The sequence below is a fragment of the Streptomyces sp. NPDC006602 genome (assembly GCF_042870385.1).
Taxonomy (GTDB): Bacteria; Actinomycetota; Actinomycetes; order Streptomycetales; family Streptomycetaceae; genus Streptomyces.
The window spans coordinates 683,671-741,341 of the sequence record NZ_JBIAHG010000003.1 but is presented as its reverse complement, the minus strand read 5'-3'; the positions used below and the strand labels follow the sequence as shown (position 1 = coordinate 741,341).

The window sequence follows — 57,671 nt, the reverse complement described above, 5'->3', positions numbered from 1 at the left end:
CGTCCAGGGGCCGGTCTTCTCACTTGGGTGAGGTGACCGGCCCCTTTCGCATGCCGGGGGCCTGCGGGGCGCGTGACGCGGGGTGGGGGCGCACGGTTGCCTTCGGGGCGGATTCGGGCTGGTCAGGGGGTCGTAGGCGGTAGCGTCCGGTTCGGCGCCCCAGATTTCTGGAGCGCCCCCTTCCAAGGACATGGTTCCGGACCCCGGCCCTCGGGGCCCGGCCCGAGTTCCAACGGACCGCCTACCGGGTCAATGGGCGGCGTCGTGGAAGGGGGTGCCCATGGGACACCACCGCAAGCCCACTCGCTGGGATCGGATCCGTCTTCGGATGGTGAAGTGCCGGAGGAGGTGGATCTTGCGGCTTTTCGGATGGTGAGCGGCCACCCCTAAAGAAACTAGGGGTGGACACTCCGTTCACCGTTCAGGAGCCTGCCGCAGTGACCGCTGCGGTCGGCTCCACCTGCTTCGTACGTTACCGGCGGGCCCTGCCGCTCGCCACCAGCCCCGGTGGCCCGGCCGCCCCGCGCGCCCCGTTTCACAACCGATGCGCCGCCCCCGTAGGCGTGGCCCCCCGCGTGTCCAGCAGCAGCTGGGCCTTCACGGACAGGCCCTGGAGGTCGTACGTGCGGTGCTGCTGGAGGAGGATCGTCAGGTCGGCGTCGGCGGCGGCCTCGTAGAGGGAGTCCGCGCGGGGGACGGGGCGGTCCAGGACGTTCCAGGACGGGATGTGCGGGTCGTGGTAGCTGACGGAGGCGCCGAGCTCCATCAGGCGGGTCGCGATCTCCTGGGCTGGGGTGGCCTGCTGGTCGGCGAGGTCGGCCTTGTAGGTGACGCCGAGGAGGAGGACGCGGGCACCGCGCGCCGACTTGCCGTGCTCGTTGAGGAGGGCGGCGGCGCGCTGGATGACGTAACGCGGCATCTGGTGGTTGACCTGCTGGGCGAGTTCCACCATGCGCAGGGTGCGGCCGGCGTGGCCGGTCAGGTCCTGGGGGACGGCGTGGCCGCCGACGCCGGGGCCGGGGCGGAAGGCCTGGAAGCCGAACGGCTTGGTCTCCGCGCAGCGGATGACGTCCCAGAGGTCGACGCCCAAGTCGTGGCACAGGACGGCCATTTCGTTGACGAGGGCGATGTTGACGTGCCGGTAGTTGGTCTCCAGGAGCTGCACGGTCTCCGCTTCGCGTGGTCCACGCGCGCGTACCACCTTGTCGGTGAGACGGCCGTAGAAGGCGGCGGCGGACTCGGTGCAGGCGGGCGTGAGGCCGCCCATCACCTTGGGGGTGTTGGCGGGGGTGAAGTCGCGGTTGCCGGGGTCGACGCGGCTGGGGGAGTAGGCGAGGTGGAAGTCGCGGCCCGCGCGCAGTCCGGAGGCCTCCTCGAGGATCGGGCGCAGGAAGTCCTCCGTGGTGCCCGGCTGGACGGGCGACTCCAGGATGACCGTGGTGTGCGGGCGCAGGTGTGCGGCCAGGGTGCGGGCGGCCGCCTCCACCTGGCTGAGGTCGAGTCCGCCGTCCGCTCCCCGTGGGGTGGGGGAGCAGATGACGGCGGTGCGTACCCGGCCGAGTTCGGCCGGGGACGTGGTCGGCCGGAAGCCCCCCGAGAGCATCCGGCGCAGTTCTGCGGGGCTGAGGGAGCCGGCCTCGGGGCCGGTGCGGTAGCCGAGCGTGGAGATGCCGGCGGCGACGGCGGCCTGGGCCAGGGGCAGTCCGTAGGGGCCGAGTCCGATGACGGCGAGATCTGCGGGCATGGCGTGGGCCGTCCTTCCCAATAACCGAAGCGGGACAGGTGCGCAAGCCCTGTGGACAGGACGGGCGAGCGCAATGTCAGACTAGGAGTAAATATGATCGATATGCGGGATTGATTACGTGTGTCTTTGCGTGGGTCCGTGAGCGTTGTTCCGCGCGTCCGTGAAAGTTGTCCACAGGCTGGGGGCCACTGGTGGCTGAACTCGGGCAAGCCGGTCAGAATTTGGGCATGGGGGATACGAACCGGGCCACTCCTCAGGGGTGATACCGGCACGCGACCGACAGCGGGAGGCAGCGGTGAGGACAGCGACACTGGGCCCGGCGCAACGCGCCGAGTCACTCGCATCAATGGCCGAGCGCGAGTTGGACGTGCTGGTGGTGGGCGCGGGAGTGGTCGGCGCGGGCACCGCGCTCGACGCCGTGACCCGGGGCCTGTCCGTCGGCCTGGTCGAGGCGCGTGACTGGGCGTCGGGCACGTCGAGCAGGTCCAGCAAGCTGATCCACGGCGGCCTGCGCTATCTGGAGATGCTCGACTTCGCCCTCGTACGGGAGGCGCTGAAGGAGCGCGGCCTGCTGCTGGAGCGGCTGGCGCCGCATCTGGTGAAGCCGGTGGCCTTCCTGTACCCGCTTCAGCACAGGGGCTGGGAGCGGCTGTACGCCGGGTCGGGCGTCGCTCTCTACGACGGCATGTCGATGGCCCGCGGACACGGCCGTGGCCTGCCCGTGCACCGGCATCTGAGCCGCCGCCAAGCCCTGCGGGTCGCGCCCGCCCTGAAGAAGGACGCGCTGGTCGGAGCGCTGCAGTACTACGACGCCCAGATGGACGACGCCCGCTTCGTGGCGACCCTGGTGCGTACGGCGGCGGCGTACGGCGCCAAAGTCGCCAACCGCGCGCGCGTGACCGGATTCCTGCGCGAGGGCGAGCGCGTGGTCGGCGCCCGCGTGCAGGACGTCGAGGCGGGCGGGGAGTACGAGGTCCGCGCCAAGCAGGTCGTGAACGCGACCGGTGTGTGGACCGACGACACCCAGGCCATGGTGGGAGAGCGCGGGCAGTTCCACGTCCGGGCGTCCAAGGGCATCCACCTGGTCGTGCCCAAGGACCGGATCACCTCCTCGAGCGGCCTGATCCTGCGCACCGAGAAGTCCGTCCTGTTCGTCATCCCGTGGGGCCGCCACTGGATCATCGGCACGACGGACACCGGCTGGGACCTCGACAAGGCACACCCGGCCGCGTCCAGCGCCGACATCGACTACCTCCTCGAGCACGTGAACTCAGTGCTTTCTGTGCCGCTGACCAGGGATGACGTCCAAGGCGTGTATGCGGGCCTCAGGCCCCTGCTGGCCGGCGAGTCGGACGCCACCAGCAAGCTGTCGCGCGAGCACACCGTGGCGCATCCGGCGCCCGGGCTCGTCGTGGTGGCCGGCGGCAAGTACACGACATACCGGGTGATGGCCAAGGACGCGGTGGACGAGGCGGTGCACGGGCTTGACTTGCGGGTCGCCGAGTGTGTGACGGAGGACGTCCCGCTCCTCGGCGCCGAGGGATACCGGGCGCTGTGGAACGCGCGAGCGCGGATCGCCGCGCGGACGGGTCTTCATGTGGTACGCGTGGAACACCTGCTGAATCGGTACGGGACGATGGCGGAAGAGGTGCTCGACCTCATCGCCTCCGACAGCTCGCTCGGCGAGCCCCTGCACGCGGCCGACGACTATCTGCGCGCCGAGATCGTGTACGCCGCCTCGCACGAGGGTGCGCGGCACCTGGACGACGTGCTGACCCGGCGCACCCGCATCTCCATCGAGACCTTCGACCGCGGCACCCGCAGCTCCCGCGAGACCGCCGAGCTGATGGCGCCGGTGCTCGGCTGGGACCAGGACCACATCGAGCGCGAGGTCGAGCACTACGAGAAGCGGGTGGAGGCGGAGCGGGAGTCGCAGCGGCAGCCGGACGACCTGACGGCGGATGCGGCGCGCTTGGGTGCGCCGGACATCGTGCCGCTGTAGGGCTTCCCGGATCGGTGACTGAACGTCACCCGAACGAGTGTCGCGAAGAGGGATCTTCGTTCCGGAACCCGGCCGTTCTACGAGGTGCGGGGGCAGAACTCGGCGGCGAGCAACCGGGGTTCGAGATCGGGGTCTGCGATCGCCGTCGTGTTCACGCGGAAAGTGAGGACGCGAAGGCCGTCGGCAGTGGCTGCGGTGCGCACGTAGCTGCCGCTGATACGGCCGTTGTGTCCCCACACTGTGGTGCCGCACGGCAGCTTCACCGGGAACAGGGCCATGCCGTACAAGCCGTGTGCGGTCCGGGTGTCGCGCATCTCGCCCAGCTGGCGCGGGGGCAGCAGTTCCCCTCCGAGCAGGGCCGCGTAGAAGCGGTCCAGGTCGGCGAGCGTGGTCACCAGCTCGCCCGCGGCGCCGGCCACCCGCGGGTCGAGTTCGGTGACGTCGGTCCCGTCGGTGGCGTAGGCGCGCCCGTGCGGGGAGGGGAGAGTCGTGCGGGAACCGGGGAAGGAGGTGCCCGTCAGACGCAGCGGAGCGATGATGCGCCGCTCGGCCTCGGCGGCGTAGGAGCGGCCGGTGACCTGCTTGATGACCAGGCCGAGCAGCACGTAATTGGTGTTCGAGTAGGAGTAGCGGCCGGGGTCGGCCGGAGGGTGGGTGAGAGCGATGCGTATGGCCTGAAGAGGGGAGAGGGGGACCTTGCCTCTTGTGTCCACGGTGAAGTCGTTCAGGCCGCTGGTGTGGGTGAGCAGGGCGCGCAGGGTCAGCGCGCGGCCGTCGTTGCCGGCTCCCCGCACCAGGCCGGGCAGGTGCCGCTCCACGGTGTCGGACAGTTTCAGCCGGTGTTCGGCGGCCAGTTGCAGGACGACCGTGGCGATGAAGGTCTTCGTGATGCTGCCGGCGCGGAAGTGATCGGGGCGGGTGATGCCCTGACCGCTCCGGACATAACGGGTGCCGGTCTCCTCGCGGGCCAGCAGGGCCGCGGCGGGGGCGCCACCCCGTGTGACCAGCAGCGGAAGGACCCTGTCCGTGGGCGGGACGGTGGATGCCGAGGAGGCGGCGGGGGCCAGGGCGAGGACCGCCAGGTACACGGGCACGGCCGACAGCATTCGAAGCGGTGGCATCGCGCGGGTCCTCCCTTGTCGGGGCCCATCATGCAGGGTGGCGGAACGGGAGCTTCACCGGGACCCGGTGTGGAGGTCCGGCGGTGCCATCAGGGGCACCCTGGGCGCTGGGCACTTGTCGGGTGAGGGACAATGGAAGCTCTGTCAGGGCGGGTTGCATGAGGGGACGCATGTCGGAGGCGGAGCGGGCGGGGACATCCCGTCAGGAGACTCGTCAGGACAACCACGAGCGTCTCCTCGCAGGGCGGTACCGGCTGGGAGGGGTGCTCGGCCGCGGCGGCATGGGCACGGTGTGGCGCGCCGAGGACGAGACCCTGGGGCGGACGGTCGCCGTCAAGGAACTGCGGTTCCCGTCCAACATCGACGAGGACGAGAAGCGACGGCTGATCACGCGCACGCTGCGCGAGGCCAAGGCGATCGCGCGGATCCGCAACAACAGCGCGGTGACGGTCTTCGACGTGGTCGACGAGGACGACCGGCCGTGGATCGTGATGGAACTCGTCGAGGGCAAGTCGCTCGCCGAGGTCATCCGGGAGGACGGCCTGCTGGAGCCCAGGCGGGCGGCGGAGGTCGGCCTGGCGATCCTCGACGTGCTGCGGTCCGCGCACCGCGAGGGCATCCTGCACCGTGACGTGAAGCCGTCGAACGTGCTGATCTCCGATGACGGCCGGGTCGTGCTCACCGACTTCGGCATCGCCCAGGTCGAGGGCGACCCGTCCATCACCTCGACCGGCATGCTCGTCGGCGCACCCTCCTACATCTCCCCGGAGCGGGCCCGCGGGCACAAGCCGGGACCGGCGGCCGACCTGTGGTCGCTGGGTGGGCTGCTGTACGCGTCGGTCGAGGGCGCGCCGCCGTACGACAAGGGGTCGGCGATCGCGACCCTGACCGCGGTGATGACCGAGCCGCTGGAGGAGCCGAAGAACGCCGGGCCGCTGAAGGACGTCATCTACGGCCTGCTCAACAAGGATCCCGTCGAGCGGCTCGACGACGAGGGCGCGCGGGTGATGCTCAACGCCGTGATCCACGCGCCCGAGCCGAAGGCGGCCGAGCCGGAGCCGGCGCCGGACGCGACGAAGGTCGTGCCGCTGCCTCCGCAGCCCGACGAGCGAGCGAACCGGGGCAAGCGGGGCGAGGAGGCGGGCGAGCGGTTCCGCGGGGCCCTGCGTTCCGTGCGGAAGGCCGCCGGGGCGGCGGGTGCCGTGGCTTCTGCCGCGGCCGCGTCCCGGACCAAGTCCGGGGAAGGTACGGCCACTTCGGGCTCGGGTGACAGCGGTGCCGCTGTCTCCGGATCGGGTGGTGGTGCGTCGGGTACGTCGGGAGCCGGGACGGGTGGCCGTACCGCCACCGGCGCCGGTGGCGGTACGGCGGGTACCGGGGCCGAGGCCGGAAATGGGACTGGTGGCGGTACGGGCGTGTCGGGTGCCGGTGCGGCCGGCTCCTCGGGGCAGGCCGCGTCGAGTGCGGTGGCGGGCTCTGGCTCGGCGTCGGGCTCGGCTTCCGGTGGGGTGCCCGGTCCTCGGGACCGGAGCGCGCAGGGGGCCGGTGCGGCTGCGGGCGGCGCGGGTGCCAACGCGTCGACGGGTGGGCGTAGTTCTGGGTGGCCCGTGATGACGCCGCCGGATCTGCCGCCGCGGCCCGTGCCGCGGGCACCGCTCACCGATGTGGTGCCGCGGCGGACGCTGGTGATCATCGCGGTGGTCGTGGCGCTCGCCGTGATCGGTACCGTGCTGGCCCTCACCTTCGGTGACGACGGGGGCTCTGACGGGGCCAAGGGCAGTGGCAGCAAGGCGTCGGCCAGTGCGAGCGCGAGTGCCGGCACAAAGGAGGACGAGAGCGGCGGTACGCGTACGGGCGGCACGGCGACCGAGTCCGCGGCGGCGGCGGGGGCCGGGAGCACGTCGAGCGGCGACGCGAGCACGTCCGGGGGCAGCGGCTCGAACGACGGCTCGTCCGGTTCCGGTGACGGCAAGGCGGCGGAGACGACGTATCAGGGGGGCCAGGGGTACTCGATCGGGCTGCCCGCGGGGTGGAAGTTCCAGACGGCGGGGTCGGCGGGTGACCGTTTCACCGGGCCCGACGGGCAGAAGCTGCTCGTGGCCTGGACGTCCACGCCGAAGGGCGACCCCGTGGCGGACTGGGAGAGCCAGGAGCGCTACATGACCCGCTCCCAGTACAAGAGGATCCGCATAGCGGAGGTGGAGTACCGCGGCTGGAACACGGCCGACTGGGAGTTCACCTACTCGGAGGGCGGCACGACGTACCGGACGATCGACCGGGGGTTCGTCGTCAACGGCCAACTCGGCTACGCGCTGATGTACACGGCGAAGGACGCCCAGTGGGACACCGGGCTGCGCAAGAGCACCTGGCAGACGCTGGCGAACACGTTCCAGCCGAAGTCGTGAGGCGGCGTGAGGGTGATCGACACCTTGTTCGGTTTCTGGTTTGAGGCGTGAGATCTCGGAATCCCCTCTTTGCGAGTTGCCTCCGGCACGTATCGTGAGTGCTTGCGGACCGTACGCATCCAGCTATGCATGCAGAACGGGCCGCTAGGCGAACGGAATTGACCAACCGGGCGGCCGGGGGAGGCAACGTGGACGACTATGCGGGACGGGTACTCGCCGACCGCTACCGCCTGCCGTTGCCGCCCGCCGACGAGTACGAACTCACCGAGTCCCGCGCCTTCGACACCTACAGCGGGCAGGAAGTCCTCGTCAGGCAGGTGCCGTTGCCCGAGGTCGTCGAGGCGGAGGTGCTCGACGCGGAGGGATTGCCGGACGGGTTCACGGCGCGGGATCCGTACGCGGCCCGGGAGCGGGGGGCGCGGCGCGCTGCGGTGGGTGCGGCGGCGCGGCGGCCGGCCGATCCGGCCGTACGGCGGGCCGTCGAGGCCGCGCAGGCGGCGGCCCGGATCCCCGACCACCCTCGGCTCGACCAGGTCTTCGACGTGTTCGCCGACGGCGGTTCCCTATGGATAGTCAGCGAGTTGGTGCCCGCGCGGCCGCTGGCGGCGCTGCTCGCGGAGAAGCCGCTCACGCCGTACCGGGCGGCCGAGGTCGCCTCCGACGTCCTCATGGCACTGCGGGTGCTGCACGCACACGGCTGGGTGCACCGGAACATCACCGCCCGTACCGTGCTCGTCTGCGACGACGGCCGCGTGATGCTGACCGGCCTCGCGGTCGGAGCGGCGGAGGAAGCGCTGTGCGGGTACGACCCGGTGCCGGCCGAGGCGGGGGAGTGGGGCGCCGGGGACGGGGACTTCGGTGACGGGGGGGTCGGCGGCGGGGCGGAGGCCGGGGGGCCTGGTGCCCGCGGCGGACGCGAGGCGGCGGGTGGGCCGGGGGGTGCGGGGGGATTTGGGCGCGCGGGGCATGCCGGGGCTGCTGGGGGAATCGGCCGTGTAGGCGGGGCTGGTGGGGGCGGTGGTGCCGATGGTGCCCGTGGAGTTGGCGGCGCAGGTGTGGCCGGCCGATCTGATCGCGGTCGGGGAATCAGCGGTGGTGGGGCCATCGGACCGGTCGGGCGCGGGGGTGTCCATGGGGCCGCCGGCACAGCTGGTGCCGCTGGTAGTGGTGGCCTTGGTGGCGTAGATCCCGAGGCTGCGCGGCGGGCCGCCATCGAGGCGCGGGAGGCCGAAGGGCTGCCGGCTCCCGGAGCGGAGTCGGGGAGCGCGAGCAGCGCGGGGGCTTCCTCCGCGGTCGCCCGCAGGGATGTCGACGGCGGTTTGGACATCAGGGCGGCGCGGGCCGGGGCGATCGCCGCGTATCGCGCCGGGGCTCGGGCCGCTGCCCGGGTGCAGGAGGCTCAGCAGAGCGGACGGACGGCCGTGCCCGGCGCCCGCCCCGCGCCCGAGGGCGACCCGGCCGCCGCACACGCCGACGGGTCGGCGGAGTGGCCGTACCCCGCGGCGGACGGTGGACAGCAAGCGCCTTACCCTGCCGCGAATGCTGGGCAGCAGGCGCCGTACCCCGCCGCCAATGGTGCAGGGCAGCTTCCGTACAGCGCCGCGAGCGGGGGGCAGCAGCAGGCGCCGTACCCGGCGGCGAACGGGGGGCAGCAGCAGCCGTACCCTTCGGCGAATGGTGCGCAGCAGCCGCCGTATCCCGCCCCGAACGGTGCGCAGCGCCCGCCCCACGCCGCCGCCAATGGGTCGGCGCAGGGGGCGTATCCCGGTGCGAGCGGCGTGCAGGAGTCGGGCGGGGGTGTGTCGCCGGGGCAGATCGCGGACCCCTATGGGGTGCGGGCCTCGTCCTGGCATGGGGCCGTGCCTCGTGGTGGGGTCGGTGGGGTCAGTGCGACGCCCGGTGGCGGTGCGTCGCCCGCGGGGGGCGTTTCGGCCGCAGGGCCCGGCGCGACCGCGGCCGGTGTGCCGGCCCCGTCGGCCTACGGTGTTCCGGCACCCGTTTCTCAGGGCTCTCCCGCTGCCGCGCTGTCCTCCGGTGGCTCAGCCCCGTCGCCCAGCCGTTGGGACGAGTTGGCCGCGGGGACTCCCGTGCGGCGGGGACCGACCACGGCGTTGGCCGCTGAGCGGGCTCGGCAGGCGCGGATGGCCGTGGTGGGGCCGGTGACGGAGCGGTGGGCGCCGGAGCAGGCCGGACCCGTGCACGAGAACTGGCAGTTGGCGGCGCCGATCGGGCCGCAGACCGACCTGTGGGCGCTCGGGGCATTGCTGTTCAGGGCCGTACAGGGACATGCGCCGTATCCGGAGGAGTCGACGGCCGAGCTCGTGCAGTTGGTGTGTGCGGAGCCGCCCGCGTTCGCCGAGGAGTGCGGGCCGCTGCGGCCCGTCGTCGAGTCACTGCTGCGCCAGGACCCGACCGAACGACTGGACTTCGAGGAACTGCGTGGCTGGCTGCGCTCGTTGGTGCGTTCGGCGCCCGAGCCGGAGGCCGGCGCGCACGTGGTCGCCGCGCCGCCCGCCGACACCAGCCGGCTGCCCGTCGTACGCCGTCGGGGCGAGCTGGTGCGCAGGCGGCGGGCCGGGCTGCCCGCGACGAGTGCGCACGGGCGGCACAAGCGGGCGCGGGAGGAGGCCCGTTCGCCGAGGAGCCTCGGGCGGACCCTGCTTCTGCTGATACTGCTGGTGCTGGCCGGGGCGATCGCGTACGCCATGTTCTTCATGCCGAAGGCAGATCCGAGCGACCAGGGCGCCGGGGACCGGACCGGGGCCGCCGGTGAAGTGAGCAACGCGCCGGAGCAGTCCCCGGAGGCGAGCAGCGAGCCGCGGCCCGACCAGACCTCGCCCGAGCCGGCCCAGGGCAGTACATCGGCGTCCGCCGGTTCCACCCAGACGCAGACCGCCGGGCCCGAGGTCGCCGACGGCTTCACCCTGCGCAAGGACACGGCGGGCTTCCAGGTCGCCGTCGCCAACGGCTGGGAGCGCACCGGGGAGAACGGGCGCGGGCAGGTCGTGTACACCCGCGGGAACTTCGAGCTGATCCTCGTACCGGGGCGGGACAGCGCGGCCGAGGACGGCAGCGATCCCATGGTGTACCAGCGGGAGAAGGAGCCCGAGCTGCAGCCCTACCGCGACTCCAGCTGGGCCACCGCGACCGGGCTGAAGACGATTCAGGTCGGCGGACGGACCATGGCCGAGGGGCAGTTCACCTGGACCGGCGACGACGGGCGCGAGCTGTTCGTGCGCAACCTCGCGCTGCTGGCCGACGGGAAGTACCACGTGGTGCAGGTGCGCGGCCCGGAGGCGGAGCGGGACGAGGTGACCCGGCTCTACGAGGAGGCGGCGGAGACGTATCAGGTCACCGGCTGACCGGTTCCGTGCACGGTCCGGCCCAGCACATGAAGCCGACGGGACGCCTCAGTTTGCCCGTTGGTTCATTTTCGCCTCCCGAAGCGACAACCGTCACAGTGCGGTCACCGTGACGCCCCCTTGGTTCCTTTCGGCGCCGACCGGTCCTTAGTCTGACCCTGTCAAGAGCATTGCGGGGCAACGTGAATCAGATGCAGGGCCAGCTCCTCGCGGGGCGCTACCGGCTCGCCGACCCGATAGGCAAGGGCGGCATGGGCCGGGTTTGGCGTGCCCACGACGAGGTGTTGCACCGGGCCGTCGCGATCAAGGAGTTGACCGCCGCGCTCTACGTGTCCGAGAGCGACCGGACCGTCCTCCTCGCCCGCACCCGGGCGGAGGCGCGCGCGGCCGCTCGGATCAACCACTCCGCCGTCGTCACCGTGCACGACGTGCTCGACCACGACGGCCGGCCGTGGATCGTGATGGAGCTGGTCGAGGGCCACTCGCTGGCCGACGCCGTCATGGAGCAGGGGCGGGTCGAGCCGCGGGAGGCCGCCCGTATCGGACTGTGGGTGCTGCGGGCGCTGCGCGCCGCGCACTCCGCCGGGGTCCTGCACCGCGATGTGAAGCCCGGCAACGTCCTCCTGGGCCGCGACGGCCGCGTCCTGCTCACCGACTTCGGCATCGCACAGGTGGAGGGCGACACCGCCATCACCCGTACGGGAGAGATCGTCGGCTCGGTCGACTACCTCGCCCCCGAGCGGATCCGCGGCCACGACCCGGGAGCGTCGTCCGACCTGTGGGCGCTCGGCGCCACGCTGTACACGGCGGTCGAGGGCAGGTCGCCATTCCGCCGCACCACGCCCCTGACCACCATGCAGGCGGTCGTCGACGAGGAGCCCACCGAGCCGCGGAACGCCGGCCCGCTCGGGCCGGTCATCGCCGCCCTGCTGCGCAAGGAACCTGCCCTGCGGCCCGACTTGGCCGAGGCCGAGCAGTTGCTCGCCGAGGCGGCTGAGGGGCGGCGGCCGAACGGGGCGCAGGCGTTCGTGCCGACGCGGCACGGGTCGTACGGGCAGCAGGGGCGTTACGAGCAGCCGCAGACCGGTGTCACCAGGCCGCACCCGGCCGCCGTCACCCAGGTGGGCCCGCCCGCGGCGCCCCCGAAGAAGCGGCGCCGTCTGCGCGCCGTCGCCCTCGTCGTCGCCGCGATCATCGGCGCGGGAGCCGCGGTCGCGTCGGGCGAGTGGAACTCCGGCAACGGCACCTCCGCCACGGAGAGTTCCGACCCCAGCCCCAGCGTCAGCCCCTCGCCGACGGAGGAGCCGCAGGGGGCGGTTCCCGCGGGCTGGAAGCAGTACGACGATCCCGCGGGCTTTAGCCTCTACCTCCCCGAGGGCTGGGAGCGGTCGGTTTCCATCAAGAGGAAAGACGGCTTGCAGCAAATCGACTATTCGCCCGACAGGGGTGAGCACCTAGTGCGTATCGCCGTCGATACCTCGCCGGACTACGACGACCCGCACGTGCACCAAGTCGAATTGGAACAGCAGTTGGTACGGCAGCTGGTGGACTACGAGCGCTTGAGTATGCAGCGCCAGATTTACCGCGACCGTCAAGGCTCCCGACTGGAGTACAAGTGGACGGCGCAGGTGAAGGGTTCACGCCCCCCTGGGGCGTACCGAGCCGTCGACCTGATGTACATCGCCCGGAGCGGAGTCGAGTACGCGATCTACATGGCCTCTCCTGTGGAAGACTGGGCCACCACGCGCAAGCAGTTTCAGACTGTGCTGCAGGGCTGGCGAGAGGGCGAAGTCAAGCGGTGAGAGTATCAAGCGGCGCTTAGCATTTCGTCCAGCTCTTCTGTCGGTGTGCGATAACCGAGGGTTTTGAAAGGTCTGTTCCCTTGAGCCGATATTGCCGGGTGAGTTCGCAGGACAGGACCATCGCGGTGCGCTCGGCGGTCCGGTCGTAGTTCGGCTGCAGCGGCATGCTGACGATCGGGTCGCCCTCCCGGTGGCCGGGCACCGCACGGTCGGCCGCCTCGGCGGTGCCGGCCCGCGAACTGCCGCGGCGACCCTGCAAGCCCTGCGGCCACCGCGTCGTGGAGTCGCCGGTCCGCCTCCAGCCTCGGCACCCGAGGCCGTCGGCGCAGCACGGGTGCTCTCCACCGCTTGAATTCGCTCGGTTCTATGATATGCCTTCGACGAAACTCCGTAGAGCTCCGCCGAACAGGCGGTAAAGGTGGCTCAGATGTTGTGCGGGGGCTCAGGCCCAATCCGAGCAAGTGCGCCCGCTGACTATCTTATCCCCTTCCCAGACCGCCACGTGCACACCGACATAGCGGAGCCAATTTCCTGTGGTCGACGCGTGAGTGGTGAAGGAGAGAGTCGATCCGTTTCCGTCGTATTCGTGGCGCCAGGTCCATGGCATAACGGTACCGCTACCGTCCATGGAGATGAGTTGAATGGCCACATGGTGACCATCGGCAGCGGTGTCCTTGACCCAGCCGCTTATGTCCACATAATTGTCTGACCAGTTGGTGAACGTGAGACTTCCCGTGGCGCCGGTCGTGGAGCACGAGGCGCCGCCACTCGCCGCGCTGGCGTTGGTCACTGTGGTCGCAGCGAATATTGCCACCGCCGCGACACTCGTGACGGAAAGGCGCTTCCATGTGTTTCCCATAAAGAAACGATAATGCTTCCATGATTCCCGTTATGGCATGATTCCAGCCACCCGTTTTGCCTGGCATGGGGCATATGACCCAGCCATTTGCCATGCTTTGCATCGTTTAGAAATCGGTCATGGCTGAAAATGATCTGAGGTGCCGTTCCATCGCGGTGGCCTCGTCGATCCGATCCAGCATGGTCCGCGCCAAGGCCTGAGTTCCCTGTGCCATCGGCTGTCTTGGGGCGGCGGCATACTTGGCCGGTCGCCGACCCGGAAGGGGTCCGTCCGGTGCGGCATCATGAGGCGCATGGGGACCGAGGGGGACAACGTCCGTGTGATCGCGGGCCGTTACCGGCTCGAGGAGCGGCTCGGGCGGGGTGGCATGGGGGTCGTCTGGCGGGCGACCGACCGGTTGCTCGGCCGGCAGGTGGCGGTCAAGGAACTCTCCCTGGACGACACGCTCTGCGCGGACGAGGCCCGTCGGCAGCGCGAACGCACCCTGCGCGAGGCGCGCGCGGTCGCACAGTTGGGCAACCCGCACATCATCGTCGTCCACGACGTGGTCGAGGACGGCGAACGTCCCTACATCGTCATGGAGTTGATCGACGGCGGCTCGCTCGCCGACCGGATCGCGGAGCGCGGCCCGGTCGATGTCGCCGAGGCCGCCCGGATCGGCATCGCGCTGCTGGACGCGCTGCGCGCGGCGCACGCGGCCGGGGTTCTGCACCGTGACATCAAGCCGGCGAACGTCCTGCTGGAGGAAGGCCCCGGCCGCGTCGTCCTCACCGACTTCGGTGTCGCCCAGGTCGCCGGTGCCAGCACGCTGACCGAGGCCGGGGCCTTCGTGGGCTCGCCCGAGTACACCGCGCCCGAGCGGATCTCCGGCGCGGGGACCGGGCCCGCGTCCGACCTGTGGTCGCTGGGGGCGCTGCTGTGCACCGCCCTGAGCGGCGAATCGCCGTTCCGCCGCGACTCGTTGGGCGGCATCCTGCACGCCGTCGTCTCCGCGGAGATACGGCCGCCCGCGCAGGCGGCGCCGATCCTGCCCGTCGTACGGGGCCTGCTGGAGCGCGATCCCCGGCGGCGGCTCGACGCGAGGGAGGCGGAGCGGATGCTGCGGGACTTCCTGGACACGGGCCGTACGCCGGGAGGGTTCGGCGCGGGGGAGCGCCGGGGGTACTCGATGCGGAGCGTGCTGGTCAGCGCGATGCTGGTCACCGCGATGGCGGGGGCGGGCGTGTCGGCGGCGGCGCTGCTCATGGACCGGGACGGGAAGGGGGGTGTGGTGCCGACGAGTTCGGCGCCGGAGACCGCCGCTTCCGGTACGCGGGACACGCCGCGTACGCCGGGGGCGTCGGCGTCCTTGAGTACGTCCCCCTCGCCCAGCCCCATCGCCTCCACCTCCGTGTCCACCCCCGTCTCCACCTCCGGCACCTCCGTCTCCACCTCCGGCACCTCCGTCTCCACCTCCGGCAACCACGGATAAAAGGGAGATAAGGAGCAACCTGAGTCACGGGTCTGTGACCGGAAAGCGTCAGAACTGGAAGCGGAAGCACTTGGCGCGATATGGATGGACCCATGAGCAGCAACGGGGGAGCCCCGCACGGATCTGGCGAGCCAACGAGTTTCGGTCTGCAACCGCCGAACCCGCACGCGGCGGTACCGCACCCCGACAACCCCTACGCGGCACCCACTCAGGTCGTGCCCCAGCAGGCCCCGCCTGCCCCGGATCCGGGCGTCGGTCGGTTGATCGCCGGTCGCTACCGACTGCTCGCCAAGCTCGGGAACGGTGGCATGGGCACGGTATGGCGGGCCAAGGACGAGACGGTGGACCGCGAGGTGGCCGTCAAGGAGCCCCGGATACCGGACCACCTTCCCGACCGTGAACGTGCCAACGCCTTCGAGCGGATGCGCAGGGAGGCCCGCGCGGCGGCCCGGCTCGACCACCCTGCCGTGGTGAACGTGCACGACGTGGCGATCGTGAACGATCAGCCGTGGATCGTGATGGAGCTGGTGCAGGGCCGTTCTCTGGGTGACGCGTTGCAGGAGGGCACCCTCGGGGCCCGGGAAGCGGCGAGAATCGGCCTCGAGGTGCTGGGCGCGCTGGAGGCCGCGCACGCCGCCGGCATCCTGCACCGTGACGTCAAGCCGGACAACGTCCTGCTCGGTCGGCACGACCGGGTCGTCCTCACTGACTTCGGCATTGCCCAGATCGAGGGCGAGACCAATCTCACCGACACCGGCGGCTTCGTCGGCTCGCCCGAATACATCGCCCCGGAGCGGGTGTTGGGGCAGCGCCCCGGACCGGCCAGCGACCTGTGGTCCCTCGGCGTCGTCCTGTACGCGGCGACGGAGGGTGTCTCCCCGTTCCGCCGCAGCAACACCCCGGCGACCCTCCAGTCCGTCCTCAACGCGACACCCGCGCCGCCCGCCTCGGCGCAGGGCCAGCTCGCCGAGGCCATCAACGGCCTGCTCCAGAAGGACCCGGCCCGCCGCCCGAACGCCGCCCAGGTCCGCGAGCTGCTGGAGCGCACCGCGAACCCGCCGGCTCCGGCCCCGACCCAGGTCGTCCGGCTCACCGGCGCTCCCGCGGCAGCGGGCGGCATCCGGCTCGGTCTCAAGACCCTGCTCGGCCTCGGTGCCGCGGTCGTCGCGGCGGCGGTGGCGGCGTACCTGGTACTCGCGGATCCGTTCGCGGGGCCGCTGCCGGACGACTGGAAGACGGTGCCGGTGAAGGACGTGGCCGCGACGCTGGCGGTGCCCGACGACTACAAGGAGTCCGTGCCCGACCGGAAGACCGACAAGGGTCACTGGGTGACGTACACCGATGCGAGCGGCGCCATCTGGATCAGCCTGACCCTGGACAGGAAGGCCGAGGACACGACCAGCGACATCGCGGGCTCCGCGGCCGCCGAGATGTACGACGACGACGGAGAGTTCAAGCAGAGCGGCAGCTACGACCTCGACATCCCCGCAGGGTCGAAGACGACGCCCGAAAACGCGACCTACCAGGGCAAGAAGGCCGCCCAGAACACGGTCGTCTACACCACCGAGGACACCCAGAACCCGCGCCCCCGCGAGCTGCGGATCTTCTACTACAAGACCTCCGACGGCGACATGTACAAGCTCTCCATCGGCTACCCGGGCAGGGGCGACTTCACGGAGCGCGGCCACGAGGTGGCCGAGACGGCGATCGCCAACCTGGATGTCGACGACCTGTGAGCCTGCGCCGTGCCGCAGCCGGAGGGCGGCTGAAGGCCGCGACCCGGAGCCGCACCTCCGGATGCGGTGTGGTTGCGGGAAACTGAGCCGCGTCGACAAGCGGCCACCCAGCAAGGTACTCATGGGGCATGAGTAACGACCGTGGCTCCGGAGGCGACAAGGGGCGGATAGTCGGGGGGCGTTACCGGCTGGTCGAGCGGATCGGATCCGGTGGCATGGGCACCGTGTGGCGGGCCGTCGACGAGCTGGTCGGACGGGAGGTCGCCGTCAAGCAGCCGCGGTTGCCCGGGGATCCTGAGGACGAGAGCCATCAGAGGGCGGCCCACCGGCTCTACCGCGAGGCTCGTGCCGCCGCCCGCGTCGACCATCCCTCCGCCGTCACCATCCATGACGTCGTCGCGGAGGAAGAGGACGGACTCCCATGGATCGTCATGGAGTTGGTCCGTGGCGAGTCCCTCCACGAGGTGCTTCAGCGCGGGGCCATCGAACCCGCCGAGTCCGCCCGCATCGGCCTCGCCGTCCTCGGCGCCCTGCGCGCCGCGCACTCCGTCGGCATCGTGCACCGGGACGTCAAGCCGGCCAACGTCCTGCTGGGCCGACACCGCCGCGTCGTCCTCACCGACTTCGGCATCGCCCACGTACAGGGCGAGGAGTCACTCACCGTCAGCGGCGAGTTCGTCGGTTCGCTGGAGTTCATCGCGCCCGAGCGGATGTCAGGCCGGGGCCCCGCCGGCCCCGCCTCCGACCTGTGGTCGCTCGGTGTGCTGTTGTACGCCGCCGTGGAGGGCTGGTCCCCTTTCCGCCGTACGACCCTGGAGTCCACCCTCGCCGCGATCCTCGCCGCCGACGCCCCCGAGCCGAAGCAGGCCGGTCCGCTCGGGCCACTCATCGTGCGGCTGCTGGAGAAGGAGCCCGAGCGGCGTCCGGGGGCGGCGGAGGTCGCCGCGGTACTGGAGGCGGTGGCGGAGGGATGGCCGGTGCCGGGCTCCTCCGGGGAGGAGGCCGAGGCGGAGAAGCAGGACGCGTCGGGGCTCAGGGAGTTGGCGGAGGACGTCGGGACGGTGGGGCTGGGGATGGCCGTACGGCCGCCCGGTCCGACGCCCGGTCCGACGCCCGAGCCACCCGCACCCGCAACACCCGCATCCTCTCTCGCAACTCCGGCATCCACTCTCGCAACTCCCGCACCGGCACAGGAAACCACCGCTGTCCCGACGCCGGCCTCGAAGCCCGAGCGCCGCTTCCTCCGCCGACCCGCTTCCGCCGCCCTGCTCGCCGCCCTCCTCGTTGGCGGCATATGGCTGGGCACGTCCACCTACCTCACGGAGACCGAGAGCGGCTCCGCCACGGAACTGACCCCCAACCACGGCCCAAGCCCAACCTCCACCGCCACACCAACACGCGCCCCCACCCCCACCCCCACCGCCTCCTGGACAACCCACCGCGAGTCGGCCATGAACGCCACCCTCGCCCTCCCCGCCGCCTACAAGGAGACCGCCCGCGAAGGCAGCGCGGACGACCCGCCCCGCCTCGTCGTCTACGACCTCGACGACACCATCCAGCTCCGCCTCACCCAGTGGGACAAGGCCCCCGGCTCCCCGATGGCACAGGCGCAAGCGGCACAGGACACCTGGGGCAGCCGCGACGGGGACGCGAGCACGCAGAAGACCCGCACCAGCTTCCACGGCTACGAGGCGGCTCTCGCGGACACCACGTACGACTTGGACGGGCACCCCGCCCGGATCATGCAGCTGATGATCCGCACCCCCGACGGCCGCATGTACGAGCTGCGTGTGGACATGCCCAAGGGAACGCCGGACGAGAAGAAGGGCACGGCCGTGTTCAAGTCGGCCCGTGGCCGCCTCGAAATCGGAAACGACGCAAGCGACGGAAACAACTGAACTCCCGGCGGCCGCCACCGGCCAACGCCCTGATCAGCGCATTTCCTGCCAGCGACCACTGGCGCCGTGTGCGCACTCGGTGAATCCCGATTACCGGCGGGTACACAAAGCCTTCCCGGCGTCATACCCTGCGGCTCATGACGGACGCGCAGGCCCCGGCCAAGACCGGTACGAACCCCATCGCCCCCGCCCCCGAGGGCGCCCGCACCGCAGCGGACGTGGTCACCCCGGAGCTGGTCGCCCAGCTCACCAAGGGCGTGGCCGGCTCCGGCCGGACCGCGAACCACACCCCGTTCACCGGCGAGAAGCTGGCGGACCTGCCCGAGTCCACGCCCGAGGACGTACAGAAGGCCTTCGAGGCGGCGCGTAAGGCGCAAGCGGTGTGGGCGCAGACGCCGGTACGGCAGCGTGCCGCCGTACTGCTCCGCTTCCACGACCTGGTCCTCGAACGCCAGGCCGAGGTCCTCGACCTGATCCAGCTGGAGACCGGCAAGGCCCGTCTGCACGCCCACGAGGAAGTGCAGGCCGTAGCCGTGGCGGCCCGGCACTACGGCCGCAGGGCCACCGCTTATCTGAAGCCGAAGCGGCACACCGGCGCCGTTCCGACGCTCACCAAGGTCACCGAACTGCGCCACCCGCGCGGCGTCGTCGGCCAGATCGTCCCCTGGAACTATCCCTTGGAGCTGTCGGTCGGCGACGCGCTGCCCGCCTTCGTCGCGGGCAACGCGGTCGTCATGAAGCCGGACACGGAGACCTGCCTCACCGCGCTCTGGGCCCGGGACCTGCTCATCGAGGCCGGTCTGCCCGCCGACGTCTTCCAGGTCGTCGTCGGTGACGGCCCGGTCGTCGGCCCCGAGGTCGTCAAGCACGCCGACTACGTCTCCTTCACCGGCTCCACCCGCACCGGCCGCGAGGTCGCCCAGGCCGCCGCCGCCCGCCTCGTCGGCGTCTCCCTCGAACTCGGCGGCAAGAACGCCATGCTGGTCCTGGAGGACGCCGACATCGACAAGGCGGCCGCGGGCGCGGTCCGCGCCTGCTTCTCCTCCGCCGGCCAAATATGCATCTCCATCGAGCGGTTGTACGTTCACGAGTCGATCGCCGACGCCTTCCTGGAGCGCTTCGCCGCCCGCACGAAGGCGATGCGGCTCGGTACATCCCTCGCCTACGGCGCCGACATGGGCTCCCTGGTCGGCGAACGCCAGCTGGAGACCGTCACGCGGCACGTCGAGGAGGCCGTCGCCAAGGGCGCGAAGGTCGTCGCCGGCGGGGTGGCCCGCCCGGACATCGGCCCGTACTTCTTCGAGCCCACCATCCTCGACGCTGTCGAGGCCCCGATGGCCGTCTGCGCGGAGGAGACCTTCGGCCCGGTCGTCTCCATCTACCGCTTCAAGACGGAGGACGAGGCGGTCGAGCACGCCAACTCCACGCCGTACGGCCTGAATTCCGCCGTCTGGACGAAGGACGGCCGCCGCGGCCGCGCCATCGCCGCCCGCCTGCGCACCGGCACGGTGAACGTCAACGAGGGCTACGCCGCCGCCTACGGGAGCGTCCAGTCCCCGATGGGCGGCATGAAGGACTCCGGCCTCGGCCGCCGCCACGGCTCCGAGGGCATCCTCAAGTACACCGAGGCCCAGACGGTGGCCCAGCAGCGGCTGCTGCCGCTGGCCCCCTCGCTGGGGATGGACGACGAGAAGTACGCGCAGTTCATGAGCAGGAGCCTCCGCCTGATGAAGGCGTTCCGGTTCCGGTAAGCAACTTGGGGGCGTGGGGAACTGCGCGAGCGACCACAGACCACCCGCACGGACACTCAACGAGGAGCACACGTGCCCCAGGACACCTACGACTACGACGTCATCGTCGTCGGCTCCGGCTTCGGCGGTTCGGTAACCGCCCTCCGCCTCACGGAGAAGGGCTACGGCGTAGGCGTCCTGGAGGCCGGCCGCCGCTTCACCCGCGAGTCCCTCCCCAGGAGCTCCTGGGACCTGAAGAACTACCTCTGGGCCCCGAGACTCGGCATGTACGGCATCCAGCGCATCCACCTGCTGGGCAACGTCATGGTCCTGGCCGGCGCAGGCGTCGGCGGCGGCTCCCTCAACTACGCCAACACCCTCTACGTACCGCCGAAGCCGTTCTTCGACGACCCGCAGTGGCGTGACATCACGGACTGGCAGGAGGAGCTGGCGCCGTACTACGACCAGGCACGGCGCATGCTCGGCGTACGCCTCAACCCGACGATGACCCCCTCCGACGTGCACCTCAAGGCGGCCGCCGAGCGGATGGGCGTGGGCGACAGCTTCCACATGGCGCCGGTCGGCGTGTTCTTCGGGGACGGCGAGGACGCGGACGGCGCCACGAAGGCCAAGCCCGGCGAGGAGGTGAACGACCCGTACTTCGGCGGCGCCGGCCCGGCCCGCAAGGCCTGCAACGAGTGCGGCGAGTGCATGACCGGCTGCCGGCACGGCGCGAAGAACACCCTCAACGAGAACTACCTGTACCTCGCCGAGAAGGCGGGAGCGGTCGTGCACCCGCTGACGACGGTCGTCTCGATCACGGACGACTCGCAGGGCGGCTACGCGGTGGCCACGCTGCCGACCGACCGGAAGAACAGCGAGGGCCGGACCTTCAAGGCCCGCCGGGTGGTCCTCGCGGCCGGCACCTACGGCACCCAGACCCTCCTGCACCGGATGAAGGCGGGCGGCCAACTGCCGTACCTGTCCCAGAAGCTGGGCGAGCTGACCCGCACCAACTCCGAGGCGCTGGTCGGCGCGCAGACCAGCGACCGCCGCTACCGCAAGGTGACGGGCGCGCGGAAGGCCGACTTCACGCGCGGGGTGGCCATCACGTCGTCCATCCACCCGGACGAGAACACCCACATCGAGCCGGTCCGCTACGGCAAGGGCTCCAACTCGATGGGCAGCCTGTCGATCCTCCAGGTCCCGTACGCCGAGGGTTCCTCCCGCGTCCTGGCCTGGCTGGGCAACGCGGCCCGCCATCCGGGTCTGGTCCTGCGCTCCCTCTCCAACCGCCGCTGGTCGGAGAAGACCATCATCGGCCTGGTGATGCAGTCGCTGGACAACTCCCTGACGACGTATCTCAAGCCGGACGGCGTGGGAAAGGGCCTGCTGACCGCCCGCCAGGGTCACGGGTCCCCGAACCCCAAGCAGATCAAGGCGGCTTCGGAGGGCGCGTCGGCGATCGCCGCGGAGATCAACGGCTTCGCCGGTTCCAACGTGGGAGAACTGATGGGCACCCCCCTCACCGCCCACTTCCTCGGCGGCTGCCCGATCGGCTCCTCCCGCGACACCGGCGTCATCGATCCCTACCACCGCCTCTACGGCCACCCGGGCATCTCGGTCGTCGACGGCGCCGCGGTCTCCGCCAACCTGGGCGTGAACCCCTCCCTCACGATCACCGCCCAGGCCGAGCGCGCCATGTCGCACTGGCCCAACAAGGGCGAGGCGGACCTCCGGCCCGCGCAGGGTTCACCGTACGAACGGCTGAACCCGATCGAGCCCAAGTCCCCCGCGGTCCCGGCGGACGCGTTCGGCGCGCTGAAGCTGCCGTTGCTGGGGATTCCGGCGGTGCCGCCGAAGAAGTAACCGCCTATGGCAAAGAGAAGGACCTGCGCCCCCCTCCGAGCGCAGGTCCTTCTCTGTTCTTGCAAGCTTTACCGGGCCTTACTCAGCCCTGTCGGGCCTTATGCCTGAGCACCGGTCTTCCGGCGCCGCACCACGAACACCGCGCCCGCACCGGCGACGACCGCGAAACCGCCCACGAGGCCGATCATCGGCAGCGCGGAGCTGGAACCGGTCTCGGCGAGACTGCCGCTGACCTCCGGCGTGGTGCCCTTGTCGGCCGGCTTGTCCGAGACCGGAGCCTTGCCGCCTTCCTGGGGCTTGGTGCCATCGGTGTCCGTGCCGGCGGCAACGATCTGGAACTTGTAGGCGACCTGGCCGACGCCCAGGCAATTGCCGTCGGCGTCGCCGTAGATGCTGGCGCCGAGGGAGAAGCCGGAGCCGACCGGGGCGCTGGACTTCACGTTGATACGGAGCGGGATGTTGACCTCGTAGTCGGGCTTGAGCTCGTCGGTGTAACCGACGAAGCCGACCGCATAACCCTCGGAGTCGACGTCGTCCCAGACCTTGTTCTCCGGGTCGTAGGCCTGGAGCTGGACCTTCTTGCTCGCGAAGAGGTCCTCGCCCGCCTTGTCCGAGGACGCGCCGGCGAAGAAGCCGAGGTCGCTGAGGGTGGAGTCGGAGGTGTTGAGCACGTCAAGCGAGAACTTGTGCCAGCCGCTGCCCGCCGCGATCTTGCCGGGCAGGCCCGAGATGGACACGTCGACCTTGGAGTCCGCGCAGTCGGAGGGCTCGGGCTCAGGGGAGTCCGACTCCTCCGGGGTGGAGGTGCTCGGGGCCGGAGCGGACGCGCTCGCGGACGACGAGGCGGACGTGGAGGTGCTCGGGGCCGGAGCGGACGCGCTCGCGGACGACGAGGCGGACGTGGAGGCGCTCGGCTGGGGAGCACTGCCGGTCGGGTCCGGCGACGCCGACGTGCTCGCGGACTCGGACACCGTCGCGCTGGCCGACGGGGTGGGGGTCCCCTCCGTCGCGAACGCGGTCGGCGCCGACAGCAGCGCCAGCGGAGCGAGAGCAGCCGTCGCGGCCGCTGCGGCCATGGCACGGCGAAGCTTCATGAAGACCTCGAAAATCCGGTGCGCCACGAGTGGCGACACGCTTGGGAGGCCTCCGCGTGTGGGGCGCGGGTGTGGCCTTTGAGTCGCATGGTTTGATCCGCGAAGCCTGTGAATGGTTGCCCTCGCCCTCACAGGATTTTTATGTGACCTGGGTCACTATTCGGACCCCATGAGAGCTGACGTACTCTCAGCTTCCCGGAATTCCACTCGCAGAAAGGCGTACGGCGTCGTGGCCGACAGATCGTCCGAAGAGCCGAGATCCGGTTCGGGTGAGGGGGGCGACTCCTCCCGTGGCTCCTCCCGTGGCTCCTCCCGTGACCCCGCCGGTGAGTCCTCCTCCGTCCCCGACGAGGTGTGGGAGAAGTTCGTCCAGGACAGCGAACTCGAGATACGCGCCGCGGCCCCGAAGGAGCCGTCCGCCCGTGCCCGCATGGTGACCGAGCGGTTGCGGCAGCAGGAGGCGCGGGGTGAGCTGCCCGAGGGCTGGCGCACGGGTCCGGCCTGGCAGGAGAGGAACGGACGCGCCGCCCGGCGCCGACGGTGGTGGGCGATCATCGGCCTACCCGTCGCCATCGCCGTGGCCGTCGTGGCGATGAAACCGTCGCTGCTGCCCGGCGACCCCTTCGGGACGGGGACACCGGACGCCGCCGTGGCCTCACCCCTGGGCGAGGAAACCGAGGCCCCGACCGCGCCCCCCGCCGCCGCGGACCCGGAAACCCCCACCCTGGACGAGCCGTTCGCCGGTTCCCCGGCGCTGCAGTGGGCCGACGGGGCGGCCGGCATCGTCCTGCCGGAGGCGAAGGCCGTCGGCGGCCTGTCGAAGGACCGGGTCGAACGCGCCCTCCGGCTGACCAAGAAGCTGCTGGTCGGAGCCAACCTGGACCCGAAGACCGTAGGCGGCGGACGCCCCGAGGCCGCCCTCGCGGTACTCGACCCGAAGCAGCCCGAGTTCCTCGACGACATGAACCGGTCGCTGCGCGCGCCCGACCAGGACCACGACCCGCTGGACCTGTTCAGCCGCTTCGACCCCGCGGACGTACGACTCGTCGGTGACGTCATCAAGACGCGCGGCCGGATGACGTTCGAGAAGGGCGACCAGGAGGGGGTGGCCGTGCACGCCGACTACACCTTCGTCTACCCGGTCGTCCGCACCGACGGTTCGACCGAGGTCACCCGCACCATCGTGCGCCGCGTCCTCGACGTCGAACTCCTCGACCCCGCCCGCTATGTGTCCACCCCCGACCGCCTGAACGTCCTGAACCTCGACCGGGACGTCGGCAACTCGGCCTGCGAGATCAACGACGGCTATCTGCGTCCGGAGTTCCCGTCGACCGCTCCCACGGGCGGACCGGCGAGCGGCCCGACAGTCGATCCGTACGACCGCAGCCGTGACATCGCGGACGACGGGACGTGCGGGACAGCGTCGCGAACCTGACGCCGGGCGCCGGCGGCGGTCACTCGTCGGCAGGCATGCGAAGGGCCCCGCAGGCCGAAGCCGCGGGGCCCTTCTTTCGTCAGCACCGACGTCAGGGCAGCGTCGGTGCCTGGGGAGCGGCGCCGGGGGGTTGCGCCGCTTGCCTGTGTGCCTGGGTCGGCGCCCCGGCGCATTCGGGGCGCACGATTGGTCTCGACCTTTGGCAGTACGGCAGTACACGTCAATGCAGTTGTCCATGGCGGGACTTGAGGGCTTTTTCAGGCATCGTGCTCGATGGATGCCGCCACCGCAACCGTTTGACTCAGACTTGGACAATTTGACTCGGACACTTTGACTTGGACGTCCCGTCGGTCGGCCCCGGGCGTCCCCGGAGCCGACCGTTCTCTTGGGTGACCGGGCTGCTGTCCCCTGCCGTCCGGTCACTTGTCTGGAGCGAGGTCCCACGACGTACAGCACGATCCGCACGTCTCATCGCTCCAGCGAGCCACGCGTGGTTCTTTCGGGCCCGCCCCTGGCTGGCACGGACACCACCACCAACGAAGCGCTCCGCGTCGCGGTCACGCGCCGTACGGGTGAGAGCGGGCACGAACTCAGATGCGACCCCGGCACAGCTCGAGGAGCGTCATCGCGAGCGACGTACCGGGCTTGCCCAGCGCGTCCCTGTAGTGGCCGAGGACGTCCATCTCACGGGAGAGGTTCACGCGTCGGCCGCCGGAGGAGATCCGCGCCTCCTGGATGACGGCGGACACGGCCATCCGTTCCTGGATCAACCCGATGATCCGGTCGTCCAGCGCGTCGATGCGCTCACGCGCGCCGGAGATCACATCGGCGGCCTCGGGGGTACGGGCGCCGGTCACGTCGGTGGCGGTCATGTCGGGGCTCCTCATGGAATGGGAAAGGCAAGGGGTGCGGGATGCCCCGGAGCGACAGGACCCGGAAAACGACAGGCGCCCCGGACCTTGTCGGCCCGGGGCGCCTGGGAAGTCGCTTGTCAGTAGCTCAAGCAGCACGACCATGGCATCCGGCGGGCCGGTTGCCATAGGTAAAGAGGAAGGTCGGGTGCGTAAGCATGCGGCCAGTATGCCACGGAACTTTTCGGCCTCGGTCCGTACATCTCAGACGCCCGGGACCCCACCCCCGCCCACCTCGGTAGAATCGGGTTACACAGAGACCCCGCCCCACCGCCGGAAGGCCCCCGTGTCATCAGCGACCCCCGCCCCCGACACCGTCCTGGTCGTCGACTTCGGCGCGCAGTACGCCCAGCTCATCGCCCGTCGCGTCCGCGAGGCCCGGGTTTACAGCGAGATCGTGCCGAGCACCATGCCGGTCGCTCAGATGCTCGCCAAGAACCCGGCGGCGATCATCCTCTCCGGCGGCCCCTCCTCGGTGTACGCCGACGAGGCCCCCCGCCTCGACCGCGAGATCTTCGAGGCCGGCGTCCCCGTCTTCGGCATGTGCTACGGCTTCCAGCTGATGGCTCAGACCCTCGGCGGCACGGTCGACAACACCGGCGCCCGCGAGTACGGCCGTACGCAGCTGCACGTCTCCAGGTCGTCCTCCACTCTCTTCGAGGGCACCCCGGACGAGCAGGCGGTGTGGATGTCGCACGGCGACGCCTGCTCCGCCGCCCCCGAGGGCTTCTCCGTCACGGCCTCCACGGACGTCGTCCCGGTCGCCGCCTTCGAGGACGACGAGAAGAAGCTGTACGGGGTCCAGTACCACCCCGAGGTGATGCACACCACGCACGGGCAGCAGGTGCTGGAGCACTTCCTGTACCGCGGGGCCGGCCTCACCCCGTCCTGGACCACCGGCAACGTGATCGAGGAGCAGGTCGCCGCCATCCGCGAGCAGGTCGGGGACAGGCGGGCGATCTGCGGTCTGTCGGGCGGCGTGGACTCCGCCGTCGCCGCCGCCCTCGTCCAGAAGGCCATCGGCTCCCAGCTGACCTGCGTGTACGTCGACCACGGCCTGATGCGCAAGGGCGAGACCGAGCAGGTCGAGAAGGACTTCGTGGCCGCGACCGGCGTACAGCTGAAGGTCGTCGACGCCGAGGAGCGGTTCCTCAAGGCGCTCGCCGGGGTCTCCGACCCCGAGGAGAAGCGGAAGATCATCGGCCGGGAGTTCATCCGGGTCTTCGAGCAGGCGCAGGCGGAGATCATCGCGGACGAGGGTCCCGAGGTCGCCTTCCTGGTCCAGGGCACCCTCTACCCCGACGTGGTCGAGTCCGGTGGCGGTACGGGCACGGCCAACATCAAGTCCCACCACAATGTCGGTGGCCTCCCCGAAGATCTCGAGTTCAAGCTGATCGAGCCGCTGCGCAAGCTGTTCAAGGACGAGGTCCGGATGGTCGGCCAGGAACTCGGCCTGCCGGACGAGATCGTCCAGCGCCAGCCGTTCCCCGGACCGGGCCTGGGCATCCGTATCGTCGGCGAGGTCACCAAGGAGCGGCTCGACCTGCTCCGTGACGCCGACGCCATCGCCCGCGAGGAGCTCACCGCCGCCGGTCTCGACCGGGACATCTGGCAGTGCCCGGTGGTCCTGCTCGCGGACGTCCGCAGCGTCGGCGTTCAGGGCGACGGCCGTACCTACGGCCACCCGATCGTCCTGCGGCCCGTCTCCTCCGAGGACGCCATGACGGCCGACTGGTCGCGACTGCCGTACGACGTCCTCGCGAAGATCTCGACGCGGATCACGAACGAGGTCGCGGACGTCAACCGGGTCGTCCTGGACGTGACGAGCAAGCCGCCGGGCACGATCGAGTGGGAGTGAGTCGTCCGTTCCTGACGGTCAGGTCCGCTTGAGCGTGCGCACCGGCGCTCCCGGCTTCCAGACCTGGACGACCAGGTACGTGTCGTCCTCGACGTAGGTCCGTACGACCTCCGTCAGCTCGGTGCGGAAGAGGTGGAACGGCTGTGGCGGTTCCACCTCTTCGACGTATCCGGCCCTCGTCTGCGGATCGTCGACCTTGATCGCCCGCCCACTGATCCGGACGTCGCCGCCGCCCATGCCCGTGCCCTCCCCGGGGTTGGCCTGGAGCGCGAACCGCGGGTCGCGGCGCAGGTCGAGCGCCTTGAGCGAGCCCGGCATCATGCCCAGCCACAGCTCGCCGTTCAGGAACCGCACCTCCAGGCCGGTGGTGCGCGGCGAGCCGTCCTTGCGGAGGGTCGCGAGGACGTGGTGCGTGTAGGAACCGAAGCGTTCTTCGACCGTTTTGGCCATGTCGGGTTCCGCGGAGGAGAAAGCTGCCCAGTTCATATCAGCCAGTCTCCCGCCGATACCCGACATCTGCTGTCGGGTATCGGGCGGGTGCGCCATCTTTACCCACCAGCGCTGTTCTCCTGCGCTGACCGACGGTAACTTCCGCCCCGTACACCAACCCAGTGCTGGAGGACGACACATGCACGGGACGCCCGAAGCCGGGCCCACTCCACCCCAGCCGCTCCCCACCGACCGGCTCCGGTTCGCCATGCCGCCGATGCACGAATCGGTCGACGACGAACGCCGGCACCGCAAGGAAAGGCTCGCGGGCGCGCTGCGGATCTTCGGGCGGCTCGGCTTCGAGGACGGGGTCTCGGGGCACATCACCGCCCGCGACCCGGAGTACAGCGACTGTTTCTGGGTCAATCCGTTCGGGATGCCGTTCAAGCACGTCACTGTGAGCGACCTGGTCCTCGCCAACTCCGACGGCCAGGTCATCGAGGGCCGCTACCACGTCAACCAGGCGGCCTTCACCGTGCACGTCCAGGTGCACGCCGCCCGCCCCGACGTCGTCGCGGTCGCCCACTGCCACTCGGTGCACGGCCGCGCGCTGTCGGCCCTGGGCGACTTCCTGGACCCGATCACACAGGAGAGCTGCGCCTTCTACGAGGATCACGCCCTGTACGACGCCTACACCGGCGTCGCCGTCGACGCCGACGAGGGCCGCCGCATCGCCACCGCCCTGGGCACGCGCAAGGCACTCGTCCTGCGCAACCACGGGCTGCTGACCGTCGGCGACTCGGTGGACGCGGCGGCCTGGTGGTTCCTGTCCCTGGAACGGTCCTGCCAGGTCCAGCTCACCGCCAAGGCGGCCGGACGGCCCGTCCTGATCGACCACAAGGCGGCCGTGGCCACCCGGGAGCAGCTGGGCGGCGACCTGGTGGCGTGGATCAACTACCAGCCGATGTGGCAGGACATCAGCCGCAGCGAGCCGGATCTGCTGAGCTGAGGCTTCAGAATCCTCGGAGCACCGCGGCCTTCGTCATCGCGAACTCCTCGTCCGTGAGCACCCCGTCCCGATGCAGTTCGCCCAACTCACGCAGCTGCCGCAGGAGTACGTCATGACGGTCGGCCTGCGGCGGTACGGCCGCCGTCAGCGGGCGCCGGGCGGTCTGCTCGCCGTTCTCCACGGCTGCGCGGGTGGAGGGGTGCGGCAGCCGGGCCGTGACCGCGGTGGCGACGAGGGCCGTGAGCAGGTCGCGGCGGGCGCTGCCCCACAGGTCCAGGGCATACGGGTCCTTCTCGGGCGGCAGTTTGGAGAACGTGGTCTCCCGGGTCACGAAGCGCAGGAAACCGTCCTCGTAACCGGAATTGGGCAGCCACTCGACCTGGACGAGATCACCAAGGTCGATGATGCGGGGGCCGGTCGCCCGTTTGACCCGGTCCGAGGTGTCGGCCCAGTCGATCCGGACCTGGGTGCCGTCGAAGGAGGCCGTGCCGTCGGAGGTGCGGACCGAGACCGGGACCGGCGGGCCGGGCAGGAGGTAGGCCTTGGTCGGCTCCGTGGGGATCTGGTCCAGGAGCAGGGAGCGGCGGATCTCCTCGGCCACGTACTCGGCGACTCCCGCCCGGTCCACCTCCACCAGCAGCCGGTACGGATCGGCGGGGTCGGGCAGGCGGCCCCCGGTCGCGTGCAGGAGCGGGTCGGCGCCCTCGCGCAGCCGCATACGCAGCCGGCCGCGCTTGCGTTCGGGCTCGAAGGCGACGCCCGAGATGGCCTCCAGGGGCACGGCGATCTCGCCGTACGTCTGCCGGAACAGCGGCACGGAGCGGTGGAGTCCCGGCGTGATCCTGACCGTGCTCCCGTCGAAGGCCCAGGTCCCGTCGCGCTGGATGATCTCGGCCATGGGGAAATTCTCGCAGCCGGGTCAACACGGCGAACCGACCTTCCACCGCCCTGACCGGACCTGCCCGCCACAGGGCGTGTTCCGTAGGGCACAATTCGCTGTCATCGCACGTGAGTTGTGAGGCACAAAAAAGCGGGGAAGGCAGGCGTCGGGCGTGGCGGTGCAGGAGGCGAGACAGGGCGCGGACTCGGGTGCGCACGGGAGCGCGCACGGAGGTGGCTGCACCTGCGGGGACTGTCCGCACGGGGCGCGTGCGGGACACCGTAGGGCGGTGGCCGAATTCCTCCTGAAACGGGACGAGTTCGCGGCCGGGCAGGGGCTGCCGGCGGCGGTGGCCCACTCCGCCTCCGCCTCCCGCCAGTGGGTCTCGGAGGAACTGACCCAGTCCGCGGACCTCGTCGCCGAACGCGGCCGTGCCGAGAGCGAGGCGTGGCTGGCGCGGCTGTGGCGCCGTACGGCGGGCGCGGTGTGGGCGCTGGTCGTCCTGCTCCTCCTGGTGCAGTCGCTCACGGCCATCGGCGCGGGCTGGACATCCGCCCGCACGGCAGGACTGCTCGCCGCCGTGGCGGTGGCCGCCGCGCTGACGGCGGCCTCGTGGTTCCACCGGGCGCGCGGCGGCGCGCTGGCGCCGCTGATCGGCGAGGACAACCGCCTGTCCACGTCCCGGGCGGTCGCGGTCGGCTGGGTGCTGTTCGTCGCCTACGCCGTGCTCGTGCTGGTGGGCCGCCTCGCCGCGGCGTCCGAGCACGCGGAGCGCGACGCGCTGATCTCCGGGTTCGAACTCGCCCGGGCCGCGGGCGTGGTGACCGTCCTCGCCGTGGTGTGCGGGATCGCCGTCCTGGTACGGCGGGTGGTCGGGCTGCGGGTGCTGGGGCAGCGGCTGCAGAAGGTACGGGCCGACCGGCCGAGGGCGGCCGACCTGCTCACGGACGACGCGGGCCGGGGCACCTTCGCCGACATCCAGTACGTCGTCATCAGCACCGTCGCCCTCCTGTTCGCCGCCGTACGGCTGGCCCGGCGCCCCGGCCAGCTGCCGGACCTGCCCTGGGGTCTCGCGGTGGTGGTACTGGTGTCCGCCGCGACCTACCTCGCCGGGAAGTACGCCGAGGGCGGGCGACCGGTGATCCTCTCCGTCGTGCGCGCCCGGGAGGCCGGTGACCTGGACGGGCCGATCCGCACCGGCGACGACATCGAGATCCGCGGCGCCGGTTTCGTGCCGGCGGGGGCGCAGGGCGCGGACCGGCTGTCCCGGATGGTCGTACGCATCGGCCCGGTCAACGTGCACGTTCCCCTCGTCCCGGTGACGGGCGGCTTCAGCAACCCCACGGATGCCGTACTGACCGTGCCGGTCCCGGCCGACGTGGAGCCCGGCCGGGTGGAGGTGCAGGTGGTGACGGCGGCGGGCGTCGAGACGAACCGGTACGCGATCGACGTCACGGACTGATCCGTGCGGGTCTGCCATCCATGGTCCTTTCGGTGTCGGGGCATGGCCGAAGCCGGCCAAGTCGGAGAAACTGGTCGGGACAGGGGCGCAACTGGCCGCGGCGGGATTGAGCGGGGCATCCCTGTCGTACGTATCGTCACCTGAGGGGTCACGGCACGGCGGGCGAGAGGCGGCTAGCAGCTATGACTCACGGCATTCGTACGGACACGCACTCCCCCTATGTGAACGGCGGCCCGGACTGGCGCGACACCGCCACCCGCTACGCCCTCCTTCCGCTCCGCGTCTTCCTCGGCGTCACCTTCATCTACGCCGGCCTGGACAAACTGACCGACAGCGCCTTCATGAAGGACTCCGGCTCCGGCTCGATCGGCGACCTGATGCGCACGGTGCGCGACTCCTCCGCCATCCCGGACCTGGTCGACCTGTCCCTGAAGAACCCCGTCAGCTTCGGCTACGCCATCGCCTTCGGTGAACTCGCCGTCGGTATCGGCGTCCTCATCGGACTCCTGACCCGCCTGGCCGCGCTCGGCGGCGCACTGATCTCGCTGAGCCTGTGGCTGACGGTGAGCTGGGCCACCGAGCCGTACTACTACGGCAACGACCTCATCTACCTGATGGCCTGGATCCCCCTCGTCCTCGCCGGCGCCCCCGTCCTCTCCCTGGACGCGGCCCTACGGGCACGGCGACGCCGACGGCACTTCGGGGACTACCGGTAGCTCCGGCGGCGCGGGACGGGTGCTGTTGTCGGCGGGGCGGTTCGGTGCGCTTGCCGCGCCGCCCCCGTCAGCGCGACTCCACCGGCTGCGGCCCGGCGGGGTTCGTACGAGCCACCGCGCGGCGCCTGCGTATGGACCGGGTCAGGACTCCGACCGCGCCCGCCAGGCAGAGGCCGCCGACGACGACGGGGATGATCACGAACCACGGAGTCTCCCAGGCGCCGCCCGCGTCACCGGCGTAGATGACGCCCGCGAGGATCAGGAAGAACCCGGCGACCAGCTTCCCCGGCTGGAGCTCATGACGCAGCACGGCTCACCTCCGCCTGTCCGATGCCGACCCTGAGATCGAGGTCCAGCGTGCCGGTGCCGCCGGCCGTCGGTGTCAGGGTGACCTCCTTGTGCTTGCCCGGTGCCACGTCCACGTCCTTCTCGTCGTCGCCCGGCAACTGGATGTCGCCCACCCCCACGTCGATGCTCAGCTGCACGGTCACGTCCGCGGGCACGATGATCAGCAGCCGGCCCATGCCCACGTCGGCCTGAGTGGCCACCGTCTGCCCTTTCGCCACGTCCAGTCGGCTCAGGTCCAGGGTGCCGACGCCGGTGCCCAGGTCGTAGTCCTGCTGGACGTCCGCCACCGTGGCGGGCCGCCAGTTCGTGCGCTCCCAGTGCGTGCTGATGTCCGAGGGCAGGGCGGCCGCCCCGGCGAGCAGGCCCGCCGTGACGATCGCCAGGAAGATCGATCCCGCCCCCGTGCGCCCCAGGAACGCGCTGACCGCCACGCCGACGCCGAGGATGATGAGCGCGCAGGCCAGGCCGGTCTGCAGGCTGGTACCAAGGGTGTGGTCCTCCCACGTCAGGCGGGTACCGAGCCCGCCCGCGAGCAGCGCGAGCAGGAACACCCAGCCGCCGATCCAGCGAGGGCCGCGGGGTGCGGGCGGCGGGGTGTACGGGGTGCGTATGTGCTCGCGGTAGCGCCAAGGGGTGCCCAGGCCGATGTTGACGGCCGCTGAGATGTCGCGGTCCCGGGAGTCCATCGGGCCCCACAGATAACCGGTGCCGCCGACATGCGTGCCGTCCTTGACGATGGGGTCGCGCCACCAGGACAGGTATGCGGCGGGCACCGGCGGTGCCTGGGCCTCCGGCGGGGCGTCGGCGACGGCCTGGGCGGCCAGGGCGTCGGTGTCGGGGGCGCCGCGATGCCGCGACCAGTACCCGGCGCCCGCCAGGAGCAGGGAGAGGACGACGGCGAAGGCCAGCACCCCGCCGTTGTTCAACAGCGTCAGGAACACACCGCAGCCGACCAGCGCGAACAGCACGGCCGTCAGCGCCTGGCCGTCCACGCGGCCCGTCAGCAGCTTGCGCACCTCGTTCTCTTCCTCGTCCTCGTACGGGACGAAGAGCCACGCGAAGCCGTAGAAGATGAGGCCGATACCGCCGGTCGCGGACAGCACCGCGAGGGTGATCCGGAAGATCACCGGATCCATGTCGCACTGCCGCCCCAGCCCGGCACACACCCCGGCGAGCATCTTGTGCCGCCGGTCGCGCCGGAACTTGTGGGGCAGCTGGACCGCGCCCGCTTCCGCCGCGGCCGTCTCGCCCTCCCCCTCCCCCTCCGCGCCCGCCCGCACGTGCGCACGCGAGGCCGCGCCGGGGCCTGCCGGGGCGTCCGCGTGCGGCTCCGCCCCCGCGGCGGGTGCGGCATCCGCGGCGGGCGCGGCATCCTGCGGCCCGGCACCCGGTCGGGGGCGCGGGCCGGAGCCGGGTCCCGGACCCGTCGCGGCGTGGTCGTGATCTGTCATGGCTCCATGGTGACTGCCGCACCGCCGCCGCGGCAGTCGGAATGACCCTGGCCGGACCCTGATATCTGCCCTGAGCCGGCGCCGGGGAAGCGTTCGACGGTCCCGCCCGTCGAAGATCAGGGGAGTCTCGGGGAACAACCCTGATGCCCGGGCCCTCCGGCCGTGTGAACATCGATGGCATGCCGGAAGCCGCAGCAGCGCCAGTCGTCGAACCGCGGCCGCCGCGCAAGCTCTACCGCAGCAGTGACGGACGCTGGCTCGGTGGCGTGGCGCGGGGGCTCGCCGGACATCTCGGCCTGCCCGTGATCTGGGTGCGGCTCGTCTTCGTCGGCCTGTTCCTGGCGGACGGCCTCGGCGCCCTGCTGTATGCCGCGTTCTGGTTCTTCGTGCCCCTCGGCGTCGGCGGCGTGGGCGGCCAGCGGTCCCCGTCCCTGGTCGCCACCGAGACCTCGTCGGACGGCCGCCGCAGACTCGTCACGCGCAGGCCCGACAAGGGCCAGATCGTGGCCTTGCTCCTCATGGTCGTCGTGGCCATGGTCTTCGTCGGCAATGTGAACCTCGGCAACGGCGCCAAGGCCTACCTCTGGCCGGTCGTCCTCGTCGGCGCGGGCGTCGCCCTCGTCTGGCGCCAGGCGGACAACGCCCGCCGGGCCCGCTGGGTCGAGGCCGGTCGCCGCAGGCGCACACTCACCCTGCTGCGGGCCGTGGCCGGCGTGCTGCTGGTCACCGCCGGTGTCTCCGGCATCTTCGTCCTGCAGGGCTCCGCCGCCCACCTCGGCTCGGTCCTGCAGGCGGCCCTCGCGGTCCTCGTCGGTATAACGCTCCTGGCCGGTCCCTACCTCGTGCGAATGACCCAGGACCTCTCCGAGGAGCGCCTGATGCGCATCCGCGCCCAGGAGCGCGCCGAGGTCGCCGCTCATGTCCACGACTCGGTGCTGCACACCCTCACCCTGATTCAGCGCAATGCGGAGAGCCCGGCGGAGGTGCGCCGCCTCGCCCGCGCCCAGGAGCGCGACCTGCGCACCTGGCTGTACAAGCCCGAGGGCACCGGCAAGGACGAGGCCGACGAGCCCACCACCCTCGCCGACGCGGTGCGGCGCAACGCCGCGGAGGTCGAGGACAAGCACGGCGTCCCCATAGAGGTGGTCGTCGTCGGCGACTGCCCCCTCGACGAGAGAATCGGGCCACAGATGCAGGCCGCACGCGAAGCGATGGTGAACGCCGCCAAGTACGGTGGCGAGGGCGGCGCAGTCCAGGTCTACGCCGAAGTCGAGGGAAAGACGGTCTTCGTGTCCGTCCGGGACCGCGGCCCCGGCTTCGACCTCGACTCGATACCCGCCGACCGCATGGGCGTCAGAGAATCGATCATCGGCCGCATGGAGCGCAACGGCGGCACGGCGCGGCTGCGCGCGGTGCCGGACGGCGGCACGGAGGTCGAGCTGGAGATGGAGAGGGCGGAGAAGACGTCATGAGCGACCCCACCGAGGGAACCGGCACGGCGGGAGCGCCGGAGACGGCGAATGCCTCAGGCGGCGAGAGCGGGCGCCATGTGCGCGTGGTCCTCGTCGACGACCACCGCATGTTCCGTACGGGCGTGCAGGCCGAGATCGGCCAGACCGAGCAGACCGGCGTGGAGGTCGTCGGCGAGGCGGCCGACGTCGACCAGGCGGTCACTGTCATCACCGCGACCCGGCCCGAGGTGGTCCTCCTCGACGTCCACCTTCCGGGCGGCGGCGGCGTCGAAGTCCTGCGCCGCTGCGCCCCGTTGATGTCCGACGCCCAGCAGCCCGTCCGCTTCCTCGCCCTGTCCGTGTCGGACGCGGCGGAGGACGTGATCGGCGTGATCCGCGGCGGAGCGCGAGGCTACGTCACCAAGACGATCACAGGCGCCGACCTGATCAACTCCATCTTCCGGGTCCAGGAAGGCGACGCGGTCTTCTCCCCGAGGCTCGCCGGTTTCGTCCTCGACGCCTTCGCCTCCACGGATGCGCCTCCCGTCGACGAGGACCTCGACCGCCTCACCCAGCGGGAGCGCGAGGTACTCCGGCTGATCGCGCGGGGGTACGCGTACAAGGAGATCGCCAAGCAGCTCTTCATCTCCGTGAAGACGGTCGAGTCCCATGTCTCGGCGGTGCTGCGGAAGCTTCAGCTGTCGAACCGTCATGAGCTGACTCGGTGGGCCACGGCGCGGCGGCTCGTCTAGGACTTGTCCGGCTGATCATGTGCCTGGTCCGTGTCCGGCTTGTTGCTGCGGGGCATGGGGCGAGGGGATGAGATGTCCTCTCAAGCCGGCGGAGTTCGACCGCTGCACCGCGTCGGGACGCCGCACACGGCGCAGCGGATCGGGACCGGTCCGGCAGCCCCTCTGTCTCGAGTTCAGCCCAGTCAGCAACGATCGAGTGCAGCGCGAACCTGGTTGAGCCCCTGCACTCTCCAGTGGTCCCGGTCAGGCATCTGGTCGTCTCGGCGCCAGCGCCAGGCGGAGAACATCGCCCAGTTCAGGGCGCGGCACCGGTGAATCAGGTCGTGGTCAGCCCCCGCATAGTGCCTTGCCACTTCTTCGGGCGCATGGGCGAGGTCGAACTCGATCGGTCCACGGCAGCACGTGGCGAGGTCTACGAAAAGCGGCCCTCTTCTCGTGTTCAGGAGGTTGCCCGGATGCGGCTCGCCGTGCAACAGCTGGTCGTCGGCTCTGTCGATGCTGATCGCGGCGCTCACACCACTGAGTGTGTCGCTGAGGAGCTCCCGGTCAGAATCGGACAGCTCGGGGGACTGTTCCCGGTCGTTCACCTCTCTCAGTGCCACGGCGACTCGATCGGTGAAATGCGGTGCGTCCAGATCGATCTGGCGCAGGGCGGCATGGTGCCGCAGGAGCACGTCTGCGTAGTCGGCCGGCGCCATCTCCGATCCCGCAGGTTCGTAGTAGGTCCAGAGCGAGATGGCGAAGGCATCACGCACATAGACCCGGGATCCGACCCGAGGGTCGAGCTCAGCCACCGGAGCGTCGACGTCGGCGAGATGCTGAGCAACCTCTACTTCGAACGCGGAATCAGCCAGATGCCCTGAAGGTGCGACCCGAGCCAGAACACCGCAAGGGACCAGGCGCAGCGCGACGCGGTCCGAGTTGTGGATGACGACCACATCGTTGACCTGAAGGCCCAGCTCCGAAGCTGTCGCCCGTCCTGCCTCAACTGCGCGGCGGAGTTCCAATGGCTCCATACCGTCCTCCCTCATTGTTGCGTACACATACACGTCTGAGGTCAACAGCGATGCCCCGAACTCTTCGCCAACATCACTCGGCGCCCGAACCCCGAACCGGCGACAAGCATGGCAAAGCAGGACCTGGACAGGCCCTGGGATTTATTTGGTCGATCATGTGGCTACTCGGTGTCCGGGGCGTTGGTGTGGACATGGGGCGAGGGGATCTGACGGATGCCGAGCGGGAGCGGCTGCGGCCGTTTCTGCCGAGGCGATCACCGCGCAGCGGTACGAGCCTTCCAGCCGGAACAGGGCGACACAGGTACCCGCTGGGTCTTCCACACCTCTGCCTCACTGGCGTGCGGATCGTCGCGCGAGTCCGGTCCATAGGCTGAGAGAGCGGGGTTCGCGTGCGGTGTCCTGGTCCGCTCACACGACCCGCGTCGCCCCCGCGAACGGCATCTCGCTGATTGGAGCCAGCCGGACCGGTGCCGACGGGTTCGGGGCGTGGATCATCTGCCCGTTGCCGACGTAGATGCCGACGTGGCTGATCGCGGAGTAGAAGAACACCAGGTCACCCGGGAGGAGTTCGGAACGGGAGACGCGTCGGCCCGTGTCGATCTGGGCGTAGGTCGTGCGGGGGAGGGAGATGCCGGCGGAGCGGTAGGCGGCCTGGACGAGGCCCGAGCAGTCGAAGGCGTCCGGGCCGGTCGCGCCCCACACGTAGGGGCTGCCGAGCTTGGCGTAGGCGTACGAGACGGCGGCCGCGGCGCGGGAGTTGGGCGCCTGGGCGGTGGCTGATCCGGGGGCCGCGAGGCCGTCCCGGGCGGTCGTCGACGAGCGGGAGGCGCGATCGGCTCCGTCCTCGCCCAGTTGTGCGCGCTCCTCCGTGGGCAGCTGGGACAGCAGTTGGCGGGCCGCGTCCAGCTTGCTGTTGATCGCCATCTTGTGGCGTTTCAGCTCCGCCTGGCGGGACTGCAGGGAGGCGAGCTCGATGTGGGCGGCGCCGCGCAGCTGCTCGATCTCCCGCAGTTGTTCGCGGACGCGTGCCACGGACGAGGCCTGGCGGCTGCCGGCCCGTTCGGCGAACTCGGCGCCGTCCAGGTACTGGTCGGGGTCGGCGGAGAGTGCCAGCTGCAGGGCGGGGTCGAGGCCGCCGTCGCGGTACTGCGCGGCGGCCATCGTCCCCAGCGCGTCCCGGGCCGAGTTGAGGTTCTCCGTCTGGCGCGCCGCCTGGTCCTGCAGGGTCGCCAGCCGGGTCTCGGCCGCCTCCGCCTTCTCCTTCGCGCCGTTGTACTTCTCGGTGGCGACCTCCGCCTCCTGGTACAGCTTGTCCACCTTCGCCTTGACCTGCGCCGGCGTGAGCTGGGGCTCGGCGTGTCCGGTCCCGTCGAAGCCGGTCGCGGTCGCCGCGCCGGCGAGGGCTATGGTCGCCGCCGTACGGGCCTTGGTGCCGCTGACCGAGCGTTGCCGGGGCTTGCGGTGCGCTGCCACGTGGACTGCACGTCCTTTCGTACGACCGCCTTGTGACCGCCTTGTCCGTACGAACGCCAAGCGGAGCGGACGTAAGGGCGCCCTGGGGCGGTCACGCGTCCGGCGGCGACCAGCACAGGGGAAAGCGGACCGCCGCCGGACCTTCTCGGCGGTGGTGGCCGACTGCCGCCCCTGGCCCGGGCGGCGGTGGGGAGCCGGTCACCTGATGGAGGACGCTAAACCCGACCGTGACGGTGGGGTAACGCGATGTGCGGAAGTTCTCCCAGCTGACCGACGGGTGACCGTATGTGACCGTGATCCGCGATCGGCCCCGTCTACTTCACGCAGAGCGATGACCGATGTGCCGAATCCGTACCCGCGAGGGCGGTTGGGTGCTATGGGGCGCATATGTGCAAGATTCGGTCAGCCCGGGAGGCGGGCGAGAGGTGCCCTTGGGAAGGGGCGGTGTCGGGTGGCGCATGAGGCCGTGATTAGGCTCCGGCCTCATGGACGTACTCATCCATCTCTTCGTCGGCCTGCACATCGTCGGCATCGCCTCGCTGCTCGGCGGCTTCCTCAACCAGATGAAGGCGATGGGCCAGGGCACCGCCCGCTTCGTCCCGGCGATGCTGCACGGCGCGCTGACGATGCTGGTCACCGGCGTGATCCTGGTCGGCCTCAACCAGGCCGACGACCAGTCCGTCAACAACATCAAGATCGGCGTGAAGCTGGCCCTGCTGATCGTGATCCTTGGTCTCGTCTACGTCCAGCGGGACGAGGAGGCGGTGGACAAGCGGCTGTTCGGGCTGGTCGGCGCGCTGACCACGGCGAACATCTTCATCGCGGTGCTGTGGACGTGATCGCGGACCTGATCGCGGACTGATCTCGGACGTGCCGGCGACGTAGGCCGCCGGCACCGCCTCCGAGCGTCGTGTCAGGCCGGCCGCACGACGCTGTAGATCGACGACTCGCCGTCGTAGTAGATGGACTCCTCGCGGACGTACGCGCCCGGCTTCGGGGCGTGGATCATCATGCCGTTGCCGATGTAGAGGCCGACGTGGCTGATGTCGTCGTAGAAGAAGACCAGGTCGCCGGGCTGGGCGGCGGAGAGGGAGACCGTGGTGCCGGCGTTGACCTGGTCGTAGGTGACGCGCGGGATGTCGACGCCGGCGGCCTTCCAGGCGGCCTGGGTGAGGCCGGAGCAGTCGTAGGACTCGGGGCCGGTGGCGCCCCAGACGTACGGCTTGCCGATCTGGGCGCGGGCGAAGGCGAGGGCCTTCTCGGCCTTGGTGGCGTACGAGGAGTCCGTGGTGGACGAGTCGGTGGCGGTGGAGGAGGAAGAGCCTGAGGTGCCGCTGCTCGCCTCCTGCTGAGCCGCCGCCTCCTCCTGGGCCTTCTGCTCCGCCGCCTGCTGCCGCGCCAGCTCGGCCGCCTTGGCCGCGGCCTCCTGCTGTTTCTTCTGCTCGATCGCCGCGAGCCGGGCCTTTTCCTCGGCGGTCAGCTGCGACAGCAGCGCGCGGGCGTCGGCCAGCTTCTTCTGGACGGTGGCCTTGGAGGTCTTCAGGTCGCTCTGCGACTCGGTGAGCTTCTGAAGGCTCTGGGTGGCCTCCTGGCGCTTCGCCATCGTCGCGGACTGCTCGGTGACGTAGTCGTCGACCGCGCCCTTCTGACGATTGGTCAGCCGGCCCATCAGCTGGGACTGGTCGAAGTAGTCCTGCGGGGAGTCCGCGAGCAGGAAGGTCGCCGTGTCGGGGGCGGACGCGCCGGTCCGGTACTGGGCGGCGGCGAAGGAACCAAGTTCCTCCCGCGCCTCGTTGAGCCTCTGGGTGCGCTGGGCGACGTCGTCCAGGAGGGTGTCGACGCGCTTGCGCTGCTTGACGGTGTTTTCCTGGGCCGCGTTGTACTTGTCGGTGGCCGACTCGGCCTGCCGGTACAGGTCGTCGACTTTCTTCTCGACTTCTTCAAGGCTCGGTTTGTCGTCGGTCGACGGGGCGGCATTGGCCGTCTGGGACAGGAGGGCCACGGAGGTGAGGGCGGCCGTGGCCAGGGCAGGGGTCCGGATGCCTGCTACGCGCGTACCCGAAGGACGCGACTTGCGGTGCGACGCCAAGGGAGGCGACTCCTTCCACGTTCCGCCTACCGAGTTAGCTGTCGGGTTCGGGCGGGTGGTTAGGAAGGTTTGCCCTACGGCCCTTCCCTCGAAGGGAGTGCGAGCCGATTCACCCCAAGGTCGGTGGGTCCCCGGCTCCGGGCGCACGGCGGCGCGTCGGACTCGGCGGAGGCCGTGCGGCCCGGCGACGTTCGCCGGTGGGTGTCGTACGGCCTGCCCGGCACGGTAGCCAACAGGTGTGGCCCCTGTGAAGGTTGATGTTCGATATGCCCGATACATTTTCGTGACCTTGGGTCAGGGCGTGGCTTCTTGTGGTCGATCCGGAGTGATCTGCCACGACTTGGGCGTATTTTCGCTGGAGTGGCGACGTCCGCCCGCTTCGGGGCGCTAGCTTCCACCCCGGCGCGGTCCGGTGCCGTGACTGGGTGAGAGAGGCACGGCCATGAGGAAGCGCAGGACACTCGTCGCCACGGGAATCGCGACAGGAGCAGCACTCGCCGCCACCGCGGGCATCGCACCCGCCAGTGCCGACGGGGGGCAGACCTCGGGCAAACCCGTCGTCCGGGTGATCGCGACCGGCCTCGACAACCCGCGACAGCTCTCCTACGACGACGGCCAGCTGTACGTCGCCGAGGTCGGCCAGGGCGGCAAGAAGTGCATCGGGGAGGGATCCGAGGGCGAGACGTGCGTCGGCCTCACCTCACGCGCGTGTGGACGGTCGCCCCCTGGACCGGCAAGATCCTCGGCTGGAAGTCCGGCTTCGGCTCCATCGGTGGCCTGGCCCTCAACGACAAGGGCGACCTGTACGTCAGCCAGCTCTTCGCCGGCCAGGTGACGAAGGTCTCGCACGGCAAACGTACGAGCGTGAAGGTGCCGTCCCGGCGGGCGTGGCCGTCGACCCGTACGACGGCAAGGTCTACGTCTCGGCCTGGTCGATCGCCGACCGTGACGGCACGGTCCTGGAGGGCAGGAAGACGCCGGGCGGCCAGCTCTGGAAGATCCTCGCCTTCTGAGCCTTCTGAGCCTTCTGAACCATCGGAACAGGCGAAGTTCTTGGGGCGGCGGCGGGGTGTCAGTGGGGCGTCCTAGACTCGGAGAGCGATGAGCAGCCTCTTTGATGACAGCTTCCTGGCGAACCTCCAGGCCCCTCGGGCCCACGAGGAAGAACCACCGCCGCCCGACGACGATCACGTACCGGAGCCGGTTCCGGACGATCTGTTCGGCGGGAAGTTCGACGCGCCGCCGGACCGATGGGGGTCCCCCCGCTCGAGCGGAGCCGAGAGTGGGGGAGGGTACTACCGCGACGGCGCCCCCCGTCCGGTGGTGGACCCGGCCGCGCTCCTGGACGGGCTGAACGAGAACCAGCGTGCCGCGGTCGTGCACCACGGCACCCCGCTGCTCATCGTGGCCGGCGCCGGCTCCGGCAAGACCCGCGTGCTCACCCACCGGATCGCGTACCTGCTGGGCGAGCGGAACGTGCATCCGGGCCAGATCCTCGCGATCACCTTCACCAACAAGGCCGCGGGCGAGATGAAGGAGCGCGTCGAGCAGCTCGTCGGCCCGCGAGCGAACGCCATGTGGGTGATGACGTTCCACAGCGCGTGCGTGCGAATTCTGCGCCGGGAGTCGAAGAAGCTCGGCTTCACCTCCTCGTTCTCGATCTACGACGCGGCCGACAGCAAGCGCCTGATGGCCCTGGTCTGCCGCGACCTGGACCTCGACCCCAAGCGCTTCCCGCCGAAGTCCTTCAGCGCCAAGATCTCGAACCTGAAGAACGAGCTGATCGACGAGGAGGACTTCGCCGCCCAGGCCACCGACGGCTTCGAGAAGACCCTCGCGCAGGCCTACGCCATGTACCAGTCGCGACTGCGCGAGGCAAACGCCCTCGACTTCGACGACCTGATCATGACGACCGTCAACCTCCTGCGCGCGTTCCCGGACGTGGCCGAGCACTACCGCCGCCGCTTCCGGCACGTCCTCGTGGACGAGTACCAGGACACCAACCACGCCCAGTACGCCCTGGTCAGGGAACTCGTCGGCACCGCCGAGCACCCGGTGGACGTACCACCCAGCGAGTACGACCTGCAGCCCGCCGAACTGTGCGTCGTGGGCGACGCCGACCAGTCGATCTACGCCTTCCGCGGCGCGACCATCCGCAACATCCTCCAGTTCGAGGAGGACTACCCGGACGCGACGACGATCCTCCTGGAGCAGAACTACCGCTCCACGCAGACGATCCTCACCGTCGCCAACGCCGTCATCGAGCGCAACGAGTCCCGCCGCCCCAAGAACCTGTGGACCAACGCGGGCGCGGGCGCGCGCATCACCGGCTATGTCGCCGACACCGAGCACGACGAGGCGCAGTTCGTCGCCGACGAGATAGACCGCCTCACCGACGCGGGCGAGGCGAAGGCGGGAGACGTCGCCGTCTTCTACCGCACGAACGCCCAGTCCCGTGTCTTCGAAGAGGTCTTCATCCGCGTCGGCCTGCCCTACAAGGTCGTCGGCGGCGTCCGCTTCTACGAGCGCAAGGAGGTCCGGGACGTCCTGGCCTACCTGCGGGTGCTGGCCAACCCGGAGGACTCGGTGCCGCTGCGCCGGATCCTGAACGTCCCCAAGCGCGGCATCGGCGACCGCGCTGAGGCGATGATCGACGCCCTGTCCCAGCGCGAGAAGATCAGCTTCCCGCAGGCGCTCAAGCGCGTCGACGAGGCGTACGGCATGGCCGCGCGCTCCACGAACGCCGTGAAGCGGTTCAACACGCTGATGGAGGACCTCCGTACCATCGTCGAGTCCGGCGCGGGCCCGGCTACCGTCCTGGAAGCGGTGCTCGAACGCACCGGCTACCTCGCCGAGTTGCAGGCATCCACCGACCCGCAGGACGAGACCCGGATCGAGAACCTCCAGGAACTCGCCGCCGTGGCCCTGGAGTTCGAGCAGGAGACGGGGGAGGGCGAGACGTCCGGCTCGCTCTCCGACTTCCTGGAGCGGGTGGCCCTGGTCGCCGACTCCGACCAGATCCCCGACGAGGACGAGGACGGCTCCGGAGTCATCACCCTGATGACCCTGCACACCGCCAAGGGCCTCGAGTTCCCGGTGGTCTTCCTGAGCGGCATGGAGGACGGCGTCTTCCCGCACATGCGCGCCCTCGGCCAGGCCAAGGAGCTGGAGGAGGAGCGGCGCCTGGCGTACGTCGGCATCACGCGCGCGCGGGAACGGCTGTATCTGACCCGGTCGTCGATGCGCAGCGCGTGGGGGCAGCCGTCGTACAACCCGCCCTCGCGGTTCCTGGAGGAGATTCCGGCGCAGCACGTCGACTGGAAGCGCACCGGTGCCACCGGGCCGATGCCCTCGGGTCCGGCGTCCGGCGTGGCCGCCTCACTGTCGTCGTCCCGCTCACGCTCGTCGGCCTCGGGCGCGTCCGGCTTCGCCACGCGCCGGACCTCGGAGAAGCCGGTCGTGGCCCTGACGGTCGGGGACCGGGTGACGCACGACCAGTTCGGGCTCGGCACGGTCGTGGCCGTGAAGGGCACGGGCGGCAACGCCGAGGCGACGATCGACTTCGGGGACACCAACCCGAAGCGGCTGCTGCTGCGGTACGCGCCGGTCGAGAAGCTGTAGCCGGGAAGTCGTAGGAGACGGGGGCTGGGGGCTGGGGGCGATAGCCCCCGGTCCGGCTCCGAGCCTTACGTCGGGTCGATCCCGTGGCTGCGCAGCCACGGCAGCGGATCGATGGCCGAGCCACCTGCGGGTCGCACCTCGAAGTGCAGGTGCGGGCCGGTCGAGTTGCCGGAGTTGCCGGAGTACGCGATCGGGTCACCGGCTTTGACGGTAGTACCGGAGGCGACGCGGTAGCTGGAGAGGTGGCAGTACCACGTCTCCGTGCCGTCCTTCGCGGTCACGATCATCATGTTGCCGTACGCGCTGTTCCACTGCGTCCGCACGGTGCCGTCGGTCGCGGCCATCACGGTCGTGCCGTAGGACACCGGGAAGTCGATGCCGGTGTGCACGGACATCCAGTTGATGCCGGACTGGCCGAAGTAGGCGCTGAGCCCGTGCTGCGCGACCGGCAGGGCGTACTTGGGGCGCAGCCGCTCCTTGCGCGCGGCCTCCGCGGCCGCCTTCTTCTTCTCCGCGATCTGCTGGGCCTTGAGGTCGATACGTTCCTGCGTACGGCTGGCCCGGTCGGCGAAGTCGTCGGCGCCCGCGGAAAGGCTCTTCAGCTGGGTGTCCAGCTTGTTGTTCGCGGCGGACGGCTTGACGGCGGTGGCGTCCGCCGCGGTCGTCGACGTGTCGCTGCTGTCGTCGGCCAGTGCACTGACGGACGCGGCCGCGATCCCCGCGACGCCCATGACGCAGGCCGAGGGAACGGCCACCGTCAGCAGCGCGGAGCGCTTGGGGGGCGGACGCCGGCGGGAGCGGGAGGCGCCGCGGGCCGCGGCGCGCGAGGACGGGGCGAGGGCCGGTGTGGCTGCGGCTGCGGCCTCCGGGACGACTTCTTCCTGGTCGTCGAGGAGTAGCGCGTCGGCTGCGGCGGGCATGGCGTCGGTGGCGGTCGACTCGCCGTCGTGCGAGGTGGCCTCGCCGTACGGCCTGTCGTACGCGACCTGCTCGAAGGTGGCCGTCGCGTGCTGCTCGTACTCTTCGTGGCCGGAGGCGCCGCCGTCGGAGTTCCACTGCGTGGCGTCGTAGGCACCCGTGTCGAAGGCCTGTGTGCCCCATTCCCAGTGCTGGGTCTGGTCGGCCGGGACGCAGGACGGGTCGGGCTGGAGCCAGGCACTCGCGTCCCACTGGCCGCTCACCTCGGGGCCGGTGGCCTGCGGCGGGATCGAGGAGAGCTGCTGGTGGCCGGCGTTCCAGGCGGTGGTGTCGTACGCGCCGGTGTCGTAGGCGGCGTGGTGCTGGGCCGCGTACGCGTCGTAGTTCAGGGTCTGGTGACTGTCTGTCGACCACGTCGAGGTGTCGTACGAACCCGTGGAGTCGCCAGGAAGGCAGCCGAAGAGGGGATCGGTCTCGAAGGACGTGGTGGCCTGGCCGGAGGCGTCGAAACCGGTGCCCGAAGTCGTGCCCGAAGCGGTGTCAAAACCGGTGGCGTCGTACGTGGCGTGCGTGGTGAAGTCCCCGTACTGGGCTTCCTGGGTGCCGTACGACGCGTAGGGCGCCGAGACGGCTTCGGAAGCCGGGGCCGGGGTGGTCATGGTCCCCGACGGGTGACGGTCGTTCACCAACTTCTCTTTCGCCTCGACGACAGGGGCTGCCAGAGCAGTGCGGTGACTGTACCCGGCGGTACGCGGGCACGACAATCTTCGTCAGGTTTCCCGCCCGAAGGAAACGGGCATTCGGCCGTGTTTCGGGGGACGGCGGGCGCGGGTTTGGCCCTGCGTTCGAAGAGTGTTCGATATCAGTCGGCTTCGGTCGGGCTGTCCGCGGCTTGTCGGAGGGCTGTTCGCGCCCTGCGGTCCGGCTGCCGTCACGCCACGGTCAGGCCGCCGACGTGCGGGTCTGCTTCGGCTGCTGTGCGTGCTGTATCGAGCACCTGCCGTATTCCCGTCGCGACGGCGGGGTGCACGGGCAGGGCGAGATGCCCGACGCCGCTCACACGGACGTTCTGCACGGTCAGGTCGGGGTGGTCGATGCAGGCGCTCTCCATCGGGTCCATCAGGTGGTCGAGGTCGCTCCAGAAGCTGACGAAGTGCGTGCGGCAGCCGGGTGCGGGCCGGGTCAGCTCCTCGATCAGGCCCGAGCCGGGGCGCATCTGGCGCACGATCGGGTGCGCGTTCGCCAGCGGCGCCACGCGGGTGCCGGAGTGCGGGGTGCCCAGTGTCACCAGCGTCCGGACGCGGAAGTCGCCGCCGAGCCGCTGGACGTAGTACCGCCCGATCAGTCCGCCGAGACTGTGTCCGACGATGTCCACCTGCCGGCTGCCCGTGCGCTCGCAGATCTCCTCTATGTGCCGACCGAGCAGCTCCGCCGCGGTGCGGATGTCGCAGGTCAGCGGCGAGTAGTTGAGCGACTCGATCTGCTGCCTGCCGTGCTGCGCGAGGCTGCGGCGCAGGAGGACGAAGACCGAGCGGTTGTCTATGAAGCCGTGCAGCAGGACGACCGGGGGCTTGGCCTCCGTGGGCAGCTGCGGCGTGCCGGCGTCGTCCGGTGAGGGGAGCGAGGACAGCGGGGACCGGCGCTCCTGGACGATGCCGGACGGGTAGAGGAGCAGGTGGCCCGCGAGGATCGCGATCTCCAGGGCGGTCGCCTTCAGGAGTGCCAAGGAGAGCCCCGCCAGTTTGCCCGGGAGCTTGTCCGGGAGAAGTCGCTGGCAGAGCGGAAGAAAGGGCAGCACTGCCCTGGTGACCTTCATGGCCGACCTCCTGTCGGCACGCAGGGGGACGGCTCTGTCCCCAGGGTGCCCTCGTGGGGAGGCGCGGTGGGGGTCTTCGACGGAGCATGAGTGGGGCACGTGGGGTGAGGATGGTGCGCGGCGCTTGTTTCCGGAGTTGCCGATGAGGCGATCGATGCTGATGGTGGTACTGGTGTTGCGCCGATGACGTGACGAGATTCCCTGTCGGTGTGGCGACGAGGCTCCCCGCTGTCGTGCCTTACCTGCCCTGCGTGCCCTTCGTGCCCTCGCCGAAACGCCGTACCGCCGCGGCGCGCGGCTTGCGGCGCGGCGGTGCGACGACCTCGTCGCGGCTCCCGAACGTGTCCCACCATGTGATTTCCCCCTCGGTATCCACCGCGAAACTGCCGGTTGCGGGATCCTGGCGATAACGTTCGTTCACTTTCCCGGCCGGTGCGGTACTTGTCGGTACGGATGGATGTAGTCGCTTCATGGAGGCAGTGATGGGTGTGGCAGCCGGTCCGATCCGCGTGGTGGTGGCCAAGCCGGGGCTCGACGGCCACGATCGCGGGGCCAAGGTGATCGCGCGGGCGTTGCGCGACGCCGGTATGGAGGTGATCTACACCGGGCTCCACCAGACCCCGGAGCAGATCGTCGACACCGCGATCCAGGAGGACGCCGACGCGATCGGCCTCTCGATCCTCTCCGGGGCGCACAACACGCTCTTCGCGGCGGTGATCGCGCTGCTCAAGGAGCGGGAAGCGGAGGACATCCTCGTCTTCGGCGGCGGGATCATCCCCGAGGCGGACATCGCTCCGCTGAAGGAGAAGGGCGTCGCGGAGATCTTCACCCCGGGGGCGACGACGCAGTCGATCGTGGACTGGGTGCGGGCGAAGGTGCGGCAGCCGGCGGGGGCGTAGGCCTCCGGCGGCCGAGCTGTTTTTCCGCCGCGGGTGGTCTGGGGCGACCGTCCCTGAGGGCTTCGCCCCCAGACTCCCGTCGGCCTGGACGGCCTCGTCCTCAAGCGCCCCCAGAGGGGTGACCCCCAGACGGGTGACCCCCAGACGGGCTGACTCCGGCCCACCTGCGCTTTCAGGTCGCCCGCCCCCTACGCCGCGCCCAGTTCCTCGGTCATCGCCGCCCGCAGCCGCAATGTGGTCATCAGGCGCTGGAAGGCTTCCGCCCAGTAGCCCCCGGCTCCCGGTGACGCGTCCTCCGGCTCGTCCGGCACTGCCAGCAGCCCGTCGAGACGGCTCGCCTCGGAGGGGTCGAGGCAGCGTTCCGCCAGCCCCATCACTCCACTGAAACTCCATGGGTAACTCCCCGCATCCCGTGCGATGTTGAGTGCGTCCACCACGGCCCGCCCGAGCGGTTCGGCCCACGGCACCGCACACACCCCGAGCAGCTGGAACGCCTCGGACAGGCCGTGGGCCGAGATGAATCCGGCGACCCACTCGGCCCGTTCGGCGCAGCCCAGCGTGCCGAGCAGCTTGGCGCGTTCGGCCAGGGACACCGCGCCGGGGCCGCCGGCCTCGGGTGCCGCGGGCGCCCCGAGCAGGGCCCGCGCCCATTCGGCGTCCCGCTGCCGCACCGCCGCCCGGCACCACGCCGCGTGCAGCTCGCTCTGCCAGTCGTCCGCGACCGGCAGCGCCACGATCTCCCGGGGCGTACGGCCGCCGAGACGCGCCGACCAGGTACGGAGCGGTGCCGCCTCCACCAACTGTCCGAACCACCACGACCGTTCACCCCGTCCCGCCGGAGCCTTGGATACGACACCGTCGCGCTCCATGCTCGCGTCGCACTCGTGCGGCGCCTCGACCGCGAGAGTCGGTGCGTCCCCCGTGTGGTCGACGGCCACGCAGGCCCCGGCCCGATCCGCCATCCGTGCCGCGAGGGCGGAACCCGGCAGCGCCGACAGCAGCTCCGCCGCCGTTGCCCGTACGTTGCGGCTCCGGTCGGACAGCGCCTGCTCCAGGAACGGCTCGTCCTCCGCGGCCAGCCCCGTGCGCAGCGAGTCGAGGAACATCAGCCGGTCCTCGGCCCGTTCCGTCGCCCAGGTAGTCGCGAGCAGCTCGCGCGCGGCGGCGGGCTCGCGGGCGCGTATCGCGGAGAGCAGGGCGACCCGCTCGGCGAAGAGCCCTTCCTGCCACAGCTGTCGGACCTTCTCGATGTCCCCGGAGGGCGGCAGTGCCGCACCCCCGCCCGGTGTCGCGCGCAGGGCGAACCGCCAGTCCGGGTTCAGCCGGGCGAGCCAGACGGCCCGCGGTCCCGCGAAGGCCAGTGCCGCGGGGCGCAGGTCCGTACGCCCCCGGGCCGCGTCCAGGAGGGCGGGCAGCACCTCGGGAGGTGCGGCGAAACCGCGGGCGTTCGCCGCCGCCAGCCACTGCGGCAGCAGCTCCATCAGGTCCGGCGCCGTACCTCTGCGGCCACCGCCGCCGGTGCCGGGACGATCGGCCAGGAGCATCCCCAGCCTGCGGGCCGCGGCGGCGGGCAGGGGAGGACGCAGATCCGGGGCCGCCGGTTCCGGGTGCCGGGCCGCCCGCCCGGGCCGCAGGCCGGCCCGCCGTCGTACCGTCGCCACGGCCGCCGCGTCCAGCAGCGCCACCGGCGCCTCCCGGCCCGGCGCCGTGCCCGGCGGTGTGCGCCGCTCCGTGCCGAGCAGCGCCGCCGTGACGAGTTCCTCCCAGGCGCCCGGCGCGGGCGAGTCCGCAGGAGCGGAGGTGCTCTTCATTCGGTTCCTTTCCGTGCGGTGCTGCCTGGAAGTGGTTGAAACCTCACCCGGTACGGGTGTCCCATGGGGCCGGTCACATGCGTGGATCGGATGAGAAAGGGGGGATTGTCGGAGGAGCCTGTGTGGCCTGCGCCTCTCGGGAGCGGTGGTGTGATGGCCGGCGTGCGGGGTGCGCCGTCGGTTACGGCCGGTGGCACACCGTGGTCGTGGTCCCGCCGGCTCAGCACAGGGGCACCGCCTCGCCCGGCCCCTCCGGCCAGGCCGTCAGCGGGGTGAAGCCGCGGTGGCCGCACTCGCCGAAGACCTTGACGGGCGCCCCGCCCGAGAGGGCGACCAGGCGCCACAGGCCCGGGCGGGAGCGGGCCGTGGGGGTGAGCGGCAGGGCCTCGTCCCCGTCGGCGTCCGCCAGCTGCCAGGAGTCGCCGTCCGGGATCGGGACGACCCGGTCCAGCGTCACCGGGACGGAGTCCAGCCAGGGATCGTCCCGCAGGGCCTCGCCGTAGCGGTCGGCGGCCCGGGACGGTGTCATTCCCGGAGGCCGGGTCGCCGCGGGAGCGGGCGGGGCGAACTGCTCGCCCAGGGCCGCCCGCGGCTGCCCGGCACCCGGATGGGCGGAGACCTCCGCATCCAGGGCCAGACCCACCGGCAGCGCGAGTTCGGGTGCGCGGCCGGCGGCGCCATAAGAGAGGAGCAGCGCAGTACGGGCCGACTCGGCGCCGTACAGCCATATCCGGCGGGTCGTCAGACGCGCGTCCGCCGTGTCGTACTGGGCGAGAACGAGCCAGCGGTCCCGCACCGGCGGGCCGTCCGCCGAGTTGGACAGGCCGATTCGGGAACGGACCGTCGCCGCCAGGTCGTCGGGCAGCCGCTCCCGGCGCAGCCAGCCCTGGTCGAGGAGGTGGAGGAGGGCGCACTCCTCCAGCAGCCGCACCGGCCAGCCGGGGCCGGACGACGGGATCGCCCCCAAGTCCCGCACCCGCGCGGCCAGTCCGGAAGCCTGGGCGTCCACCATGCGGGCCGCCATCTCCTCCCACAGCCCGTACCCCGCCTGTTCCGCGCCCGCGAGCCCGCCGCGCAGCAGGTCCGACAGCCGCTGCTCCAGTTCCGTGGCGCCCGCGGTGATCCGCTCGGCCCGGCGCTCCGCCCTGCGCCGCGCCGCCTCCGGGTCACCTGAGCCCGACGAGGAGGAACCGGCCGCACCCGCCGCCCGTTTCTCCGTCGCGCGCTTCCTTCTCCCCTCTATCCACTCCCCGGCCCAGTCCGGCGGCTGCGCAGACGGCACCACGCCGTCCTCACCCGTCCAGAGCAGCAGCAGCCCGAGTGCGTGCTTGCACGGGAACTTGCGGCTCGGACAACTGCACCTGTACGCCGGGCCGGACGAGTCCGCGATGTCGACGACCGTCTGATACGGCTTGCTGCCACTGCCCTTGCACAGCCCCCACACCGTCCCCTCGTCACAACTCCCCGCCTCGGACCACGGCCCGGCCACGCCGAGTTTGCTTCCCGCTTTGCGTGATGCGACGTCAGGCGCCAGTGCCAGCACCTGATCCGCACTCCAGCGCACCCCCTGCTGAGTCATGACATCGAAGGTAGATCCCACCACTGACAATCGGCCCGGCCAGCGCCTTCGCCAGCACGTTTCCGCAGGTCGGATCGCGTTGTCAGTGCCGTGGTGCACGGTTGGTCCCAGATCCGAACCGGCCGAGCTGGAGGGGGCCTCAGCCATGACTGTGTCCGTGGAACCGATGTCTGTGGAAGTACCTGACGGGGAGCCTGCCGTCGCGTTGCGGCCGCACGCCGAGGACGCCTTCGCCCATGAACTCGACGCGCTCGCCGTGCAGGACGACCGGCCGCGCCCGGCCCGCTGGAAGCTGTCGCCGTGGGCCGTCGCCACGTATCTGCTGGGCGGCACCTTGCCCGACGGCACGGTGATCACGCCGAAGTACGTCGGCCCGCGCCGGCTCGTCGAGGTCGCCGTCACCACCCTCGCCACCGACCGCGCCCTGCTCCTGCTCGGCGTGCCCGGCACCGCCAAGACCTGGGTGTCCGAGCACCTGGCCGCGGCGGTCAGTGGGGACTCGACACTGCTGGTGCAGGGCACGGCCGGCACGCCGGAGGAGGCGATCCGATACGGCTGGAACTACGCGCAGTTGCTCGCGCACGGCCCGAGCCGCGACGCCCTCGTGCCCAGCCCGGTCATGCGGGCCATGGCCGAGGGGATGACGGCCCGGGTGGAGGAGCTGACCCGGATCCCGGCCGACGTGCAGGACACGCTCATCACGATCCTGTCGGAGAAGACGCTGCCGATACCGGAACTGGGGCAGGAGGTGCAGGCGGTCCGCGGCTTCAACCTGATCGCGACCGCCAACGACCGCGACCGCGGGGTCAACGACCTGTCCAGCGCCCTGCGCCGCCGCTTCAACACGGTCGTGCTGCCGCTGCCGGAGAGCGTCGAGGCCGAGGTCGACATCGTCTCGCGCCGCGTCGACCAGCTCGGCCGCTCCCTCGACCTGCCCGCCGCGCCCGACGGCATCGACGAGATCCGCCGCGTCGTGACCGTCTTCCGCGAACTGCGTGACGGCGTCACGGCCGACGGCCGTACGAGGCTGAAGTCGCCCAGCGGCACGCTCTCGACCGCCGAGGCCATTTCCGTCGTCACGGGCGGCCTGGCCCTGGCCGCCCACTTCGGCGACGGAGTGCTGCGGGCCGGCGATGTCGCCGCGGGCATCCTCGGCGCCGTCGTCCGCGATCCCGCGGCCGACCGGGTCGTCTGGCGGGAGTACCTGGAGGCCGTTGTCCGAGAACGCGAAGGCTGGAAGGACTTCTACCGGGCCTGCCGGGAGGTGAGCGCGTGAGCGGAGTCGGGAGGGGGTGCCGGGGCGGAAGCCCGACGGTGGACGTACGGACGGGGGTGGCGTACGGCGGGATGGCGGGTGGCCGTCCGGTGGGGGCGCTCGGCGGGAGCGGAGGCGGTCGTACGGCGGGGGCACTCGGCGGGAGCCGGAGCAGGGGTGGTGGGTCGGCGGTGCTGCGTCGCGAGGTCGTGGGGCTGCTCGACGGCGATTCGGGGTGGACGCGGAGGCGAGGGGGACGGTGTGACAGGCACTGAGCAGTCCGGGGACAGGGCGTCCGGGGCGGGCCCGTTGCTGCTCGGGGTGCGGCATCACGGGCCCGGGTCGGCGCGGGCCGTGCGGGCGGCGCTGGCCACGGCCCGGCCGCGGGTCGTGCTGATCGAGGGGCCGCCCGAGGCGGACGCGCTGATCCCGCTGGCCGCGGACGAGGACATGCGGCCACCGGTCGCGCTCCTCGCCCACGCCGTGGACGAGCCCGGCCGCTCGGCGTTCTGGCCGCTGGCCGAGTTCTCCCCGGAGTGGGTCGCGATCCGCTGGGCCCTGGACCACGATGTCCCGGCCCGCTTCATCGACCTGCCGGCCACGCACACGCTGGCGTGGGAGAGGGCCGAGCCCGGGGAGCCCCCGGCCGGGGGAGACGGCGAGTCCGACAGTGACGCGGCCGACCGGGCTGTCGCCCCTGTCGACGCTCGGATCGATCCGCTCGGGGTGCTTGCCGAGGCTGCCGGTTATGACGATCCGGAGCGCTGGTGGGAGGACGTCGTCGAGCACCGGGGAGTGGGCGAGGGGGATCCCATCGCACCGTTCGCCGGGCTCGAAGAGGCGATGGGGGCGCTGCGGGAGACGTACGGCAGCGGGGGCCACGACCGGGATCTCGTGCGCGAGGCGTACATGCGGCTCCAGGTGCGGGCGGCGCAACGGGAGTTCGGCGACGGCGTGGCCGTGGTGTGCGGAGCCTGGCATGTGCCCGCGCTGCGGCAGAAGAGCGCCGTCGCCGCCGATCGGGCGCTGCTGAAGGGGCTGCCCAAGGTCAAGGCGGACATGACGTGGGTGCCGTGGACGTACGGCAGGTTGTCGCGCCGCAGCGGTTACGGAGCGGGCATCGACTCGCCGGGCTGGTACGGGCATCTGTTCGGTGCGCCGGACCGGCCGGTCGAGCGGTGGCTGACCAAGGTGGCGGGCCTGCTGCGGGACGAGGACCGGCTCGTGTCCTCGGCGCACGTCATCGAGGCGGTGCGACTGGCGGAGACGCTCGCCGCGATGCGCGGGCGTCCGCTGCCCGGGCTGAGCGAGACGACCGACGCCGTGCGGGCGGTGATGTGCGAGGGCTCGGACGTGCCGCTGGCGTTGGTGCACGACCGGCTGGTCGTGGGGGACGTGCTCGGGGAAGTGCCGCAGGCCGCGCCCGCGGTGCCGTTGCAGCGAGACCTCGACCGGATCCGGCGCAGGCTGCGGCTCAAGCCGGAGGCGCTGGAGCGGGAGTTGGAGCTCGACCTGCGCAAGGACACGGACGCGGAGCGCAGCAGGCTGCTGCACCGGCTGAGGCTGCTGGGCGTGGGGTGGGGCGAGCCGGTGGCCTCGCGCGGGAGTACGGGCACGTTCCGGGAGACGTGGCGGCTGCGGTGGGAGCCGGAGTTGTCGGTGCGGGTCGCGGAGGCGGGAGTGTGGGGCACGACCGTGCTCGGCGCCGCGACCGCCAAGGCCGAGGCGGACGCCGTCTCCGCGCTGGGCCTCGCCGATGTGACCGCGCTCGCCGAACGCTGTCTGCTGGCCGAACTGCCGGACGCGCTGCCCGTGGTGATGCGCGTCCTCGCCGACCGAGCGGCGCTCGACGCCGACGTCGGCCACCTCGCCCAGGCCCTGCCGGCCCTGGTCCGCACCCTCCGCTACGGCGACGTACGCGGCACGGACACCGGCGCGCTGACCGAGGTCGCCGCCGGCCTCGCCGAGCGGATCTTCGTCGGCCTGCCCCCGGCCTGCGCCGCGCTCGACGCCGACGCGGCGGAGGAGATGCGACGCCATGTCGACGCGGTGCACGGGGCGGTGGGACTGCTGGGCGATGCGGTGGGCTCCGCGCACGGCGCCACGGGTGACGGTGAAGCCGCCTCCGCCTCCGCCCCGGCCCACGGCGATCTGCGTGAACGCTGGTGCGGTGTGCTTCGGGTGTTGTCCGGGCGGGACACCGTGCCCGGCGTCGTCCGGGGGCGGGCCGTGCGGCTGCTGCTGGATGAAGGGGAGTTGGCGCAGGACGAGGCGGCGCGGCTCATGGGGCTCGTGCTGTCGCCGGGGACACCGCCGGGGGACGCGGCCGCGTGGATCGAGGGCTTCGTCGGTGGGGGCTCCGGTGGCGGGATGCTGCTCGTGCACGACGAGCGGCTGCTCGGGCTGGTCGACGCGTGGCTGACGGGCGTGCCGGCGGAGGCGTTCACGGACGTGCTGCCCCTGTTGCGGCGGACCTTCTCGGCGTACGAACCGGGGGTGCGTCGGACCCTGGGCGAGCTGGTCCGGCGCGGGCCGGGGCAGCGGGGGAGCGGGGCGGCGGCCGGGTCCGGCATACCCGGCTTCGCGGCCGACCTCGACAGCGAGCGTGCGGATGCGGTGCTGCCGGTGGTGCGACTGCTGTTGGGGCTGGACGGCGACGCGGAGAGCGCCGACGACAACGACCTGGTGGGGGTTGCGTGATGACGGCCATGACGACAGACCGGCCCAGCGAGCCGAGGGAGCCGGCCGAGGCCGTGGGGACGACCGGGCGGGGGTTCCGGGCAGAGGGCCGCCCGGCGACGACCGTGCCGGTGATGCCGCTCTGGGAACGGCTGCGTATGGGGGCGCGGATGACGAACGCGTCGGTGGAGCGGGCCTGCGAATGTGGGGGAGTGGCGGGATGACGACGGAGCTGGTCGATCCGGGGCAGGAGAGGCTGCGGCGCTGGCGGCTCGTCCTCGGGGGCGACGCGGCCGACGGCACCGGATGCGCGCTGTCCGGGCAGGACGCCGCGATGGACGGGGCGCTGACCGCGCTCTACGGCAAGGCGGACAAGGGGCCGGCGGGACGGGACCGTTCGGCGGGGCTCGGGGCGTCGGCGCCGGCCGTGGCGCGCTGGCTCGGGGACATCCGGACGTACTTCCCCTCCTCCGTCGTACAGGTCATGCAGCGCGATGCCATCGACCGGCTCGGGCTGTCCACGCTGCTGCTGGAACCGGAGATGCTGGAGGCGGTGGAGGCCGACGTGCACCTCGTCGGCACGCTGCTCTCCCTCAACAAGGCGATGCCGGAGACCACTAAGGAGACGGCACGGGCGGTTGTGCGCAAGGTCGTCGAGGACCTGGAGAAGCGGCTGGCCAGCCGCACCCGGGCCACCTTGACCGGCGCCCTGGACCGCAGCGCGCGGGTCAACCGGCCCCGTCACCACGACATCGACTGGAACCGCACGATCGCGGCCAACCTCAAGCACTACCTGCCGGAGTACCGGACGATCGTGCCGGAGCGGCTCATCGGGTACGGGCGGGCGTCCCAGTCCGTGAAAAAGGAGGTCATCCTCTGCATCGACCAGTCAGGGTCGATGGCGGCGTCCGTCGTCTACGCGTCCGTGTTCGGGGCGGTGCTGGCGTCCATGCGGTCGATCAGCACGCGGCTCGTCGTCTTCGACACGGCGGTCGTCGACCTCACCGACCAGCTCGACGACCCGGTCGACGTCCTGTTCGGCACGCAGCTCGGCGGCGGCACCGACATCAACCGGGCGCTCGCGTACTGCCAGTCGCAGATCACCCGGCCCGCGGACACGGTGGTCGTACTGATCAGCGACCTCTACGAAGGGGGCATACGGCACGAGATGCTCAAGCGGGTCGCGGCGATGAAGGCGTCGGGGGTGCAGTTCGTGACGCTGCTGGCGCTGTCGGACGAGGGGGCACCCGCGTACGACCGGGAGCACGCGGCGGCGCTCGCCGGGCTGGGGGCGCCGGCCTTCGCCTGCACGCCCGACCTGTTTCCGGAGGTGATGGCGGCGGCGATCGAGAAGCGGCCGTTGCCGATACCGGAGAGTGCGTGAGCGGTCCGGGAGCGTCGTGGTTCCCCGGTGATTTGTCGACCCATTGACCTGCATTGCCGGGTGAGTTGGGCAGGCAAACCGGACATGCCTACGCATCGGTAATGGGGGGCTTGCGCAACCTCGGGAGTTCCGTGCGAGTATCGACGCGCCCGTCGGCGGTGCGTCGCGCTCCGCTTGTTCCGCACGGGAGGACCTTCCCCCTCTTGACCTTGCAAGCCGTTCTTTCCGGTGCCGCTCTGCGCGTGATGCGTACGGCGGCCGGACGGCGTGCGCTGCAACTTGCCGTACTGGTGGGTGGGTTGTTCGCGCTCGGGTTTCTTTGCGGGGGGCAGGCGCAGGCGGCGGACGGTGTGCTGGCGGTGACGTCGGCGAGTTCCGTTACGGCGACGACCTCCACGGCTGCGACAACATTGACGACCTCCACGGCTACTACGGCTTCGGCGACCTCGACGGCTTCGGCGACCCGCGCGGCTTCGGGCGACGTCCTGTCGTCGGATTCGGCACAGGTCGTCCGGAGCGTGGACACTCGCGTCGCGCAGCCGGTCGGTCGGCTCGTGGGTACCGTGACCACGGGGCTGGCCGAGGCGGAGGCGAAGCTGCCGTCGCTGCCCGAGTCCTCCGAGGTGCCGAGCCTGCCAGGAATTTCGGACCTGCCTGGTCTCTCCGAGGTGCTCGATCAGCCGGGACTGCCCGGCCTGCCGGACACGCCCGGCCTGCCCGCGCTTCCGGGACAGACGTTGCCGGCGCCGGTCGCGTCCGTGCCGCCGCAGTCGAGCTCGCCCACCACGCCGTCGGTGACGAAAGAGCAAGACACGCAGGGGCGTTCCACTGCGGCGATGCCCCTCATGTACGGTCCGCGGTTCGTCGTCGGCGCAGCCGTGAGCGGCGATGTGGCGCACACGTCCGCGCATCGGTCAGCGCCCGCCGAGCAGGCCCCCGTACGTCACGCGCCCCCCGGCGATCCGAGGGGCGTGCTGGTCGGCAAGTCGGCGGTCGACAACGGCACGCCGCGGCACGGCGACGCGCATGCCGTCACCCACGACAAGCGGGCACCGTTGCGGCTCGTGGCCGGCGTCGTAGCGCGCGCCGCGGCGGACGGCACCCGGGACAGGCACCGGGACATCCCCGTATTCCCCGGCTAGGGCAGGCGCTTCCCCCGCTGTAGACCTGCCGCGCGGGGGCGGAACAGGTCTGCCCGACCGTCCGGACACCCCTCCGATCTTCGGACGGAAGCCCCCGGAGCCTCACCGATTCCGCGGCCCGCAGGGACCTCTTGGACGCCCAGGAACTCTCGGACGCTCAGGACCTCTTGGACGCCAGGATCCCTTGGACGACC

Annotated in this window: 42 protein-coding genes and 1 riboswitch; of the genes, 25 read left to right on the top strand and 17 right to left on the bottom strand. The window is 71.1% G+C overall.

The annotated features are described in order from the left end of the window. Positions 1 to 535 precede the first annotated feature (535 nt). Positions 536 to 1,744 carry a nucleotide sugar dehydrogenase gene (locus tag ACFYO2_RS12110; RefSeq protein ID WP_388347461.1) on the bottom strand — a complete coding sequence of 403 codons (1,209 nt, stop codon included), beginning with the start codon at positions 1,742 to 1,744 and terminating at the stop codon, positions 536 to 538. Positions 1,745 to 2,039: 295 nt separating this feature from the next. Between ACFYO2_RS12110 and ACFYO2_RS12105 the strand changes: the two genes are divergently transcribed. Continuing rightward, positions 2,040 to 3,746, top strand: coding sequence for a glycerol-3-phosphate dehydrogenase/oxidase (locus ACFYO2_RS12105; protein ID WP_388347459.1), 1,707 nt, complete (start codon positions 2,040 to 2,042; stop codon positions 3,744 to 3,746). A 77-nt stretch (positions 3,747 to 3,823) separates the two neighbouring features. On the opposite strand, the gene ACFYO2_RS12100 is transcribed toward ACFYO2_RS12105, so the two are convergent. Beyond that, entirely contained in the window at positions 3,824 to 4,867 is a 1,044-nt protein-coding gene (locus ACFYO2_RS12100; RefSeq protein WP_388347457.1) for a serine hydrolase domain-containing protein, read from the bottom strand. A 170-nt stretch (positions 4,868 to 5,037) separates the two neighbouring features. Here ACFYO2_RS12100 and ACFYO2_RS12095 point away from each other — a divergent pair, with 170 nt between their 5' ends. From ACFYO2_RS12095 to ACFYO2_RS12085, 3 genes are all read left to right on the top strand, one after another. Beyond that, complete coding sequence (locus tag ACFYO2_RS12095) at positions 5,038 to 7,272, top strand: serine/threonine-protein kinase (protein WP_388347608.1); 2,235 nt, start codon at positions 5,038 to 5,040, stop codon at positions 7,270 to 7,272. Positions 7,273 to 7,460: 188 nt separating this feature from the next. Then, complete coding sequence (locus ACFYO2_RS12090) at positions 7,461 to 10,634, top strand: protein kinase (protein WP_388347455.1); 3,174 nt, start codon at positions 7,461 to 7,463, stop codon at positions 10,632 to 10,634. 191 nt (positions 10,635 to 10,825) lie between these two features. Then, entirely contained in the window at positions 10,826 to 12,436 is a 1,611-nt protein-coding gene (locus ACFYO2_RS12085; protein ID WP_388347453.1) for a serine/threonine-protein kinase, read from the top strand. Positions 12,437 to 12,452: 16 nt separating this feature from the next. Here ACFYO2_RS12085 and ACFYO2_RS12080 read toward each other — a convergent pair whose 3' ends face one another. Together ACFYO2_RS12080 and ACFYO2_RS12075 are read right to left on the bottom strand one after the other, a co-directional pair. Further along, positions 12,453 to 12,695: a hypothetical protein gene (locus ACFYO2_RS12080; protein WP_388347451.1), complete on the bottom strand. Its 243-nt coding sequence runs from the start codon at positions 12,693 to 12,695 to the stop codon at positions 12,453 to 12,455. Positions 12,696 to 12,878: 183 nt separating this feature from the next. After that, on the bottom strand, positions 12,879 to 13,295 hold the full coding sequence (locus ACFYO2_RS12075; RefSeq protein WP_388347450.1) for a hypothetical protein: 417 nt from the start codon (positions 13,293 to 13,295) through the stop codon (positions 12,879 to 12,881). Between the two features lie 292 nt (positions 13,296 to 13,587). Between ACFYO2_RS12075 and ACFYO2_RS12070 the strand changes: the two genes are divergently transcribed. The 5 genes from ACFYO2_RS12070 (at position 13,588) to ACFYO2_RS12050 (ending at position 21,999) form a co-directional block, all read left to right on the top strand. Beyond that, entirely contained in the window at positions 13,588 to 14,766 is a 1,179-nt protein-coding gene (locus ACFYO2_RS12070) for a serine/threonine-protein kinase (RefSeq protein WP_388347448.1), read from the top strand. A 92-nt stretch (positions 14,767 to 14,858) separates the two neighbouring features. Further along, on the top strand, positions 14,859 to 16,502 hold the full coding sequence (locus tag ACFYO2_RS12065; protein ID WP_388347446.1) for a serine/threonine-protein kinase: 1,644 nt from the start codon (positions 14,859 to 14,861) through the stop codon (positions 16,500 to 16,502). 128 nt (positions 16,503 to 16,630) lie between these two features. After that, positions 16,631 to 18,400 carry a serine/threonine-protein kinase gene (locus ACFYO2_RS12060; protein ID WP_388347445.1) on the top strand — a complete coding sequence of 590 codons (1,770 nt, stop codon included), beginning with the start codon at positions 16,631 to 16,633 and terminating at the stop codon, positions 18,398 to 18,400. A gap of 137 nt (positions 18,401 to 18,537) precedes the next feature. Further along, positions 18,538 to 20,151 carry a succinic semialdehyde dehydrogenase gene (locus ACFYO2_RS12055; RefSeq protein WP_388347443.1) on the top strand — a complete coding sequence of 538 codons (1,614 nt, stop codon included), beginning with the start codon at positions 18,538 to 18,540 and terminating at the stop codon, positions 20,149 to 20,151. Between the two features lie 72 nt (positions 20,152 to 20,223). Beyond that, on the top strand, positions 20,224 to 21,999 hold the full coding sequence (locus ACFYO2_RS12050; protein WP_388347441.1) for a GMC oxidoreductase: 1,776 nt from the start codon (positions 20,224 to 20,226) through the stop codon (positions 21,997 to 21,999). A 98-nt stretch (positions 22,000 to 22,097) separates the two neighbouring features. On the opposite strand, the gene ACFYO2_RS12045 is transcribed toward ACFYO2_RS12050, so the two are convergent. After that, positions 22,098 to 22,736 carry an LAETG motif-containing sortase-dependent surface protein gene (locus tag ACFYO2_RS12045; RefSeq protein ID WP_388347439.1) on the bottom strand — a complete coding sequence of 213 codons (639 nt, stop codon included), beginning with the start codon at positions 22,734 to 22,736 and terminating at the stop codon, positions 22,098 to 22,100. Between ACFYO2_RS12045 and ACFYO2_RS12040 the strand changes: the two genes are divergently transcribed. Together ACFYO2_RS12040 and ACFYO2_RS12035 are read left to right on the top strand one after the other, a co-directional pair. Then, a complete protein-coding gene (locus tag ACFYO2_RS12040; protein WP_388347437.1) occupies positions 22,729 to 23,175 on the top strand; it encodes a hypothetical protein in 447 nt (148 codons plus the stop codon). The genes ACFYO2_RS12045 and ACFYO2_RS12040 overlap by 8 nt on opposite strands. 147 nt (positions 23,176 to 23,322) lie before the next feature. Then, entirely contained in the window at positions 23,323 to 24,528 is a 1,206-nt protein-coding gene (locus tag ACFYO2_RS12035) for a hypothetical protein (RefSeq protein ID WP_388347435.1), read from the top strand. 590 nt (positions 24,529 to 25,118) lie between these two features. Here the strand turns inward: ACFYO2_RS12035 and ACFYO2_RS12030 are convergent. Continuing rightward, positions 25,119 to 25,400 carry a chorismate mutase gene (locus tag ACFYO2_RS12030; RefSeq protein WP_388347433.1) on the bottom strand — a complete coding sequence of 94 codons (282 nt, stop codon included), beginning with the start codon at positions 25,398 to 25,400 and terminating at the stop codon, positions 25,119 to 25,121. 325 nt (positions 25,401 to 25,725) lie between these two features. Between ACFYO2_RS12030 and guaA the strand changes: the two genes are divergently transcribed. Further along, positions 25,726 to 27,297, top strand: a complete 1,572-nt coding sequence (gene guaA / locus ACFYO2_RS12025; RefSeq protein ID WP_388347431.1) for a glutamine-hydrolyzing GMP synthase — start codon at positions 25,726 to 25,728, stop codon at positions 27,295 to 27,297. A gap of 18 nt (positions 27,298 to 27,315) precedes the next feature. Here the strand turns inward: guaA and ACFYO2_RS12020 are convergent, their stop codons facing one another. Continuing rightward, positions 27,316 to 27,783 (bottom strand): pyridoxamine 5'-phosphate oxidase family protein, encoded by a 468-nt coding sequence (locus ACFYO2_RS12020; RefSeq protein ID WP_388347429.1) that lies wholly within the window; start codon positions 27,781 to 27,783, stop codon positions 27,316 to 27,318. Between the two features lie 142 nt (positions 27,784 to 27,925). Between ACFYO2_RS12020 and ACFYO2_RS12015 the strand changes: the two genes are divergently transcribed. Continuing rightward, entirely contained in the window at positions 27,926 to 28,735 is an 810-nt protein-coding gene (locus ACFYO2_RS12015) for a class II aldolase/adducin family protein (RefSeq protein WP_383866138.1), read from the top strand. 4 nt (positions 28,736 to 28,739) lie between these two features. On the opposite strand, the gene ACFYO2_RS12010 is transcribed toward ACFYO2_RS12015, so the two are convergent. Then, positions 28,740 to 29,633: a DUF4429 domain-containing protein gene (locus ACFYO2_RS12010; RefSeq protein ID WP_388347426.1), complete on the bottom strand. Its 894-nt coding sequence runs from the start codon at positions 29,631 to 29,633 to the stop codon at positions 28,740 to 28,742. Between the two features lie 154 nt (positions 29,634 to 29,787). On the opposite strand from ACFYO2_RS12010, the gene ACFYO2_RS12005 reads away from it, so the two are divergent. Together ACFYO2_RS12005 and ACFYO2_RS12000 are read left to right on the top strand one after the other, a co-directional pair. After that, positions 29,788 to 31,077, top strand: coding sequence for a hypothetical protein (locus ACFYO2_RS12005; RefSeq protein ID WP_388347424.1), 1,290 nt, complete (start codon positions 29,788 to 29,790; stop codon positions 31,075 to 31,077). A gap of 182 nt (positions 31,078 to 31,259) precedes the next feature. Further along, positions 31,260 to 31,793, top strand: coding sequence for a DoxX family protein (locus tag ACFYO2_RS12000; protein WP_388347422.1), 534 nt, complete (start codon positions 31,260 to 31,262; stop codon positions 31,791 to 31,793). 67 nt (positions 31,794 to 31,860) lie between these two features. Here ACFYO2_RS12000 and ACFYO2_RS11995 read toward each other — a convergent pair whose 3' ends face one another. Next, on the bottom strand, positions 31,861 to 32,103 hold the full coding sequence (locus ACFYO2_RS11995) for a hypothetical protein (RefSeq protein WP_388347420.1): 243 nt from the start codon (positions 32,101 to 32,103) through the stop codon (positions 31,861 to 31,863). Next, a complete protein-coding gene (locus ACFYO2_RS11990) occupies positions 32,090 to 33,592 on the bottom strand; it encodes a PspC domain-containing protein (RefSeq protein WP_388347418.1) in 1,503 nt (500 codons plus the stop codon). The genes ACFYO2_RS11995 and ACFYO2_RS11990 overlap by 14 nt, the downstream gene beginning before the upstream one ends. Before the next feature lie 179 nt (positions 33,593 to 33,771). Between ACFYO2_RS11990 and ACFYO2_RS11985 the strand changes: the two genes are divergently transcribed. Both ACFYO2_RS11985 and ACFYO2_RS11980 read left to right on the top strand, forming a co-directional pair. Next, complete coding sequence (locus ACFYO2_RS11985; protein WP_388347416.1) at positions 33,772 to 35,064, top strand: PspC domain-containing protein; 1,293 nt, start codon at positions 33,772 to 33,774, stop codon at positions 35,062 to 35,064. Then, positions 35,061 to 35,795, top strand: coding sequence for a LuxR C-terminal-related transcriptional regulator (locus tag ACFYO2_RS11980; RefSeq protein WP_388347414.1), 735 nt, complete (start codon positions 35,061 to 35,063; stop codon positions 35,793 to 35,795). The genes ACFYO2_RS11985 and ACFYO2_RS11980 overlap by 4 nt, the downstream gene beginning before the upstream one ends. A 182-nt stretch (positions 35,796 to 35,977) precedes the next feature. Here the strand turns inward: ACFYO2_RS11980 and ACFYO2_RS11975 are convergent, their stop codons facing one another. Both ACFYO2_RS11975 and ACFYO2_RS11970 read right to left on the bottom strand, forming a co-directional pair. Next, on the bottom strand, positions 35,978 to 36,811 hold the full coding sequence (locus ACFYO2_RS11975) for a phosphotransferase (protein ID WP_388347412.1): 834 nt from the start codon (positions 36,809 to 36,811) through the stop codon (positions 35,978 to 35,980). A gap of 408 nt (positions 36,812 to 37,219) precedes the next feature. After that, complete coding sequence (locus tag ACFYO2_RS11970; protein ID WP_388347410.1) at positions 37,220 to 38,284, bottom strand: NlpC/P60 family protein; 1,065 nt, start codon at positions 38,282 to 38,284, stop codon at positions 37,220 to 37,222. A gap of 485 nt (positions 38,285 to 38,769) precedes the next feature. On the opposite strand from ACFYO2_RS11970, the gene ACFYO2_RS11965 reads away from it, so the two are divergent. After that, entirely contained in the window at positions 38,770 to 39,123 is a 354-nt protein-coding gene (locus ACFYO2_RS11965) for a hypothetical protein (protein WP_388347408.1), read from the top strand. A gap of 74 nt (positions 39,124 to 39,197) precedes the next feature. Here ACFYO2_RS11965 and ACFYO2_RS11960 read toward each other — a convergent pair whose 3' ends face one another. Beyond that, on the bottom strand, positions 39,198 to 40,373 hold the full coding sequence (locus ACFYO2_RS11960; RefSeq protein ID WP_388347406.1) for an NlpC/P60 family protein: 1,176 nt from the start codon (positions 40,371 to 40,373) through the stop codon (positions 39,198 to 39,200). A 7-nt stretch (positions 40,374 to 40,380) separates the two neighbouring features. Next, positions 40,381 to 40,551, bottom strand: a riboswitch (cyclic di-AMP (ydaO/yuaA leader). A gap of 709 nt (positions 40,552 to 41,260) precedes the next feature. Between ACFYO2_RS11960 and ACFYO2_RS11955 the strand changes: the two genes are divergently transcribed. Next, entirely contained in the window at positions 41,261 to 41,386 is a 126-nt protein-coding gene (locus tag ACFYO2_RS11955) for a hypothetical protein (RefSeq protein WP_388347404.1), read from the top strand. A gap of 88 nt (positions 41,387 to 41,474) precedes the next feature. Then, positions 41,475 to 43,994 carry a DNA helicase PcrA gene (pcrA, locus tag ACFYO2_RS11950; RefSeq protein ID WP_388347402.1) on the top strand — a complete coding sequence of 840 codons (2,520 nt, stop codon included), beginning with the start codon at positions 41,475 to 41,477 and terminating at the stop codon, positions 43,992 to 43,994. Between the two features lie 65 nt (positions 43,995 to 44,059). Here the strand turns inward: pcrA and ACFYO2_RS11945 are convergent, their stop codons facing one another. Both ACFYO2_RS11945 and ACFYO2_RS11940 read right to left on the bottom strand, forming a co-directional pair. Continuing rightward, complete coding sequence (locus ACFYO2_RS11945; protein WP_388347606.1) at positions 44,060 to 45,571, bottom strand: M23 family metallopeptidase; 1,512 nt, start codon at positions 45,569 to 45,571, stop codon at positions 44,060 to 44,062. Positions 45,572 to 45,843: 272 nt separating this feature from the next. Further along, complete coding sequence (locus ACFYO2_RS11940) at positions 45,844 to 46,728, bottom strand: esterase/lipase family protein (RefSeq protein ID WP_388347400.1); 885 nt, start codon at positions 46,726 to 46,728, stop codon at positions 45,844 to 45,846. A 482-nt stretch (positions 46,729 to 47,210) separates the two neighbouring features. On the opposite strand from ACFYO2_RS11940, the gene ACFYO2_RS11935 reads away from it, so the two are divergent. Continuing rightward, a complete protein-coding gene (locus tag ACFYO2_RS11935) occupies positions 47,211 to 47,627 on the top strand; it encodes a cobalamin B12-binding domain-containing protein (protein WP_388347398.1) in 417 nt (138 codons plus the stop codon). Between the two features lie 188 nt (positions 47,628 to 47,815). Here ACFYO2_RS11935 and ACFYO2_RS11930 read toward each other — a convergent pair whose 3' ends face one another. Beyond that, a complete protein-coding gene (locus ACFYO2_RS11930; RefSeq protein ID WP_388347396.1) occupies positions 47,816 to 49,438 on the bottom strand; it encodes a DUF5691 domain-containing protein in 1,623 nt (540 codons plus the stop codon). Positions 49,439 to 49,658: 220 nt separating this feature from the next. Further along, positions 49,659 to 51,017: an SWIM zinc finger family protein gene (locus ACFYO2_RS11925; protein ID WP_388347394.1), complete on the bottom strand. Its 1,359-nt coding sequence runs from the start codon at positions 51,015 to 51,017 to the stop codon at positions 49,659 to 49,661. Positions 51,018 to 51,162: 145 nt separating this feature from the next. Between ACFYO2_RS11925 and ACFYO2_RS11920 the strand changes: the two genes are divergently transcribed. The 4 genes from ACFYO2_RS11920 (at position 51,163) to ACFYO2_RS11905 (ending at position 57,477) form a co-directional block, all read left to right on the top strand. Beyond that, positions 51,163 to 52,293, top strand: a complete 1,131-nt coding sequence (locus tag ACFYO2_RS11920; RefSeq protein WP_388347392.1) for an AAA family ATPase — start codon at positions 51,163 to 51,165, stop codon at positions 52,291 to 52,293. Between the two features lie 240 nt (positions 52,294 to 52,533). Continuing rightward, positions 52,534 to 54,972 (top strand): DUF5682 family protein, encoded by a 2,439-nt coding sequence (locus ACFYO2_RS11915; protein ID WP_388347390.1) that lies wholly within the window; start codon positions 52,534 to 52,536, stop codon positions 54,970 to 54,972. A gap of 199 nt (positions 54,973 to 55,171) precedes the next feature. Continuing rightward, a complete protein-coding gene (locus tag ACFYO2_RS11910) occupies positions 55,172 to 56,335 on the top strand; it encodes a VWA domain-containing protein (protein WP_388347388.1) in 1,164 nt (387 codons plus the stop codon). Between the two features lie 203 nt (positions 56,336 to 56,538). Beyond that, positions 56,539 to 57,477, top strand: coding sequence for a hypothetical protein (locus ACFYO2_RS11905; RefSeq protein WP_388347386.1), 939 nt, complete (start codon positions 56,539 to 56,541; stop codon positions 57,475 to 57,477). Positions 57,478 to 57,671 lie beyond the last annotated feature (194 nt).

Bases quoted from the DNA above. Each gene is read 5' to 3' on its own strand.
- ACFYO2_RS12075 (WP_388347450.1), bottom strand. From the start codon at position 13,295: ATGGGAAACACATGGAAGCGCCTTTCCGTCACGAGTGTCGCGGCGGTG.
- ACFYO2_RS12085 (WP_388347453.1), top strand. From the start codon at position 10,826: ATGCAGGGCCAGCTCCTCGCGGGGCGCTACCGGCTCGCCGACCCGATA.
- ACFYO2_RS11940 (WP_388347400.1), bottom strand. From the start codon at position 46,728: ATGAAGGTCACCAGGGCAGTGCTGCCCTTTCTTCCGCTCTGCCAGCGA.
- ACFYO2_RS11935 (WP_388347398.1), top strand. From the start codon at position 47,211: ATGGGTGTGGCAGCCGGTCCGATCCGCGTGGTGGTGGCCAAGCCGGGG.
- ACFYO2_RS12070 (WP_388347448.1), top strand. From the start codon at position 13,588: ATGGGGACCGAGGGGGACAACGTCCGTGTGATCGCGGGCCGTTACCGG.
- ACFYO2_RS12030 (WP_388347433.1), bottom strand. From the start codon at position 25,400: ATGACCGCCACCGACGTGACCGGCGCCCGTACCCCCGAGGCCGCCGAT.
- ACFYO2_RS11975 (WP_388347412.1), bottom strand. From the start codon at position 36,811: ATGGAGCCATTGGAACTCCGCCGCGCAGTTGAGGCAGGACGGGCGACA.
- ACFYO2_RS12055 (WP_388347443.1), top strand. From the start codon at position 18,538: ATGACGGACGCGCAGGCCCCGGCCAAGACCGGTACGAACCCCATCGCC.
- ACFYO2_RS12095 (WP_388347608.1), top strand. From the start codon at position 5,038: ATGTCGGAGGCGGAGCGGGCGGGGACATCCCGTCAGGAGACTCGTCAG.
- ACFYO2_RS12020 (WP_388347429.1), bottom strand. From the start codon at position 27,783: ATGAACTGGGCAGCTTTCTCCTCCGCGGAACCCGACATGGCCAAAACG.
- pcrA (WP_388347402.1), top strand. From the start codon at position 41,475: ATGAGCAGCCTCTTTGATGACAGCTTCCTGGCGAACCTCCAGGCCCCT.
- ACFYO2_RS12040 (WP_388347437.1), top strand. From the start codon at position 22,729: ATGGACACGTCGACCTTGGAGTCCGCGCAGTCGGAGGGCTCGGGCTCA.
- ACFYO2_RS12060 (WP_388347445.1), top strand. From the start codon at position 16,631: ATGAGTAACGACCGTGGCTCCGGAGGCGACAAGGGGCGGATAGTCGGG.
- ACFYO2_RS11930 (WP_388347396.1), bottom strand. From the start codon at position 49,438: ATGAAGAGCACCTCCGCTCCTGCGGACTCGCCCGCGCCGGGCGCCTGG.
- ACFYO2_RS12010 (WP_388347426.1), bottom strand. From the start codon at position 29,633: ATGGCCGAGATCATCCAGCGCGACGGGACCTGGGCCTTCGACGGGAGC.
- ACFYO2_RS12100 (WP_388347457.1), bottom strand. From the start codon at position 4,867: ATGCCACCGCTTCGAATGCTGTCGGCCGTGCCCGTGTACCTGGCGGTC.
- ACFYO2_RS11980 (WP_388347414.1), top strand. From the start codon at position 35,061: ATGAGCGACCCCACCGAGGGAACCGGCACGGCGGGAGCGCCGGAGACG.
- ACFYO2_RS11990 (WP_388347418.1), bottom strand. From the start codon at position 33,592: ATGACAGATCACGACCACGCCGCGACGGGTCCGGGACCCGGCTCCGGC.
- ACFYO2_RS12000 (WP_388347422.1), top strand. From the start codon at position 31,260: ATGACTCACGGCATTCGTACGGACACGCACTCCCCCTATGTGAACGGC.
- ACFYO2_RS11985 (WP_388347416.1), top strand. From the start codon at position 33,772: ATGCCGGAAGCCGCAGCAGCGCCAGTCGTCGAACCGCGGCCGCCGCGC.
- ACFYO2_RS12065 (WP_388347446.1), top strand. From the start codon at position 14,859: ATGAGCAGCAACGGGGGAGCCCCGCACGGATCTGGCGAGCCAACGAGT.
- ACFYO2_RS12110 (WP_388347461.1), bottom strand. From the start codon at position 1,744: ATGCCCGCAGATCTCGCCGTCATCGGACTCGGCCCCTACGGACTGCCC.
- ACFYO2_RS11925 (WP_388347394.1), bottom strand. From the start codon at position 51,017: ATGACTCAGCAGGGGGTGCGCTGGAGTGCGGATCAGGTGCTGGCACTG.
- ACFYO2_RS11945 (WP_388347606.1), bottom strand. From the start codon at position 45,571: ATGACCACCCCGGCCCCGGCTTCCGAAGCCGTCTCGGCGCCCTACGCG.
- ACFYO2_RS12015 (WP_383866138.1), top strand. From the start codon at position 27,926: ATGCACGGGACGCCCGAAGCCGGGCCCACTCCACCCCAGCCGCTCCCC.
- ACFYO2_RS11910 (WP_388347388.1), top strand. From the start codon at position 55,172: ATGACGACGGAGCTGGTCGATCCGGGGCAGGAGAGGCTGCGGCGCTGG.
- ACFYO2_RS11965 (WP_388347408.1), top strand. From the start codon at position 38,770: ATGGACGTACTCATCCATCTCTTCGTCGGCCTGCACATCGTCGGCATC.
- ACFYO2_RS11920 (WP_388347392.1), top strand. From the start codon at position 51,163: ATGACTGTGTCCGTGGAACCGATGTCTGTGGAAGTACCTGACGGGGAG.